Source organism: Actinoalloteichus sp. GBA129-24, assembly GCF_001941645.1.
GTDB classification, from domain to species: Bacteria; Actinomycetota; Actinomycetes; order Mycobacteriales; family Pseudonocardiaceae; genus Actinoalloteichus_A; species Actinoalloteichus_A fjordicus.
On record NZ_CP016077.1, the window covers coordinates 2,584,408 to 2,642,078 of the forward strand.

Sequence of the window (57,671 nt, forward strand, 5' to 3'; positions counted from 1 at the left end):
TCACCGGTTCGACCGGGCGGTACATGTATCACTGCCATCTGCTGGAGCACGAGGACATGGGCATGATGCGGCCCTTCGTGGTGGCGCCCGATCCGGTCGTCACCCTGATGGAGAAGCTGCACGGCCACGGCGGGGACCACGGCGATCACGGAACGGTGCGCCGACGCATCGCGTCGTAGCGGCCCGGTCCGCTCGACGACGGCGAACCCCTATTCCGCGTCCGGCCGTCGTCATCCGTGCGAGTGATCACTCTGTAGTGGGTAGCGGCGAGGTCCGCTGTGGACTCCGCCGACCCCTTCGATCAGGACGAGACGGATCAGACCAGCTCAGCGCCGGATCAGTGATCCTTTATCCCGGACGGAGGTTTTTCTGTATCCATTCGGCTGCGACACGAGCCAACCTCCAGGACTGGTGCTTACGGTGCAACGATGGATCATTCGTCTGGGGGAACTGCGTTATCGCGTAGGCAGCTGATCGGCATCGGCGCGGGCACCGCCGCAGCGCTGCTCACGGCTGCGGCGCCTGGCGCGTCGGCCGCACAGCGGGCCGTCGACCCGGCCGGGCCGACGGTCGACGCCGCAGCGGCGGCCGCGCCCTCGGAGCCGGTCTCGGCGCACCCGGTTCACTCCGTCGTCGGAGTGGACCGGTCTGTCGTGCTGCCCAGGACCGTCGGAGACGAGACCCCCACGACGGAATTGACGAAGTTCCTGGACCCCATGCCCGTCCCGCCGGTGCTGCGCCCGGCCGAGGGCGAGCTGACGACCATCGTCAAACAGGTCGCGCAGACCCGCCTGCACTCCGAACTGCCTCCGACCACCGTCTGGACCTACGACGGCCACTTCCCCGGCCCGACCATCGAGGTCCGCCGGGGGCGGCGAGTACTGCTGGCCTGGCGCAACGGGATCGAGGGCGCCTTCCCGGTGACGGCCGTCGACGTCCCGCTGCCCGAGGAGGGGGAGCCCTCGCCATCGGATCTGCCAGGCAGAGGCGGCGGCACCCCGATCCCCGAGGTCGCTCGACTGCCTGCGTGGTCGGTGACCCATCTGCACGGTGGTGTCGTCGCGGCAGGCAGTGACGGCTGGGCCAACAACGCGGTGCTGTCGGGGGAGAGCCAGCTCTGCGAGTATCCGAACCAGCAGCCCGCGGCGATGCTCTGGTACCACGACCACGCGATGATGATCACGCGGTGGAACGTGTACGCGGGGCTGGTGGGCACCTACCTCATCCGCGACGACGAGGAGGACGCCCTCCGGCTTCCCTCGGGCGACCGGGAGATTCCGCTGGTGATCGCCGATCGCAATCTCGACGTCGCCGACGACGGCTCGCTGACGGGGGCGCTCCTGCACAAGACCGTCGCACAACGTGCGTTCACCGGTCCGTTCACCCTGGTCAACGGGGTGATCTGGCCGCATCTGGCGGTGGGGGCGTGCTGGTATCGCTTCCGGGTGCTCAACTCGTCCAACGCCCGCACCTACCGGCTCGCGCTCCAAGACGAGTCCGGTTCCCCGATCACCGGGGCGGCCTGGCAGATCGGCACCGACAGCGGCCTCCTCCCCGAACCGGTGGAGATCCCGGCCGACGGGCTGATCATGGCGCCTGCCGAGCGTGCCGATCTGCTCATCGACTTCGGACCGTGGCGGGGACGCACGGTGCGGCTGATGAACACCGGCGGCACCCCGGTCCACCCCGAGGTCATGGAGTTCCGGGTCGAGACGCGGCGCGCGGTCGACCGCTTCCGGCTGCCCGCCGAGACCTCCCGGTCGTACGAGCGGCTGCCGGGTCCGCACACTGCGGCACGACATCGGCTGCTGATCCTCGCCAACGGCCCCACCGGCCACGGACAGCTCTGGGAGATGCGACGACTGGACCCGGCGCACGATCACATCCCCGACTTCGACGGCGTCACGGTGCACGACGGATTCGTGCAGGTACAGGGGCCGGACGGCGAGGTGGTCACCTACCGACGACTCTGTCGGGTGTTCGAGGACACGGTGAACTGGTTCGTCCGCCACGACGACTGGGAGGACTGGCACATGCTGAGCCTCGCCGCGCCGACGCATCCCATGCACCTGCATCTGGTGCGCTTCCAGGCGTTGGCGCGAGACCACTACGTGGTGACCGAGACCGTGCCGGGGGAGGACGGCAGGCCCGTCGTGATCGGCGGCTTCGACGAGAGTCGGGGCGGCACGCTCACCCCGATCCGGTACGAGCAGTCGGGCACCCTGCTGCCCGATGAGCTGGGCTGGAAGGACACGGTCCGGGTGGCCAGGGGAGAAGAGGTCACCATCATGGCGCGGTTCGAAGGCTCCACCGGGCAGTACATGTATCACTGCCATCTGCTGGAACACGAGGACATGGGCATGATGCGGCCCTTTGTGGTGGCGCCCGAGCCGGTGGTGACGCTCATGGAGCAGCTCCACGGCGACGGCGGGCACGGCCACGGCGGTCACTGATCGTCCGAGGGCGGGGCTCGTCGTTCCCCGACCGGAGAGGGCGGCCCGGTCAGCGCCGCCGGACCAGACGTCGCTTGGCCAGGACGCCGACAGGCCCGGACGCCGAGACGTCCGGGCCTGTCGGGTGCCGTGATGTCGATCAGCCGCGCAGCATCTTGCGCAGCACGTACTGCATGATGCCGCCGTTGCGGTAGTAGTCGGCCTCACCAGGAGTGTCGATGCGCAGCACCGCGTCGAACTCGACGACGGAGCCGTCCTGCCTGGTGGCCGTCACCTTCAGGGTGCGAGGCGAGCCGCCGTCGTTCAGCGCGGTCACCCCGGACACGTCGAAGGTCTCGGTGCCGTCCAGACCCAGCGAGCTCGCGCTCTCGCCTGCCGGGAACTGGAGGGGCAGCACGCCCATGCCGATCAGGTTCGACCGGTGGATGCGCTCGAACGACTCGGTGATCACCGCGCGCACGCCCAGCAGGCTGGTGCCCTTGGCCGCCCAGTCACGGGAGGATCCGGAGCCGTACTCCTTGCCCGCGAGGATCACCAGCGGAACGCCTGCCTCGGCGTAGGAGACCGACGCGTCGTAGATGGTGGTCTGCTCGCCGCCCGCGAGGAAGTCGCGGGTGTAGCCGCCCTGCACACCGCCGGGCTCGATCGCGTCCAACAGCAGGTTGCGCAGTCGGATGTTGGCGAAGGTTCCTCGGATCATCACCTCGTGGTTGCCGCGCCGCGAGCCGTAGGAGTTGAAGTCCCGGCGCTCGACGCCGTGCTCGTTGAGGTAACGCCCTGCGGGCGAGTCGGCCTTGATCGCCCCGGCCGGGGAGATGTGGTCGGTGGTCACCGAATCGCCCAGCAGGGCGAGGACCCTGGCGCCTGCGATGTCGGTCACCGGGCTGGGGTCCGGCGTCATGCCCTCGAAGTACGGGGGCCTGCGGACGTAGGTGGACTGCGGGTCCCACTCGAAGATGTTGCCGGTGGGCGTCGGAAGGGACTGCCACCGCTCGTCGCCCGCGAAGACGTCGGAGTAGCCGTCGGTGAAGCCCTGCGAGGAGATCGCCGAGCCGATGACCTCCTGGATCTCGGCGGCGTCCGGCCAGATGTCGGCCAGGAAGACCGGCCTGCCCTCGGTGTCGGTGCCCAGCGGCTCCGTGCTCAGGTCCAGGTCCATGGTGCCCGCGAGCGCGTAGGCCACCACCAGCGGCGGGCTGGCGAGGTAGTTCATCTTGATGTCGGGGTTGATCCGACCCTCGAAGTTCCGGTTGCCCGAGAGCACCGAGACCACCGCGAGGTCGGCGGAGTTGATCGCCTCCGAGATCTCGTCCTGGAGGGGGCCGGAGTTGCCGATGCACGTCGTGCAGCCGTAGCCGACGAGGTTGAAGCCGAGCTTCTCCAGGTAGGGCAGCAGCCCGGAGCGCGCGTAGTAGTCCATGACGACCTTGGACCCCGGCGCCAGCGTGGTCTTCACCCACGGCTTGCGTGCCAGGCCGCGTTCGACGGCCTTCTTCGCCAACAGCGCCGCGCCGATCATCACGCTCGGGTTGGAGGTGTTGGTGCAGGAGGTGATCGCGGCGATCGCGACCGCTCCGTGGTCGATCTCGAACTCGGAGCCGTCCACGGTGACCCGCGTGGGCCTGCTCGGCCTGCCCTGGGAGCCGTTGGCCGCCGAGTGCACCGGCCTGCCCGCGTGGTCGTCGTCGCGCGAGTAGGTGGGCGAGTCCGACGCGGGGAAGGACTCGTCCGACGCCTCGTCCACGATCGACGAATCGGCGGTCACGTAATCGGTGATCGCCTTGCGGAACGCCGACTTCGCCGAGGACAGGTCGATCCGGTCCTGGGGACGCTTGGGGCCCGCGATGGAGGGCACCACGGTGGCGAGATCGAGCTCGAGCCGCTCGGAGTAGGCGGGCTCGGCCTCGGGGTCGTGCCACATGCCCTGCTCACGGGCGTAGGCCTCGACCAGGGCGACCTGCTGCTCGGATCGGCCGGTGAGCCGCAGGTAGGTCGTCGTCTCGGCGTCGACGGGGAAGATCGCGCAGGTCGAGCCGAACTCGGGGCTCATGTTGCCGATCGTGGCGCGGTTCGCCAGCGGGACGGCACCGACGCCGGACCCGTAGAACTCGACGAACTTCCCGACCACGCCGTGCTCACGCAGCATCTCGGTGATGGTCAGCACCAGGTCGGTGGCCGTCGCGCCTGCGGGCAGCTCACCGTGCAGCTTGAAGCCGACCACGCGCGGGATCAGCATGGACACCGGCTGACCGAGCATCGCGGCCTCGGCCTCGATGCCGCCGACGCCCCAGCCGAGCACGCCGATGCCGTTGACCATGGTGGTGTGGCTGTCGGTGCCCACGAGGGTGTCCGGGTAGGCCTGGAGGGTGGTGCCTCCGTCGCCGCCCTGCCTGGTCATCACCACGCGGGCCAGGTGCTCGATGTTGACCTGGTGCACGATGCCGGTGCCGGGCGGGACGACCTTGAACTCGTCGAACGCGCTCTGACCCCAGCGGAGGAACTGGTAGCGCTCACGGTTGCGCTCGTACTCCAGGTCCACATTGCGCTCGAACGCGTCCGGCCTGCCGAAGATGTCGGCGATGACGGAGTGGTCGATGACCAGCTCGGCGGGTGCCAACGGGTTGACCTTGGCCGGATCGCCGCCCAGGTTCGTGACGGCCTCCCGCATCGTGGCGAGGTCGACGACGCAGGGCACGCCGGTGAAGTCCTGCATGATCACCCTGGCCGGGGTGAACTGGATCTCTGTGTCGGGTTCGGACGAAGGGTCCCAGGAGGCCAGCGCGCGGACGTGGTCGGCGGTGATGTTCGCGCCGTCCTCGGTGCGGAGCAGGTTCTCCAACAGGATCTTCAGGCTGTAAGGCAGGCGGTCCGCGCCCTCGACCGCACTCAGCCGGAACACCTCATACGAGGTGTCTCCGACCGAGAGCGTGCCGCGGGCGCCGAAGCTGTCCTGGCTAGCAGGTGCAGTCACGTCCAACAACTCCATCTCGCGACGGCGCACGTCAGTTCGGGGATGACGTCAAGTCTGGCCCAGCTCGACGGGCCATGCTGCTCGACTCTTCAGGTGGCGTGTCCGGACTTCTCGGCAGCCCCGCTCGTCGAGCAGGCCGTCGATCGTCGTGGACACGGCGGCAAGACCAAACAGTACGCTTGTCCTGTATTGGGATTCAAGTCGGGTCGTCGATCTCCGCCAGCACGTGACGGTGATCGTGGGCAACCGCCGATGGGGTGATCGCTGCCGGGTCGTGGGCTGCGCGAAGGCCGACCGGGGTCTCACTCCGCGCGGGCCCTTCCTGGACGGCATCGCCGACGGCCACGGCAGGACAGGTGATGCCCGGGCGGCCCGCTCCGATGCCGAGGGGACCGTTCTCGTGCCCTGCCGGGCGGTTGTCCGGCTGCTCCGGCGGCTCTCGGATGTCAGGCCGCCGGCGTCCCGGAACACCCGGACACACGGCGGGCCGGGAACGACGACGCGTTCCCGGCCCGGGTGTTGCCGCCTCGCCGATCAGGCGCGGCGCGGGTGCATCAGTAGGTGGACTCCGCGGCCTCGATCAACATCTCGATGTCGCCGGGCTCCAGGCTCTGCATCACCAGCATGAACAGCTCGCCGAAGGTGCGAATCGGGCTCACGTACCACCGGCCGTCGACCTCGACGGTGGTGATGCCGGAGTCGAGGGCGTTGGTCATCAGCCGCTCGACGAAAGCGATCGCCTCCGGGGGAAGCTCCCCGCCCATCTCGGCCTGCATCTGCCCGGTGAGGTCGGACATGCACATCCGGTCGCTCTGGCCGCCCTCGACGCTGATGTCGACGCAGTCGCCGTCGATGACGATCGTCGCCTGCTCGCCCGGCTGCGTGCCCTCGATGGACACCGATTCGATGACCACGACCGTGCCGCCGTTGGACTCGCGGGTGTTGGTCTGCAGGTCGGTGACGGTGACCTCCGGGCTGGTGCCTGCGGGCATCTCCGCCAGCAGCAGCGGGCCGAGGTCGTAGAGGACGCCCATCTCGTCGGGCGGGGTCAGTGCGATGACCTGCTCCAGGTCACCGGCCATCGCTGCGGCGACGAGGTCCTCCACCGCGGCCTGCGGCGAGTCGGCGCCCACGGCCTCGACCGAGGTGTCCGGCCAGGACAGTCCCTCTTCCCGAAGGCCGTAGTCGGCGATCGTGTAGAAGAGGCTGGGGTACCAGTCGTCGCCGACCTGCACGGTGGCGATGCGCAGCGGCTCGTCCAATTCGGCGAAGTCGATCTGCTCCGTCTCGTCCGCCGGGAGTCCGTCGGGGAACGCCGCAGCCACGAAGCTGTCGGTGAGCGGAAGCTCGGCGAGGTTCGAGTTCATCGTCAGCGTGCCTGCCGATGCCTGGGTGATCACCAGGTCCTCGTTGATCCGCTCCTCGGAGGACTCGTCGAACTCCAGGCCCTCCAGGGTGGTTCCCCAGCCCTCGATCGACGAGGGGTCGGTGCCCGGCTCGAAGATCTCCAGTCGGGTCATCTCACTGACGGTGGCTTCGAGGTAGTCCCTGCTCAGCTGGGCCTCGACGGGCACGAGCGTGTCGAACAGGCCCACGACGTCGTTGCTTCCGGTGGCGGTGAGCAGTCGCGTCGCGGCATCGGCGGGGGTCTCCCCGCCTGCGGCGGCGACGTCGCCCCTGCCGAAGGCGAAATAGGTACCCGTCGCTGCGGCGGCGACGGCCACCACGGCGACGACCGAGCCGACGACGAGGCCGGTCTTCTTCTTGGGCGGCTGTCCCTGCGGGGGGAACTGTCCGTAGGGGCCCTGTGGCGGCGGGCCGCCAAAGGGCGGTCCCTGCGGCGGCGGGCCGCCGTAGGGCTGCTGCGGTGCCCCGTAGGGCGGCTGACCGCCGTAGGGCTGTTGCGGTGCGCCGTAGGGCTGCTGCGGGCCGGACGACGGGTAGCCCTCCTGGCCCGGGCCGGGGCGAGCCGGTCCGTTCGGCGGCTGGTTCTCCGGCTGCCAAGGGCCGGGGCCGGGGTGGGTCACGACGAGCCTCCTGCGTTCTGTGTCCTCTGCGGACGGCTGCCGAGCAGCACGCCGAGCGCGCCGACCAGGGTCAGTGCCACGCCCGCGAGAGTGGTGATCGGGCCGATGCCCGAGATGCCGATCAATGCGGTGTTGTCGAAGCCTTGGACGAAGGCGACCGTGGTCGCCGTTCCCATCAGAACCGAGAAAATCAACGCGATCACCGAGGCGGTGACCCGAAGCCTGATCAGATGGAGCAGGACGCAGATCGCCGCCAGCGGGATGAGCAACGGCCAGGCGCCCAGGATCGTGTCGAGGATCGGGGGCGGTTCGAGGAGCCTGCGGAGCACGCCGACGGTCTGGTGGCTGTCGCGATACACCGAACCCGAGCGCAGCCAGGGGAGGAAGGTGCCGATCACGGCGATCGTCACTCCCGTCGCCGTGATGATCGGCGCACTGCGGCGCGGCCAGTCCTGCACGCCGGGAATCGTCTCAGTCGCCACCGACGCGGACCGTCGATTGGGGCAAATGGGGGAAGATCGACGCAATTTCGTCACCTTCCGTGAAGATCGATCCGCTCGTGTGGCTGAAGGTGCGGGAGGCACCACTGGGGTAAGTGGCATGCCGAGTGGCGCGATGGCACAGTTCTCGGCGATTACTCCATTCGGCGCAGTGGGCCGCCGGTGGAGGGTCGGCCTGTGGGACTCGTACGCGACAGGGGGCGTCGATGGCCAGACGGCGGGGAACACGACGACGGACGGCGGCCGGGCTCCGGACGCCGGATCGCGGCCGAACTCCACTACTTCTCCTCGTGTTGCTGATCGTGACGTCGCTGGCGGCCGGAACGACCGCGTGGGCGCAGCCCCCCGCCAACCCCGACGACGCCGAGATCGAGGAGGGGAACGCGGCGGTCGAGAACGCGGCCACCAGGGTCGGCGAGCTCACCAGCCGACTGGCCGAGGTCTCCGCGCGGCGCGACGAACTCCTGGCCCAGGTGGAACTCGCCATGGAGGACGCGAACCGGGCGATGGTCGATCTGGAGGCGGCCGAGGCGGCGGCACAGCTCGCCGCCGACGTGGCCAGGACGGCGCAGATCGAGGCGGACGCCTCGGCCGATCACATCGAGCGGGTCCGCGCGCAGATCGACGACTTCGCTGCGGCCAGTCATCAACAGGGCACCGTGGTCGGGTCGCTCAGCGCCTACTTCGGAGCGGAGAGCCCCGACGATCTGCTGGAGCGGGTGCAGCTTCTCGACGCGATCAGCGGGAGCCATCTCGACCTGCTCGACGAGCTGGAACGAGCCCGCACCGACAAGGTCAACAAGGACTCGACCGCGCGTGCCGCTCTCGCGGAGGCCGAATCGGGGGCGGCTGCGGCTCAGGAGGCCAAGTCCGACGCGGACGAGGCCTTCGCCGCAGCGGTGGCCGCCGAGCAGGCACAGCAGGCCGATATCACCGCCGTCGAGGACGAGCGCGCCGCCGTCGAGGCGGAACTCGTCTCGGCCCGCGCCGACGTCGGCGGTCTGGAGGAGCAACGCACCCGATACGAGGAGTGGGAGCGAGAGCAGGAGGCCGCGGCGGAGGCTGCCGCCGCCTCCGTCGTCGCCGCGCCCGCCGCGCAGCCACCCGGACAGCCTGCGGGGCCGCCTCCTGCCTCGGGCGCATCGGCCTCGAATGCGATCGAGACGGTGATCGCGCGAGCCGTCGCACAGCTCGGCGTCCCGTATTCCTGGGGCGGCGGCAATGCGCACGGCCCGACTCAGGGCGTCCGAGACGGCGGGGTGGCCGACGCACACGGCGACTACCAGAAGGTCGGCTTCGACTGCTCCGGCCTCATGGTCTACGCCTTCGCGGGCGCCGGGGTCAGTCTGCCGAAGTACAGCGGGTACCAATACCAGTCGGGACAGCGCGTGCCACTGGCCCAGATGCGCCGAGGCGACATGATCTTCTGGCAGACCGGCGGCCGGATCCACCACGTCGCGCTGTACCTCGGCGACGGGATGATGGTCGAGGCGCCGTACTCGGGCAATCAGGTGCGCGTCACCCCGGTCCGCTACGGCGGGATCGCGCCGTACGCGGTGCGGATGCTCTGACGGCGGAGGGCCAGACCCCGCGCCTCGTCGATGATCCCGAGGTTCTGCCGACGTCCTCGGCCCTCGGACCGGTGGTCACGCGACCGGTCATCGGGGCTGGTGTCGGAGTGCTGGTTCGGTCGGCGTGTGCCTCGACGTACTCGGCTGAGCGGCTCGAAGTCGACCGGTGTGGCGCCGAGGTCGACGGCGAGGATGCGTCGATGCGTCTAGGGGCAGGTGATGGCTGGGGACCTCGCCCTGGTCGAGCCTGCGGAGGAGGTTGCGTCGGGGAGTCGTCGGGGCGGTCGTCGCTCGCCCGTGGCGCGGACCGGTCGTGTCAGTCGATCCTCCCGGCGCGTCGACCACGGCGGCACGGCCGGTGGCGGTCCGACGGGACCGTGCCAAGCGGCCGTCGCCGGCGCTGTCGGCATGTCGGCGGCGGGGCCCGCACCGCATCGGCATGGTCCGGCCCGAGGCTCGGCGCCCGGGCTGCCGCCGGGGGTGCACCAGCCGTCAGCCTGGGCGTCGTCACTCCGGTGCGGCCGCGCGCAGTGCGTCGATCAAGGTGCGCAGGGCGGGCTGGGTCGACGACGTCTCCCGCACCGCCGCGTAGATCGACCTGATCGGTTCCGGCCTGCGGACCTTGCGCACGACGACACCCGGATGCCGGTTCCCCAGACCGAGCCGAGGGATCAGGCTGACGCCCATGCCTGCGGCGATGAAACCCTGGGCCGTCGCGTAATCGTCGCTCTCCACCGCGAAGTTCGGACTGAATCCCGCCGAGGCGCAGGCGTCGAGCATGATCTCCAGGCAGAGTCCGGCCCGCCACTCCGTGCCGACCCAGGACTCGTCGGCGAGATCGGCCAGATCCAGCACGCGCTTCGCGGCGAGCGGATGGCCCTTCGGCAACACCGCGCGGTACGGATCGTCGTGCAGCGGAACCAGCTGCACGCCGTCGCGGGGACTGTTCCGCCTACCGACGACCACCGCGAGGTCGGCCTCGCCGCGCTCGACGGCGGGCAGCGGATCATCGGGGTCGATCAGGCTGAGGTCGACGTGCACTCCGGGATGCTCGCGGCGCAGCCGGGCCAGCGCGGGCGGCATCAGCGCGACGCCTGCCGTGGCGAAGTAGCGGACCACCAGCCGCCCGGTGCGACCCGCCCGCAGATCGGCGAGCGCGGACTCGGCCTCGGCGACGTTCCTGCTGATGACGGCGGCGTGCTCGGTGAGCAGCCTGCCTGCCGCGGTCGGTCGGACGCCGCGCCCCACCCGTTCGAGCAGAGCGATGCCCGCCTCTCGTTCCAACGCGGCCACCTGCTGGCTCACCGCGGACGGCGTATAGCCGAGATTCGTCGCTGCCTCGGTCATCGACCCGCTGGTGACCACCGCTCGCAGTACCTGCATGCGCCGCACATCAAGCATGAAGAACAGCTTAACGATATGTGCAAGTCTTTTCGCTTGTCCTGTCGAGTCAGAGGCTGCATCGTCGACGACGAACGAACGACGAGGAGGCGACAGTGACCAGTGGGACCGGCGGACCGGCTGCCGTGGTGAGGATGGGCGTTCTGGCCCTGCTCTGGGGATCGACGTTTCTGTGGATCTCGGTGGCCTTGACCGGGCTCTCGCCGGTCCAGGTCACCCTCGTCCGCTGTGCCCTCGGCACGGGCGTCCTGATCATCTGGTGCGTCGGCACGCGACTTCGTCTTCCTCGCGGCCGCGCCACCTGGGGGCATCTCGTGGTGGCCGCCTTCTTCTGCAACGCCCTGCCGTTCGCCATGTTCAGCCTCGGGCAGCAGACCGTCGACTCGGGCGTGGCAGGCGTCCTGAACGCCACGACGCCGCTGTGGTCCCTGGTGATCGGCCTCCTGATCGGCACGGAGCGCGACCTTCGGCCCGTCCGGCTGGGCGGGCTCCTGCTCGGCTTCGTCGGCATCCTGCTGATCTTCGCCCCCTGGCAGCAGACCGGACTCCTGAGCTGGGGTGCGCTCGCCATCCTCGTGGCGGCGGCGAGCTACGCCATCGGCTTCGTGTACATGGGACGCAACCTCGTCGGGCGGGGAACGCCCGCCGTCGCGCTCGCGGCCGCCCAACTCCTGGTCGCGACGGGTCTGACCACGCTGACCCTGCCCGCAGGCGGTCTGGTGGCCGTCCAGCTCAGCCCGGCGGTCCTGATCGCCGTCCTCGTTCTCGGCGTGTGCTGCACCGGCGCCACCTTCGCACTGACCTACCGGATGATCGCCGACGAGGGCGCCACCAACACCGCCGCTGTGGGATACCTGCTGCCGGTCGTCTCCGTGGTGCTGGGCGTGGTGGTCCTCGGCGAGGACCTCGGCCTCCGCGTCGTCGTAGGCATGCTCGTCGTGCTGGTCGCCCTCGGGATGACCCGGCGGCGGGCCGCCCCTGCACTGCCGGACCCGGCCGAGCCTGCGACCCAGTCCGCGCTCGGACGCTGAGAGACGGGACGTGTTTCGGATCCCAGCCGAGGCAGTCCTGCCGGTGGGAACGGGAGGGTGCCGGGTGGGGCACTCCCCCCGGAGTCTGGCCGGCCCGGTCGTCGGCGGTCGGCCGGTTCCGATCCGATTGGCGCAGTGTCGGCGGGGACTCGATACACCGCATGGAGAAGTGCCGGGCGCGGTTTCAACTGGCGTTGGACCGTGACTACGGGGTCGTGAAGGAGATGGACGCCAACGGCTTTCACACACCCGGAACAGCTCCCCGGTGCAGGCCGGGCCTATGAGGCAGTCGGGCGACGGCGGTCGGAACGGCGGTGCGTGACCGAGGGGGTGGCCGGTGCGGAGCCTGCCCATGGGCACGGCACCCCACGGCGTGGCGTGCGAGATGTCCCTCCCCCCAGCGCGGTGCGCACTCGTTCCAGGACGTTGACTCTCGTGTCGGTGTCGGTGTCGGTGTCGGTGTCGGTGTCGGTGTAGCGGGCGGGTCGGAGGCGGTGCGCCGCTGCGGCCCGGTGAGGTCGTCGCGTCCTCCGCCATCTCGTCGCGCCGCTGTCGTCGGTGCGATCGCGATCCGCCCCTCGGCTGTCCGGGGACTGGAGTCGTGATCCGACCTGAGGGCCGCCGGCTGGGCGTTCCGCAGGTCGACCGGCCCGCTGCTGCGGGGCGGCACGCCGATCTCGGTGTGCGGGCGCGCAGCAGGACTTCCCACGTCATGAGCCCGGCCTCCGCCGAAGGATGATCGAGTCGGTGCTCGCCGGCCTGCCTCGACCGGACGCCCACGGCTGTGCCGTCCTCGACGCGCATCGATACCGTGTGGTCATGGCGCAGTTCGTGATCGGGGCGCTGACCGGTCGCCTCGCGACGGCGTGCGAACCGCCGTCGAACGGTCGGATGGTCGAGGTCCGCCCGGTCACCGAGATGTCTTCCGGCGGGGTCGGCCCCGACGTGCGGTGCGGTGGACCGTGTGGTGGTCATCGCACCGCCCTGGTCACTGCGACGCGGCGCAGCCGTGCTCGACGGCGACGGTCCGAGCCGTGCCCGACGAGGCTCGAGGGGTGCCCATGGCCGAGATGACCGCCTGCGAGCCGGGGCGCGAAGCGCCGCCCGTCGCGGCGGTGGTGCTCGCGGGCGGCGGCGGGCGACGGCTCGGCGGCGTCCACAAGCCCGCGTTGACCGCAGGCGGCCGCACGCTCCTCGACCGGGTCCTGCACGCGCTGCGCGGCGTTCGACCGGTGGTGGTGGTCGGGCCGACCATCTCCACCGAGGTCGAGGTGCACTGGACCAGGGAGGAGCCACCGCTGGGCGGGCCGGTGGCGGCCCTGGCCGCCGGACTGGACCGGCTGGCCGAGATCGTCTCCGCCGCTCAGAACGCCGACGATCTCATCGCGGCTCGACCAGGCCGCGGCACCGACGACCGGGCCGCCGCAGCGTCGGCCCCGGGCGAGGACTCTGCGGCCGGGGACTCTGCGGGCGAGGTGCTGCTGTACGCGGGGGATCAGGCCGTGTTGACCGCCGACACCGGAGACCGGCTCCGAGCTGCGCTGCGGGCGCGTCCGGCTGCCGACGGGGCGGTGCTCGTCGACGAGACCGGCAGACGGCAGTGGCTGATCTCCTGCTGGCGGGTGGCAGCGCTTCGCGCGGCCCTGCCCGCCCGCGTCCACGGTGCCTCCCTACGATCGGTACTGGGCGCGTTGGTGGTCGCCGAGGTGACCTCCCGGCCCGGCGAGGCCTGGGACGTCGACACGCCGGACGACCTACGGCGTCTTCGAACAGGCACCGACCCGGATACTGGACCTCGCCCCCGGTGACGATCTCCGCGCACCCGTTGGCGGGTGGACGGCGGACGATCTTCACCGAACCCACACCGTCTGGATGGTCTGCTCCTCTGGCAGGGCAGGAACGGCGCACCCTGGCGTCCGCAGACGGGACACGATGGCGGAGACTGGTGCGCGTACGCCGTCCCCGCGAGGAGGTTGTCGACAGTGACCGATGCCGGGCCCGCCGATCAGACCGTCGGGAGTCAGGCCCTCCACACGCCTGCCCGCGACGCCCAACTTCTCGAACGCACCGTGTTCGAGATCAAACGAGTGATCGTCGGCCAGGACCGGCTGGTGGAGCGGCTCCTCGTCGGCCTGCTGGCCAAGGGACACCTCCTGCTGGAGGGCGTCCCCGGCGTGGCCAAGACCCTCGCCGTGGAGACGATCGCCCAGGTCGTCGGCGGCAGGTACTCGCGGATCCAGTTCACGCCGGACCTGGTGCCCGCCGACATCCTCGGCACTCGCATCTACCGGCAGGGCCGAGAGGTCTTCGACGTCGAACTCGGCCCGGTGGTGGCGAACTTCGTCCTCGCCGACGAGATCAACCGGGCCCCGGCGAAGGTCCAGTCCGCGCTGCTGGAGGTGATGGCGGAGGGGCACGTGTCCATCGGCGGCACGACCTTCCCCATGCCCAGTCCGTTCCTCGTCCTCGCGACGCAGAACCCGATCGAGAACGAGGGCGTCTACCCGCTGCCCGAGGCGCAGCGAGACCGATTCCTGCTGAAGATCCTCGTCGAGTACCCCTCTCCGGAGGAGGAGCGCGAGATCGTCTACCGGATGGGGGTGTCGCGCCCGGAGGTTCAGCAGGTGCTCACTCCCGAGGAGCTGATCCGCCTTCAGGGCGTGGCATCGCGGGTTTTCGTGCATCACTCCCTGGTCGACTACGTGGTTCGGCTGGTCGTTTCGACCCGGTCGCCGGGTGACCACGGACTGGCCGACGTCGCCGAATGGATCGCATACGGCGCCTCGCCAAGAGCGACGCTCGGCGTGGTGGCGGCCGCGCGGGCGCTGGCATTGCTGCGTGGACGGGACTACGTGCTGCCGCAGGACGTGGTGGACGTTGCCGCCGACGTGCTGCGCCACCGGCTGGTGCTCTCCTACGATGCGCTGGCCGACGGGGTTCCCGTCGAGCACATCATCAACCGTGCCCTGCAGACCGTGCCGCTGCCGCAGGTCTCGGCCCGACCGCAGCCGCCCAGCGGGGCGCACGGCGTGCCCGCCCCGGCGGGAGCACCGGGACACCCGTGACCGAGCAGTCGTCTCCCGACTCTGCCGTGCGCGGCCCTGACGGCAGCGACACCGATCGGGGTGGCGCCGACCGAGGCTCCCGTGAGTCCGCGCCGTCGGATCGCCGACCGGCGTGGGCACCGCCGTCGCTGAGCGGCGGCCGGATGGAGGCCGGGCTGCGCACGCTGGAACTCAGCGTCCGAGGCAGACTGGACGGCCTGTTGCAGGGCAATCACCTGGGTCTGGTGCCTGGACCCGGCAGCGAACCCGGCGAGGCGCGGCTGTACCAGCCCGGCGACGACGTGCGGCGGATGGACTGGGCCGTCACGGCCCGCACCACCCAGCCGCACCTGCGTGAGACGGTCGCCGATCGGGAACTGGAGACCTGGCTGGCCGTGGACCTGTCGGCGAGCCTCGACTTCGGCACCGTCCACTGCGAGAAGCGGGATCTCGTCGTGGCGGCGGTGTCGGCGGTGTCCCACCTCACCAGAGGCGGCGGTAACCGAGTCGGCGCGGTCGTGTCCACCGGCGCCCAGCTGACGCGCATCCCAGCCAGGGGCGGGCTGCCCCACACACGGGGACTCGTCCGCCGGATCGCGCAGACACCCCGCGCTGCCGAGGGTGAGCGAGGCGACCTGGTCACCGCCCTGGAAGAACTGCGCAGGCCGCCCCGGAGACGAGGACTCGCCGTGGTGATCTCCGACTTCCTCGGCCCGCTGCACTGGCAGCGCTCGCTGCGGGCGCTCTCGCTGCGGCACGATCTGATCGCCGTCGAGGTGATCGATCCGCGAGACATCGAACTGCCCGACGTCGGGACCGTCGTGCTCGCCGATCCCGAGACCGGTCGACAGCGCGAGGTCGAGACCACTCCGCTGCTGCGTCGCGAGTTCGCGGCGGCGGCCGACGCCCATCGACAGGAGGTGGCGATGGGACTGCGCCGCGCCAACTGCGCGCAGCTCACGCTACGCACGGATTCCGACTGGGTGGCCGACATCGTCCGATTCGTCGTGTCCCGTAAGCGCCGCTGGTCGGGAGGGGTCGCCTGATGCCGTCGTTCTCGCTGCGCGGCTTCGTCGGACCGTGGTGGTTCCTGCTCTTCGTGCTGCTTGCCCTCTTTGTCGTCGGGTACCTGCTCGCCATGCGTCGCCGCCGTCGCGACACGCTGCGCTTCGCGAACCTGGAGTTGCTGGAGAAGGTCGCACCCGCCCGGAATCGACGGCGCAGACATCTGGCACCGGTGCTGCTCGGTGTGTCGCTGGTGTTCCTGATCATCGGAATGGCGGGGCCGACCTCGGAACAGCGGGTGCCCCGGAACCGGGCCACCGTGATGTTGGCGATCGACGTCTCGATGTCGATGAACGCCACCGACATCGACCCCAGCAGGCTGGCTGCGGCCAAGGCTGCGGCGACCAGCTTCGTCTCGGACATGACCCCCGGCGTGAACATCGGACTCGTCTCCTTCGCAGGCTCGGCCACCGTGCTCGTTCCGCCGACCACCGAGCGGGACACGGTCACCCAGTCGATCAACGGGCTGGACGTGGCCGAGGCCACCGCCACCGGAGAGGGGATCACCGCCTCGCTCGCGGCCATCGACACCTTCGGCAACGTCGTCGGCGGGGCCGAGGGCCCGCCGCCTGCGCGGATCGTCCTGATGACCGACGGCAAGAGCACCGTCGGCATGGACGAACTCGTCGCGGCGCAGGATGCCGCCGATCGAGAGATCCCGATCTCCACGATCTCCTTCGGCACCGACCAGGGACAGGTCGAGATCGAGGGAGAGCGCATCCCGGTGCCGGTTGACGACGTGACGATGCGTGAGATCGCCGACATCTCCGGCGGTGAATTCCACAAGGCGGCCAGTGCTGAAGAGTTGCGTCGCGTGTACGACACCCTCGGCGAACAGATCGGTTATCAGGTCGAGCGTGTCGACGCCTCCCGTCCGTGGTTCGTGCTCGGAACCATCACGGCGCTGCTGGCCGCCGCCGGTTCATTGCTGATCAGTCAACGTTCGCTCTGAACAAATCGGGCCCGGTCCTGCCGTCGACGGTCGTGCGTAGGGCCGTCGAGCGCACCCGCTAGCGTTGCCAACGGCGCCGGAGCAAACGCCGGCACGGAACAGAGGAGCTCTAGTTGGCACGGTCGGTTCTGGTCACCGGGGGAAACCGAGGCATCGGACTGGCGATCGCCCAGGCGTTCGCCGCGCAGGGCGACAAGGTCGCGGTGACTCACCGGGGCTCCGCCGTCCCCGACGGGCTGCTGGGCGTTCGATGCGACGTCACCGACGGGGCACAGGTGGAGGCGGCCTTCAAGGAGATCGCCGAGGCGCATGGCCCCGTCGAGGTGCTGGTCTCCAATGCCGGGATCACCGCGGACACCCTGCTGCTGCGCATGAACGAGGACACCTTCGACCGGGTGATCGACACGAACCTCGCAGGCGCCTACCGGGTCGCCAAGCAGGCTGCCTCGGCGATGCTGCGTAAGCGCTGGGGCCGGATCATCTTCATTTCCTCGGTCTCGGGCCTGTCCGGCTCTCCCGGTCAGGTGAACTATGCGGCCAGCAAGGCGGGGCTGGTCGGCATGGCGCGGTCTATCGCGCGAGAGCTGGGCTCTCGCAACATCACCGCCAACGTCGTGGCTCCCGGCTTCGTCGAGACGGAGATGACCGAGGCGGTCTCGGAGGAGCGCAAGGCCGACATCCTCAGCCAGGCCGCGATTCGGCGTTTCGGCAAGCCCGAGGAGATCGCCGCCGCCGTCACCTGGCTCGCCTCCGATCAGTCCTCCTACGTCACCGGCGCGGTACTGCCCGTCGACGGCGGCGTCGGCATGGGGCACTGAGGACTGCGGGGCGCGAGCCGTTCCGTAGTCGAGACGGCGGCGTCGGCCATCCGGGACGATGAGGAACCACAGTCAGCGACCAGGGCGCGCAGAATCTCGCAGTCCGAGTTCCGGCCCGCTCGGACCCGGTTCTCCGGGGCCGTCCCGCCGGGCTCGGGACCCCGAGAGCCGTCCGGTGACCGAGCCCCAGGGGACGCCGACCGGGTACCGGTTTTCGGGTACCGAGTTTTTGGGCACCGAGCCTTGGGGAACCGAGTCCTGGGGAATCGAGCCTTGGGGAATCGAGTACTCGGAAGCCGGACCGCGGAGAGCCAGGCTCTCAGGCGTCCGACCCCCAGGCGTCCGATCTCGAGGCATCGGGCCCCGAGACTTCCGCGCCCAAGGCGTCGGACCGCAAGGTGGCGGACCCCGAGAGAACCGGACTCGAGAAGGCCGGACCATCGACGAGCCTGCGCCGCTGTCTGCCGGGATCTTCGGGCAGGAGGACGGAATCCGGCATCTCCGACCCTGGAGATCCGGCCGCGGCGGCCCAGTGCCTTGGGAACGCGCGACGCGAGGACCGGCGCCCTGGGACCGGCCGAACCGAGGATTCGGGCTGCCCAGGTGTGGAGCGGGCCGAGTTGCCCCGGTGCTTCTCAGTATCCGGGGACGGGCTCGTCGGCAGGCCGCTCGTCGCGAGGTCGGCGTTCCCAAACCTGGTGTTCGATGGCTCGATGTTCGGTGGTTCTGCGTTGACGGGCTCGGCGTCGGCGGGCTCGCTGAGTCGGGCCGCGTCGGGCGGGCGTCTCCTGTCCGGCTGCCTGCCGGACGAGAACTCGGTGTCGACATTGGTGCTCCTGGAATCCGAATGGTCGCTGGTCAGACTGTGAAATGGCGCCGACCTGCCTGCGGTTCCGTCAGCCGCGACGGAGCCGACGTCGACTCCACCTCTCGTGCGGTGCCGAGTGGTCCCGACTTCGGTGGTCCTCGACGCCCCAGAGCGGTACGGGCTCCGAACCGACGAGGGCTACGAGTCCCGAAGCTCAGGAGCCCGCAACTGTGAGAACGGTGGTGATCGGCGTCCTCGATCGTCGTCCCGGCCCGGTTTCCGGGACTACCTGCCACCCACCCCGACCATCCCCGTACGGACCCAAGGAGGAATGAAGTGAGCGGACTGCTCGAAGGCAAACGACTGCTGGTGACCGGTGTCATCACCGATGCCTCGATCGCCTTCCACGTCGCGAAGGTCGCCCAGGAACAGGGCGCCCAGGTGGTGCTCACCGGTTTCGGCCGGATGAGCCTGGTGCAGCGGATCGCGGGCAGGCTCCCGCAGCCCGCCCCGGTGATCGAACTCGACGTGACTAACCAGGAACATCTCGACAGCCTGGCCGACCGCGTCGGCGAACACGTCGACGGACTCGACGGCGTGGTGCACTCGATCGCATTCGGTCCGGCGTCCTGCCTCGGCGGCGACTTCCTCGAAGCGCCGTGGGAGGACGTGTCCAAGGCGGTCGAGGTCTCGGCGTACTCGCTGAAGTCGTTGACCGTCGCCGCACTGCCGTTGCTGTCGGCGGGTTCGTCGGTGGTGGGGATGGACTTCGACGCCCGGCAGGCCTGGCCCGCCTACAACTGGATGGGCGTCGCCAAAGCCGCGCTGGAATCGACCACCCGATACCTGGCCAGGGACCTCGGGCCCCGCCAGATCCGGGTCAACCTCGTCTCGGCAGGCCCGGTGCGCACCATGGCTGCCAAGTCGATCCCCGGCTTCGTCGAACTGGAGCAGGGCTGGGGCGGCCGTGCCCCGCTGGGCTGGGACGTCAACGACGCCGAGCCGGTCGCCAAGACGGTGGCGGCGGTGCTCTCGGACTGGCTGCCGGTGACCACCGGTTCCATGGTGATGGCCGACGGCGGCTTCCACGCCGTCGGGTTCTGAGACCCCGGCTGCCCCAGGGGCTTCGGAGACTCCGGAGGCCTCGGGCAGCCGACGTCGATCGCCGAGGTGCGGACCGCGCGCACCTCGGCGGCGCCGCGGGGGATCGTGGTGGGTGCCGCTCGGCGGCCGGTCGTGTCTCGGGCAGTGGTGTCAGGTGGTCGGACATGACTCCATGGTCGAACAAGTGTTCGATGTCGGCAAGATATCGATCGGGTGGACCTCGGCGGCGGCGCGAGCTGCGCGGACAGCGACTCTCGCCCGCCCTGACCGCCGCCGACCGCAACGGCGGGACCAGTGCGGCCAGCGCCACGCCGTAGGCGGACGATCGGTCTCTGATCAGCCGGTATCCGCCTGTTCCCCTCTCGGCGGCCAGTTGCTCCCCGCCATGATCGACACCGGGGGTGCCGTTCTCGGCGGGAGGCGGCGGGGAGACAATGAACCCGTGAACGACGAGCTCATCGACTTCGACGCGGTGCTTCTGCTGTCCTTCGGCGGGCCGGAGGGTCCCGAGGACGTTCGTCCCTTCCTGGAGAACGTCACTCGTGGCCGGGGCGTGCCCCCGGAACGGCTCGACGAGGTGGCCGAGCACTACCTCCACTTCGGTGGGGTGTCGCCGATCAACGAGCTGAACCGGGACATCATCGGCAGGCTGCGGACCGAGCTGGATCGGCTCGGACTCGATCTGCCGATCTACTTCGGCAACCGCAACTGGCATCCGATGGTGGAGGACACCGTCGAGCGGATGACGACGGACGGCATCCGGCGTGCACTGGTGTTCGCGACCAGTGCCTACGGCGGCTATTCGGCGTGCAGACAGTACGACGAGGACATCCGACGGGCTCGTGCGGCCGTCGGGGACGCCGCACCCGAGCTCGTCAAGCTCCGCCAGTTCTTCGATCATCCGCTGTTCGTCTCCGCCGTCGCCGACGGTGTCCGCCGTGCGTTCGTCGAGCTGCCGGGTGATCAGCGCGAACAGGCGCGGCTGGTGTTCACCGCCCACTCCGTCCCTGAGGCGGCCGACGCCGCTGCGGGTCCGGCTGAGGAGGGCGGTCACCTGTACTCCCGACAGGTCTTCGAGGCGGCTCGACTGGTGGCCGCCGAACTGGGTGTCGCCGAGCACGACGTGGTCTGGCAGTCCCGTTCCGGACCGCCGCAGGTGCCGTGGCTGGAACCCGACATCGTGGACCATCTCGACACGCTCTACTCGGCGAACACCCAGGCCGTGGTGGTCTGCCCGATCGGCTTCGTCAGCGACCACCTGGAGGTCGTCTGGGATCTGGATGCCGAGGCGAGGGAACGAGCCGAGGAACTCGGCATGGGATTCGCCCGCGCCGCCGCGCCCGGCACCGACCGGCGGTTCGCCGAGCTGATCGGCGAGCTGATCCGGGAGATGGTCGAGGGAGTGCCCGCTCGACGACTGTCCACGCTGCCCGCCGAGGGCTGCATGGTCAACGGCGCGTGGTGCGCGACCAACTGCTGCGCGCCCGCACGCAGGCCCGTCCGATCCGAACCCGCCACGATCGACGCCTGATCAACACCTGTCACGTTGCCACAGGCGATCAGGATATCCCTGGCCATGCCGTTCCGTGATCACTAGCCTCGTGCTTCGACAGGCGACGGCGCGGGTGACGAGGAGACGGTCGTGGACGACGATCGAACGAGAGAGTTCTCCAGGCGGACGCTGTTTCTGGCGGGCGGCGGCATCGGCGTCGCCGCGCTGCTCGGCTCGCTGGCGGCGCCGGGTGCTGCGGCCGATGCGGACGCCGCAGGAATGGACGCCGCCGGAATGCGCCTGGCAGGCGTGGACCCGGCCGCCGTGCCCGCATCGCGGCGCTTCGACCTCACCCAGCCCTCGCACGACCTGTTCCGGCACGTACGGCTGCACAACCGCACCGTCCAGCAGTCCTTCGCGTTCGACAACGTCAACCGTCGGCTGTTCGTCGCGCAGCGCAGAGACGGCTCGGCGTCCGGTGCAGGCAGCCTGTGCATCAGCAGACTGGACTTCAGCGGCAGGCTGCTGGGGCACATGTATCTGACCGGCTTCGGACATGGGGTCTCGTTCGGTGTGGACGCCAGTGGGACGACCTCCCGGCTGTGGACGGAGATCGAGGCCAACGGCAACGGCTACGGGCGGCGACTGGCCCGCTTCGACTTCGTTTCGGGACGGACGCTCACCAACTCGTCGAGCCACCTGACCCGGTTGCCCGCGGTGGCCGGTGCCTCCGAACACACCTGCACGATCGACCCGGTGCACCGGAGGCTGATCATTCGCTACCACACCAGCGCCGGAAAGCGATTCGCCGTCTACGCACTGGACCAGGTCACCGGTTCGACTCTCGGCCCGAAGCTGGCGGACGTCGCCCAGCCCTCCCTGGGCAGTCCCGCTCCGGTGTTCCAGGGCTACGCCGCCTACGGTCGCTATGTCTACCTGCTCACCGGAACGTCCTACGCAGACAGTCCCACCTTGAACTCCAGGGTGACCAGCGTCGATCTCCAGACCGGGGCGATCCGACAGGGACCGGTGATCACCAGGGCCGGGTCGACGCTGTCCTTCCGGGAACCGGAGGGCATGGGCGTCTATCGCACCGCCGCGGGCCAGGATCGACTGTTCCTCGGCTTCGCCTCCGGTGCGACCGGCGATCGTCGTTCCAATCTCTTCTACAAGAACGTCCTGATCTGACGCGGCGACCGGGCGGCGGGATTCGCGGACTCGACGCGGCACCGGCGACGGGCCTCGTCGCCCGCCGTGAGGCCACACCGCCTCTCGCGAGACCACGCACCAGCTCCCGCCGTCGACGGCCGTTCTCGAGCCGGGCGGCGAGCGTGGTGCAGGGGCGTCCGACGGTCCGTCCAGCAGGCCCGGGGCCGACCCAGATCGTTGGCCGGGTCTGGTCCGGTACGCGCTGCTCGGCCTCGGCCGGGCTTCCGCTCAGCCGCGCATCGGACCCATGTCGGGGGCCATCCGCAGGATGGTGGTGCGGAACATGTAGGCCAGGGAGAGCACGACGATGCCGAGCATCTCCCGGTCGTCGCCGATCGAGGCCAGGTCTGCCGCCACCCGGTCCGGCTCGCCGTTGGCCATGTCACGGACGGAGCGGCCGGCGAAGAGCAGCGCCCGCCTGCGCGGATCCTCCACCGTCGACGGGTCCTCGGTCGCGGCGTCGAGATCGCCGCTGTGGTCGGCGGCGTCGACTCCGACCACACGGGTCACCACCTTGGCGCCGGGCGCCAGTCGCGAGCCGAGGGTGCGGGCGAGGAGTGTGACGGCCTCGCGGAGTCGTTCCGGACTGGTCAGCAGCGCGCCCGCCGCCGTCGCGCCCGGCGTACCGTCCTCCAGCCACATCCGGGTGACGACGAGTGCCATGTCCCGGATCAGTCGCTCGTCGTACTCGCCGCGCGCGCCGGTCGACAGCCACTGCGTGAGCATGACGTAGTGCGACGGCACGGCGAACGGCGAGATCGCACTGCTGACGACTCTGGCGAACGTCTCGGTGAGCGCCTCCTGATCCGCCCCGGACCAGGCGGTGATGCCGGAGCAGATCCGCCGGGCGGCAGGCTCGTCGCCCGCCACCGTGGCGTCGAACAGCTCACCGACGGCGTGCATCCACAATTCACGATTGGGCGCCGGGTTCGGTGGCGCAGGCACCCGGACGCCGCCGTTCTCGTCATGCCTGGCGAACCGCACGATCGTGTCCGTCCAGTGCCGCAGCAGCGCGGTGAGTCGATCGGCGTCGAGGACCTCGGTCACGACCCTCCGAAGCTGATCGGTGTCCGTAGCCCTGATCGCCACGACGGCACGGTCCGACCAGTCGACGATGTCGGCGGCCTTCCCATGGCGCGGATTCGAGCTCTGGTCCGACAACTGCGTCATCCCTCCAGGAGACAAGGGTGCGCGCACCTTCGCGCACCCGGTCGCCGGAGCAGCCGATCGTCCGGCCGACCGCGCCGTCGGAGGCGGATCACGACGATCAGTGCTTCTCGGCACGCTCACTGAGGATACGGGCGGCGTCGTCCACCGCGGTCATCCTCGCGGCCCGCACGGCCGCCTTGATCGGACGCAGCGCCTCGTCGCGCGCTCTGGCGGCCGAGGCGGACAACGCGCCGCCCGGCGCGTCGCGGCCTGCGACGTCCAGGATCGCGGCCACCTCGGCGGCACGCTCCAGCACGCGGAGCGCCCGTTGCGGCATGCCCTCCGGCCAGTCCGGCATCGGTCGGGACGCGAGAGCCTCGGCGATCTCCTCCCGAACCCCGGGGCGTCGCCGAGCCACGCCGAGTTCGGTGAGGGCGGTTGCGGCCTGCCGCATCGCTGCGGCGAGTCCGTGCTCGGCCTCGCCGATCGGATGATATTCGACCGGCGGCATCAGCTCGGGCAGCGTGTGGACGGTCCACCACATCAGCCCTTCCGGGCCGATCTCCGGAACCAGCGCGAGGCCTGCCTCGGGGAACAGCGCGGCCTCCTGGGCACGCAGCGCATCCTCCGCGAACCCACCGGGTCCGCCGAGACCCCGCACATCGCCCGCGACGGGGAGCACGAGACGGGCGGTGGTGGCGGGGGAGCGGCGCAGCGCCGCGAGCAGCATCGCCGGGGCGACCGCCTGCTCATCCGGTCCGGGAAGGTCGGTGATCGTCGCCGTCCGCTGGTCGGCGGCACGCACCTCATGCGCCTGCGCCCAGACACGCAGCGCATCCAACACGTCGTCCGCGGCGGCTGCTCCTCGCAGCCAGGCCGAGGTCCAGGTCACCATCGTCGCACTTGGGCATGGCACGCCGACGGAGGTTACCCGCACGCCGTCCCGACGCGCACGACGCCCGGTGAATGGACCCGGCGCACCCTCGGTCGTAGGGTCGATCGGGTGACTCCCCGTTACGGCAACGCCGACTACGGCCCCGACGTTCTCGCCGGCCGACGCGACCGGGCGCCCGTGTCGGAGGTGCCCACGGTGCCCGCCACGATCGACCTGGTCGTCGAGGACGTCGGCGGGTTCTGCGGCGCCGTCGTGCACTGCGACCGCGTCGGAGTGACCTTGGAGGACCGGCACGGTGTCCGTCGGGTCTTCCCGCTGCGACCGGCGGGGTTCCTGCTGGAGGGCAGGCCGGTGACGTTGACGGTGCCGCCTCGGACGCCGCCGTCGGCGGGGACGCGCTCGGCGTCGGGCTCGGTACGGGTCGAGGGCCTGCGGGCGAGGACCGCGCGGGCGAGCCGGATCTGGGTCGAGGGCGTGCACGACGCCGAGCTGTTGGAGCGGGTCTGGGGTCACGACCTGCGTGTGGAGGGCGTCGTCGTCGAGCCGTTGCAGGGCGTCGATCACCTGGCCGATGCGCTGGCGGAGTTCGGCCCGCAGTCGCATCGTCGGGTGGGCGTGCTGGTGGATCATCTGGTGCCGGGCAGCAAGGAGTCCCGACTGGTCGCGGCCGTCGACTCGCCGCACGTGCTGGTCACCGGCCACCCGTATGTCGACGTCTGGGAGGCGGTCCGACCCTCGGCCGTGGGCATCGATGCCTGGCCCTCGATCCCGAGGGGGATCGAGTGGAAGCTGGGCGTCTGCGCCGAGCTGGGCTGGGGAGAACCTGCGGAAGGCTGGCGGCGGGTGCTCGCGGGGGTACGCGGCTATCGCGATCTCGAGACGCCGTTGATCGGCGCCGTCGAGCGCCTCATCGACTTCGTGACCGGGCCCGACTCGGACTGAAAGCCCCCTGCCGTGTTCGCCCCGATCTCGTCGGCCCCAGACGGGATCGGCGCCGTTCCCGGCAGCGGTGTCGGGAACGACAGGCCCGGCCGCCGGGGACCGGCAGGGAGATCCGCGCTGCCGCGAGTCGACGTGCCGAGTGCGCCGCTCGCCTGCGCCGCCGCACCGGTTTCCGGGTACGAGATCAAGATCACACTCCGGTCACGCCGTGCTTCTCGTCACACCCGAGTCCACCGAGTCTGCCACCATGGAGCCATGGCAGCCCTGATCTGGGTCATCGCGGGAGCACTGCTCATCGCGGCCGAGGTGCTGTCCGGAAACCTGGTCATGCTGATGCTCGGCGTCGGAGCGCTCATCGCCGCCATCTCGGCGGGGGTGGGCCTGCCCCTGTGGATCGACGTGATCGTGTTCGGCCTCTCCTCGGTAGGACTGGTCGTCCTCGCCCGGCCGGTCCTGCGCAGGCGGATGGGCCGGGGCGAGTTGACCGCGAAGACCAATGCCGAGGCCCTGGTCGGCGAGAAGGCCACGGTCGTGACCGAGGTGAACGCCGACGGCGGCCTGGTCAAGCTGGCAGGCGAGGTCTGGTCGGCCCGCAGCCTCGACGAGACCCAGGTCCTGGAAGAGGGCCGCATCGTCACCGTCATGGAGATCTCCGGCGCGACCGCCGTGGTCTGGGACACCCCGTGAACGAGGGGACCGCCCGCTCATCCGGGGCGTCCGGTCTCCACTGGAGGTTTCAAGGAAGATGACGCTCTTCATCGTGTTGGCAGTGATCGTGCTGCTGATCATCACGGTCGTGTCGCAGGCCGTGCTGGTGATTCCGCAGGCGACCGCGGCTGTGATCGAGAGACTCGGACGGTTCCGTACCGTGGCGGCGCCGGGACTGAACTTCCTGGTGCCCTTCTTCGATCGGGTGCGGGCCAGGATCGACCTCCGCGAGCAGGTGGTCTCGTTCCCGCCGCAGCCGGTGATCACCGAGGACAACCTGACGGTCTCCATCGACACGGTGGTCTACTTCCAGGTCACGGACCCGCGTGCGGCGGTCTACGAGATCTCCGACTACATCATCGGCGTCGAGCAGTTGACCACCACGACGCTGCGCAACGTGGTCGGCGGGATGACTCTGGAACAGACGTTGACCTCCCGCGACCAGATCAACGGCCAGTTGCGGGGCGTCCTCGACGAGGCGACGGGTCGCTGGGGCATCCGGGTCGCCAGGGTCGAGCTGAAGGCGATCGATCCGCCGCCCTCCATCCAGGACTCGATGGAGAAGCAGATGCGTGCCGACCGGGAGAAGCGTGCCATGATCCTCACCGCCGAGGGCGAGCGGGAGTCGGCGATCAAGACGGCGGAGGGCCAGAAGCAGTCCCAGATCCTCGGTGCCGAGGGCGCCAAGCAGGCCGCCATCCTCGGCGCCGAGGGCGAACGGCAGGCCGCCATCATGCGTGCCCAGGGGGAGCGGGCGGCTCGCTACCTTCAGGCGCAGGGTCAGGCCAAGGCCATCGAGAAGGTCTTCGCCGCCGTCAAGGCGGGCAAGCCGACTCCCGAGCTGCTGGCCTATCAGTACCTCCAGACGCTGCCGCAGATGGCACAGGGCGACGCGAACAAGGTGTGGGTGATCCCCAGCGACTTCAACAAGTCCCTGGAGGGCTTCGCCAGGATGCTCGGGGACAAGGGCGACGACGGCGTCTTCCGCTACGAGCCGCCCACGGAGGACGTTCCGGAATCGCGACCGGAGGAGGAGGACGAGTCGATCGCGAGCTGGTTCGACACCTCGTCCGACCCCAAGGTCGCCGAGGCGGTGCGTGCCGCCGAGGAGGTGGCGCGCAAGGAGGTGCCCAGCCCGGTGTCCGGTCTGGGCAGTTCGGCTCGGTCGAGCGCGCGCGCCGTCGACACGCCTGCGACCGGCCCGACCCTGCCGGGAGCCGCGCAGCGGCCTCCGTTGGGCACGGGTGAGCCTGCACCGGGTCAGCAGCCGGAATCGGGCGACTCGCGCGGCTGAGAGCAGACGGTGCCGGGGCCCCGTCCTGCCACGTCCTTCGTGGCCGAGCGGTCCACGGGCCTCGGTGCCTGCTCCTGCCTCGGACGTCGGCGGGTGGCCGGTCGTCGCCGGTGACGAGATCGTTACCCTCAGCGCCCGGCAGCCGGCCTGACGCCGGCGTGTCGGTGCGGTTTGATGATCACGTGTCGGCGACTGAGCGAATTGATCCGGTGGCCCGGCGTTCCCTTCCTGCGCATCGAGACCTCGTCTTTGCCGCCCTCGCCGCCGGTGATCACTCACGGGCGGCCGAGCTGAGCGAGGCGGCGCTGTTCGCTGTGCAGCAGTGGCAGGCGGCGCCGGACAGGGTCCAGACCGGGCTGATCCACGAGTTGCTCGACGCGCATGCCGAGGCCTGTAGGCACGGGGCCAGGTCCGGACCCCCGTTGGCCGACTGGCTGCTGAAGCTCCAGCTCGATCGACCCGGTCTGTTCGATCCGGCGCTGGTCGACTGGGCGGACGCACTGGGTGCGGCGGGCCTGGCCGCCTACCGTCACACGGTCGAGGCCGAATGCGCCGGGCTGCCCGTCGTCCCCTATGGCGGCATTCAGTTCCAGGACCGTCGACGGCGGACGGTGCTGCGCATGACCGAGGAGTTGGCCGATCATCTCGGCTGCGTCGATCTGACGGTCTTACAACTGTCCAGGGATCTCTCAACCGGCTGGCAGTACCTGCGCATCGCCGTCCTGCTGCATCAGCGGGAGCGCGGCAGCGAGTGCCTCGACTGGGTCGAGAGAGGACTCGCGGCGACCAGGGGCACCGGAGCCGATGAGCCGCTGCTCGACCTCGCGATGCGCCACTGTCGGTCCGCAGGCCTGTTCGACCAGGCGTTGCGCCTGCGGTGGGAGGCGTTCGCGGCGGCGCCGAGCCTGGACGGCTATCGGCGACTGCGGGCGGTGGCGGTGGAACATGGCTGCTGGGAGGCCGAACGGCACCGGGTCCTGGGTCTGCTGCGGGATCCCGCAGGCGATCAAGGACGTCGGGCGGTGTTGATCGAGATCCTGATCTGGGAAGGCGACGTCGAGTCGGCCTGGGCGGCGGCACTGCGGTACGGCTGCCCCGACGAGTTGCGACGTCGCCTGGTCGACGCGCTGGCCAGGACCGGGGCCGGGCCGACGAGCGGTGCCCGGCCGACGAGCGGGCACGGTGCCACGATCGTGAAGGGGACGAGGGCCGGGACCGTAAGCCGTAGCCGAGACTGACTCCGCGGCCGCTGCGACGGTTCTTGTGGAGTGCGTCCTCGCCGACGGGGTCGATCAGGACGGACGCGTCCTGCGCTCGCCGCCTGCGAGTCTGCGGAGGCGATGAACGACTGCGGGACGACGATCGACTGCGAGACGGCGACGCCTGTTCAGCAGGCGTCCGCCTGGGTGACGACGACACGCCGAAGTGGACTGCCTGCCCGCTGACCTGCGCCGCTTCGCCCGTCGGGAGGACAATCAGAGCGTCGTTGATCAGCAGGGGTCACTCCGAGTGATCCACACGTGCCCCGACTCGCCGATCATCGGGGGCACGGGAGTCTGCACACGATGCGCCCGAAGGGGACTACCCTCGCAACTCATGGATGCCTCCACGCACCGGGATCGACAGACGGGTAGGGCCGCTCGCTACAAGCCGGTCCCGCGCACCGGTCCGCGGCGCGGGGTCAAGGACGTCGATACGAACGACGCGATGCCCCCCGCAGATGTCGCTCAGGAAGTCGGCGAAGCCGCTCGTCAGCTCGGCGATCAGCTCTCCGACACCAACGCCATGCACAGTCTCGCCGACATCGAGCGGATCGTGGCCGGGCTGGCCGCGGCCGTCACCGGTGCCGCCGACGGCTTGGACGGAATCACGCAGTGGCTGCGCAGTACCGGCTACGGCGGAGACCTGTCCGGGCATGCCAGTGTGGTGGCCGAACGGCTCGCTCATGCGGGCGGTGAACTCGGTCTGCTCGTCGACGCGGTGCACAAGGCGGCGGGCGAGGCGGAGTGACGATCCGCGCCGAGGCGCGCTCAGACGACGGTCGGAGTCGACAGTGGACAGTTCGGCGGTGCTGCGCAACTTCGTCGGCGGCGAGTACGTCGACACGGTGGACGGTGAGACTGCACCGTTGGTCGATCCGTGCACCGAGGAGGAGTTCGGCGCTGCCGGGCTGAGCCGATGGGCCGACGTCGACGGCGCACTGCGTCGCGCCGAGCGGGCTCAGGAGATCTGGGCTGGCACCACGCCCGCTGAGCGGCAGCGGGCACTGCTGCGGCTGGCCGACTCCGTGGAGGATGCCGCCGCCGACTTCGTGTTCGCCGAGTGTGCGATGACGGGGAAGCCGGTGCGGCAGGTCGTCGAGGAGGAGCTTCCGCAGGCCGTCGACCAGATCCGCTTCTTCGCGGGCGCGGCACGCGTGCTGGACGGGACGGCAGGCGGTGAGTACCTCGCAGGCCATGCCTCCATGCTGCATAGCGAGCCGTTGGGCGTCTGCGCGCAGGTCACCCCGCACAGCCATCCGCTGGTGTTCGCCGCGTCCTCCGTGGCACCCGCCCTGGCGGCAGGCAACGCGGTGGTGCTCAAGCCTGCCGAGACGACGCCCACGACGAGCCTGCTGCTCGCCGAGCACGCCGCAGCCGTGCTGCCCGCCGGTGTGTTCAACGTCATCTGCGGCGATCGGGACACCGGGCGGGCGATGGTGGCGCACGAGACGCCCCGGCTGATCGCCCTGACCGGCGCGGTGCGGTCGGGGATGGAGGTCGCGGGCTCGGCGGCCTCCGACCTCAAGCGGGTGCACCTCCGACTGGGCGGCAAGGCCCCGGCGGTGGTGTTCGGGGACGTGGACGTTCCCGACACGGCGGCTCGACTGGTCCGGGCCGCCTTCGCCAACGGCGGGCAGGACTGCCTGTCGGCGACTCGGGTGCTGGCCGCCGAGGCCGTCTACGACGAACTGCTGGCCGAGATCGTGGTGCGTGCTGAGGCACTGCGCACCGGGCCGCCGCAGGACGTCTCGGCCGACTACGGCCCGCTGAACAACGCGGTCCAGTTCGATCAGGTCAACGGAGTCCTGCAACGGCTCCCCGACCACGCCGAGGTGCTCACCACCGGCGGGCCCACGGGCGAGCGCGGTTACTACTTCCGTCCCACCGTGATCGCGGGTGTCCACCAGGACGACGAGGTGGTGCAGAACGAGGTGTTCGGCCCGGTGCTGACCGTCCAGCGCTTCACCGACGTCGAGGACGCCCTGATGCTGGCCAACGGTGTGCGCTACGGCCGCGCGGCCAGTGTCTGGACGGCGGACAACGCCCTGGCCGCCAGGGTGGCCGCCGCACTGTCCTTCGGCAGCGTCTGGGTCAACACCCACGGCAGCGTGGCGGCCGAGATGCCGCACAACGGCTTCCGGCACTCCGGTCACGGCACCGGGGTCTCTCGGCACGGCCTCGACGACTACACCCGCTTCAAACACGTCATGACGAGTCTGAAGCCGAACTGACCTCCTCGGTACAGGCGCCGGACCCGAAGTGCGCGGTTCGGGCGCGGCCTCGGGACACCGGCCGGGGGGCAGTCCCGGCTGCTCGGCGGAATCACCACCAGCCACCACGCCGCGTCGGTGTGCTCGGGCGGCTCGACGGGAGCGGTCGCGGGCACGGACGAGCCTCGCCGGTGCCGTCGCAACCGTAGACGGCGTGTTGCGCGCCGGGCCTCGACCAGGCCCGTGTCGTGCGCTCTCGCGACGAGCCTGCGCGCTCAGCCGCGCGGCGGGCGCACCCGGATCGTCGGGGCGTGCCGGACGGGGAAGTTCACCGAATTGGCGATGAAGCAGGTCTCGTGTGCCCGGTGATGCAGGTCGGTTGCCTCGCCGACCATGGACACACTCGTCACGGTGACCACCGGTGCCAGGACCACCTCGGTGAATCGGCCGCCGGTGCGGGCAGATTCGTGCATCACCCCGCGTGCGGAGTCCACGTACTCCACGACCACGACTCGGCCGAGTGAGCACAACGCGAGGTAGCTGAGCATGTGGCACTGTGACAACGCCGCGAGGAGGAGCTGCTCGGGATTCCACCGGCTCGGGTCGCCGACGAACGCGGGGTCGGCGCTGCCCTCGATGACGGGCAGACCGGCCGAGGCGACGTCGTGCGACCGCTCGTAGTCCCGATAACCCGAGGTGCCCGCGCCGGTGTTCCCGGTCCAGGACACCGCGACCTCGTAGTGGTGTTCGCGGGGCATCCGACTCGCCTCTCTCTGCGGGATCTGTTCGGGCGTCATCCTGCCGCCACTGGTCCGTCGCGGCTCACGGTCTCCCTCGGACCAGGAGGGACGCAGGCGGACGATCGAGGGCCGTCGGCTGCTGAATTCTGCTCCGCAGTGTCCATGGTCAGTCCGGTCAGTCCGGGCCGCCGGGCAGGGGACGGCCGGGCCGGGAGTTCGACAGCCGCCCCGGCCGCTGATCGTCGCGCATCAGTCCGGCCGCTCGGCATCGGTGATCGCGAGGGCCAGGGTGACGAGGCGATCGACCTGGTCGGAGCGGTCGAGCAGGACGTGGTGCAGCTGGGCGTCCAGCGCATGAACGAGGGTCGCGGCGGTCACCGTCGCGTCCGCGTCCCCTCGACCGCACCGACGCAGGTGATGAGCCACCTCGGCGATCAACCGGTCGGTCAGCGCACCCAGCACCGCGAGGCCCGCAGGCACCCTGGGGGCGTGTCGGTGCATCAGGGCGTGCAGCCGGGGTCGGTCATGATGCAGCGCGGCGACCTCGGTCGCGAGTACGGCCATGGTGTCGGCGAACGGCGGCTCGCGGCTGCGGAGTTCGGCGAGCACCACAGTCAGCCGAGCCCGGGTCGCCTCGACGTGGCGCAGCGCCAAGGCGTAGAGCAGGGCCTGCTTGTTCGGGAAGTACTGGTACACCGTCCCGATGGACACACCCGCGCGTTCGGCGATGTGATTCGTGGTCGCGGCAAGGCCGTCCCGGTCGAAAAGCTGAGCAGCCGCCTCCAGGATGAACTCCACCGTGTCCCGTGAGCGCTGCTGGCGCGGTGTCCTGCGGGGTTCGGCGATGATCTTCCCAATGCGAGTTGTCGGGGCGTCCGTCCCGTCGAAGACTACCGGTGTGCATGACGACTACCTGGCCTTACTGCCCGATGAACTGTGCCCCGACCCCCTGCCCGCCCGTCGCACCACCTGGTGGCGATGGCGGGACATGGACGTTCATGTCGAGCGGGTGGGCGAACCCGACGCGCCCCGGCGTGCGCTGCTGCTGCACGGCGCGGGCGGCAACGCGGCGGCGATGTGGCCGATCGCGGCTCAGCTCGCCGGTCGCGGCGTCGAACTGGTCGTTCCGGACCTGCCCGGCTTCGGCCGGACGCGGACTCCTCGGCGGGGTGCGGTGCGGCTGCGGGACTGGATCGACCTGGCCGGTGATCTGCTGCGTGCCGAGCGTCGCGATGACGCACGACCGCTGACGTTGATCGGCGCCAGCATGAGCGGGATGATCGCCTACGAGGTCGCCGTGCGGACCGGCCTGGCCGACCGGGTCGTCGTCACGTGTCTCGTGGACTCTCGCGACGCTCGGGTCCGGCGGAAGGCGGCCCGTGCCCCGTGGCTGGGTGCCGTCGCGAGACCCGTGCTGCGGTGGGCGGCGGGACCGTTCGCGCGAGTGGAGCTGCCGCTGCACCTGCTGGTGAACATGCGGGCGATGAGCAACATCCCGGCGCTGGTCGATCTGGTTCTGCGGGATCGCAGCGGCGGCGGCAACCGGATGCCGCTGGGCTTCGTGCGGAGCTTCCTCGACGCGGTCCCGAGCGTGGAGCCGGAGCTGGTCACCGCTCCCGAGTTCGTCCTGGCGCATCCGGCGGCGGACAGCTGGACCCCGGTGGAGCTCAGCCTGCCCTTCTTCGAGCGGCTCGCCGCACCCCGACGACTGGTGCTGCTGCCGGACGCCGGGCACTTTCCCATCGAGCCCGCCGGGATGCGGATGCTCGTGGACCTGCTCGCCGAGGACCCCCGTTCGGCGGACGCGACCGGGTCCCGGCCGAGCGATCGGCCGTGAGGCGGACCCCTCGGCCGCCGATGCCGACGCGGCGGCGGGCCGACGGGCACCGGGCGGCACATTCTCTCCGGTGAGATCCGACGCCGTTCGCGGGGGAGCGGGCCGGGCAGGCCCTGCCGGATCGTGCGCCCTGCTGCCTGCCTCGTCGTGCCGGGCGGCACCGCCACCCCTGCCCGCCCGGCCTGCCCCGGGCCCAGCCCGCACTGGGACGGGCCCCGGGTCGCCGCCGATGGTCCGATCGGGGACGGAGCGGCCCGTCAGCCGCCCGCCACCACCGGACGGCGGCCCTGCCACGGCCTGGCCGTCTCGAAGGCGTGGCAGGCCGCCAGGACGGCGGCGTCGGCATGCCGGGGTCCGACCACCTGGAGCCCGATCGGCAGGCCGTCGCGGGTGAATCCGCAGGGGACGGTCGCGGCGGGCTGCTGGGTCATGTTGAAGGGATAGGTGAACTGCGTCCAGCTCGTCCACCTCGGCCCGCTCGACCCGGCGGGCGACTCGCGGCCCGCCTCGAAGGCGGGGATGGGCATCGTCGGCGTCAGCAGCAGGTCGTAGCGCTGGTGGAACCGGCCCATCAGCGCGCCGAGGGCGGCACGGCAGGCGTTGGCGGTGAGGTAGTCCAGCGCCGAGTACTCGGCGCCCTGCTCGGCGATCTCCCGCAGGCCGGGGTCGAGTCTCGCCCGCTGCCGATCCGACAGCGCCTCCAGCGACTTCGCCGCACCGGCGAACCACAGCGTATGGAACTCCGTCACCGGGTCGGTGAATCCGGGATCGACCTGCTCCACGACGGCGCCGAGCTCGGCGAACACCTCGACCGCCGCCGCGACCTGCTCCGCGACCTCCTGATCCACCTCGACGTAGCCGAGGTCGGGACTGAACGCGATCCGCAGGCCCCGCACGCCCGCCCCGAGAGTCTCGACGAAGGGCGTCGTCGGCGCGGGGAGAGCCGACCAGTCCCGGGGATCGGGCACCGCCACCGCGTCGAGCAGCAGTGCGGCGTCGGCGACCGTCCTGGTCATCGGGCCGACATGGGCCAGGGTGCCGAAGGGGCTGCTCGGATAATGCGAGATCAGACCGTAGGTGGGCTTCAGTGCGAAGATCCCGCAGAAGCTGCCGGGAATGCGCACCGATCCGCCGCCGTCGGTGCCCAGCGTCAACGGCGCCATGCCCAGCGCCACGGCCGCCGCGCCGCCCCCGCTGGAGCCGCCCGCCGTCCGGCCGGGGTCCCAGGGATTGCGGGTGACCCCGGTCAGCGGGCCGTCGGTGACGCCCTTCCACGCCAGTTCGGGCGTGGTGGTCTTGCCGACGAACACCGCGCCCTGCTCCCGCAGCCGCGCCACGGAGGGCCCGTCGGCGTCCCAGGGCTGCGAGACGTCGGTACTGCGCGAGCCCCGCATGGTGGGCCAGCCCTTGGTCAGCAGCACGTCCTTGATAGAGACCGGGATGCCGTCGAGCGGGCCCAGCGGTACGCCTCGGCGAAGCCGGTCGGTGGCCGCGTCGGCCGCGGCCAGCGTCGTCGCCTCGTCGAGGAGGCAGAACGCGTTGACCTGCCCGTCGAGGCGATCGATCCGGGCGAGCACCGCCTCAGCCGCCTCCCGAGGCGTCGTCTCACCTCGGTCGAAGGCGGCTCGCAGCTGCCCTGCCGTCGACTCCGCCAGGTCCTCGCCCACCATTGCCTCCTCGTCCTCACACGTCGTCGATCGCCTGTCCGCCTGCCAGGGCGGTGGTCATCCGGTGGTGACGTAGCCCCTGGCCTTGTCGACCACGTTGTCGAGCGCCTCGCCGTCGCGGTACCGGCGAAGATTGGCCAGGAAGAGCGCCAGCAGTTCAGAACGCCAGCCCTTGACGTCCCCTGACATGTGCGGCGAGATGACGACGCCGGGCATCGTCCACAGCGGAGAGTCCGAGGACAGCGGCTCCGAGGCGACGACGTCGAGGGCCGCTCCGGCCAGTCCGCCCGTCCCCAGCGCGGCGATCAGGTCGTCCTCCACGACCAGCGCGCCGCGCCCGACGTTGATGAAGCGCGCGTCCGGCCGCATCGCGGCCAGCGCGGCGGCGTCGATCATCCCTCGGGTCGCCGGGGTGAGCGGGGCCGCGCAGACGATGAAGTCGGCATCGGGCAGGGCGGTGAGCAGGTCCTCGCTGGCGTGCACTCGGCCCAGGTCCGGGTCGTCCTCCCGCGCCCGGCGTCCCACTCCCTCGACGAGCAGTCCCGCCGCCCGCAACAGTCTGCCGGTGGCTCGTCCGATGGGGCCGGTGCCGATGACCAGGGCTCGGCGGCCTGCGATGCGCTCGGTCTCGCGGTGCTGCCACCGGTGTTCCCGTTGCAGGTCGACGGTGGTGGGCAGGTCCTTGGCGAAGGCGAGGACCAGGCCGAGCACGTACTCGGCGATCGGCTGGTCGAAGACCCCCCGCGAGTTGGTGAGCACGATGTCGGAGTCCTGGAGGAGAGCGGGGAACAGCAGCCGGTCCACGCCCGCACTCGCGGTGTGCACCCAGCGCAGCGAGTCGACGGCATGCCAGGCTCGCTCGACGGCGCCGGAAGAGAAATCCCAGGCCAACAGCACGTCGGCGCCGGGCAGCACGTCCGCCAGTTCGGCTGCGACGGCGGGTCGGACGTCGGCGAGCTGGTCGAGTTCGGTCGACGGCGGCAGTACGTCGGTGCCGTCGTGGAGGACGGCGACGACCGGGCGGGCGAGTGGCGACATACGGCAAGGCTCCGTCGTTCGGGGGCGGTTCACGAAGAGACCATCGGTCTACCAGCTCGGGCATTGACACGCTAGGAAGGCCTCGTAGGATTGTCAACAATCCGCACCGGCACCCACGGGCACCTGCCAGACGGGCACGCGGAGAACACGGCCGTTCCTCGGCCCGCACGAGTCTGCCGAACCGACCCGACAAGTGTCCCGTCCGACACGATCGCCCGAAAGGTCTCTGCTATGCCCCGATACATCCAGATCGAGCTCACCAAGCGCGGCGTGTCCTGTGTGGCCGAGCTACTGGACAAGGACGCCCCGCTGACCTGCGAGGCCGTCTGGCAGGCGCTGCCCCAGGGCGGCGACATCTACCACGCGAAGTACGCGCGCAACGAGGTCTACACGATGGTGCCGCGCTTCGCGGAGGTGCCGCCGGGGCTGGAGAACCCGACCGTCACGCCCATCCCCGGCGACGTGATGTATTTCGACTTCGCGGGCGGCATGCTGGATCGCCGCTTCAAGGAGGAGAAGGACATCCACGAGCTGCCCGGCGTGATCGATCTCGCGATCTTCTACGGGCGGAACAACCTGCTGCTCAACGGGGACGTCGGCTGGGTGCCCGGCAACGTCTACGCGACGATCGTCGAGGGCCTGGAGCAGATGGCCGAGGCGTGCAACGACGTCTGGCGGTCCGGCGCGGTCGGCGAGCGCCTGGTCTACCGCAGGCACGCGGATTGACTCGGGGCTCGGACTGACCAGGAACCCGGACGCCGACCTCGCCATGGCGGCCGAGGCTTTCGGAACGGTCGACGGCCCGTACCCGGACGACGGGATCGGGATCGTCGCGCCGTTCGACTTCGCGCTCGATCGCGAGCTGTGGCGCTGGGTGCCCGATCAGGTCACCCTGCACATGACCAGGGTCCCCTACGTCCCGGTGCCGGTCACCGTGGAGATGGCGGCCATGATCAGCGACGAGCAGGCAGTGCACGGGGCGACCCGTGATCTGCTCACGCCTGAGCCCAAGGTGGTCGCCTACGCCTGCACCTCGGGCAGCTTCGTGAACGGGTCGCTCGGCGAGCACGCCTTGACCACGATCATGCTGGAGGCGGGTGCGCCCGCCGCCGTCACCACCTCCGGCGCCCTGGTCGAGGCGCTGCGCGTGCTGGGGGTAGGCAAGGTGGCGATCGCCACCCCGTACATCGGGGCGATCAACGACCGGTTGAGCACTTTCCTCGGCGAGTACGACATCGAGGCGGTCTCCTGTCAGGGCCTCGGGCTGCTCGGCCAGATCTGGAAGGTGTCCTACCAGGAGGTCATGGAGATCGTGCGTGCGGCGGACCGGCCCGAGGCGGAGGCGATGTTCGTGAGCTGCACGAACCTGCCCACCTACGACATCATTCCGCTGCTGGAGCGTGCGCTGGGCAAGCCGGTGCTCACCGCGAACCAGGTGACCATGTGGGGCGCATTGCGCCTGCTCAACAGGGAGTCGGTGGCCGTGGACCAGCTTCTCTTCCGGCAGGCGCATCTCCCGGCGGCCTGACCCGGTAGGATTGTCGACAATCTGCCCGTTGAGGATCGGAGGCACGGGTGGCCGTGACGGTGGGATTCCTGTACCCGGGCTACAGCGCCGAGGACGATTATCCGACGCTGGAACGCCTGATCGACGACGACGTGCGACTGCCCCTGGTGCACACCGAGATGCGCGAGGACGCCCACCGCGTCGACGCGCTGCTCGACATCGGCGGCGACGACGTGCTGGCCGAGGGGGCCGCCGCCCTGCGGGATCGTGAGATCGCCGCGGTGGTCTGGGCCTGCACCAGCGGCAGCTTCGTCTTCGGCTGGGACGGGGCGACGCTTCAGGTGGAGCGGCTGGCCGAGGCGGCGGGCGTGCCGGCCTCCAGCACCTCCTTCGCGTTCGTCCGGGCGCTGCGGGCGCTGGAGCTGCGCCGGGTGGCGGTCGCGGCGACCTATCCGGTCGACGTCGCGAACTGCTTCGCGGGATTCCTCGCGCGCGACGGCGTCGAGGTCGTGTCGCTGGCCAGCCGGGGCATCGTGACGGCGGCGGAGGTGGGCACTCTCGAGCGGGCCGACGTGCTCGACTTCGTGGCAGGTCATGATCATCCCGACGCCGAGGCCGTGCTCGTCCCGGACACCGCCCTGCACACCGCGACGCTGCTCGACGAACTCACCGAGCGGGTGGGCAAACCGGTGCTGACCGCCAACCAGGTGAGCGTGTGGGAGGGTCTTCGCCTGGTAGGGCGGGCAGCGCCACGAGGCCTGGGCGTGTTGTCCGGCCGGAGAACGGAGTGACAGATGGTGACCGTCGACACCCATCCGACGACCAGCGGACTGGCGCCGCTGACCAGGAGATCGACCGCTGAGATCGTCGCGGAGCAGCTCCGCACCGCGATCACCAGGGGCGAGCTGCCTCCCGGCGGCCAGCTGGGCGAGATCGACCTCGCGAACAGGCTCGGAGTGAGTCGGGGACCGCTTCGGGAGGCGATGCAGCGTCTGGTGCAGGAGGGTCTGTTGCGCAGCGAGCCGCACCGAGGACTGTTCGTCATCGACCTCGATGACGACGACGTGCGGGACATCTACCGGGCGCGGTCGGCGATCGAGCGCGCCGCCTGCAGGCGGATATTGGAGGGGGATCGGGCCGCCGCGGTGTCCCGGCTGCGTGCCGCACACGCCCAGATGGCCACGGCCGCCGCCTCGGCGGACGCCGACGCGCTCACCGACGCCGATCACTACTTCCACCAGACCCTCGTGTCGGCCTCCGGCAGTCCCCGCCTGGAGCGGATGGCCGAGACGCTGCTGGTCGAGACTCGCATGTGCCTGCTCGCGCTGCAGGGCACGACCCGGCACTCCGGGGACACGATCGACGAGCATCGCGGCCTGGTCGACGCCATCGAGGCAGGCGACGAGGAACTGCTGCTGAGCAGCCTGGAGGCGCACATGACCGAGGCCGTCGACCGTCTGACCCGGCACCGCTGAACTGCTGTCGCCCGACCGGCTGATGCTGCACGGGCGTCGGCTGCTGCCCGCAGTCCGCCTGCGGCCCGGATGCCAAGGACCACGCCGTGCCCTCGACCACCTCGCCACTTCGGCCTCCGGCGATCTGGCGGCGTTCCCGCGTCCGCGCGTTCCCGCTGCGATCAGCTGTCCTGAGGAATACGCCCGCCGCCCCGCCGCCCCGCCGCCCCGAGGCCGCGAACGCGGCACCGGGCGGTCCCGGTGACGGACCGCCCGGCGCCGACGTCGATCCTCGACCGGACCGGCAGAGAGAGAATCAGGTCGCGATGGCGACCAGCTTGGTCTCCAGGAACTCGTCGATTCCGGTGCTGCCGCCCTCTCGGCCGAGCCCGGAGTGCTTGACTCCGCCGAACGGTGCCGCCGGGTTGGACACGATGCCCTGATTGAGGCCGACCATGCCGGTCTCCAGGCCTTCCGACATCCGAAGCCCGCGCGCCAGATCCGTGGTGAACACGTAGCTGACCAGCCCGTACTCGGTGTCGTTCGCCAACTCCAACGCCTCCTGCTCCGTCTGGAAGACGCTGATCGGAGCGACCGGCCCGAAGATCTCCTCGGTGGCCATCCGCGCGTCGGTCGGGACGTCGGTGAGCACGGTGGGGGAGTAGAAGTAACCCCCGTCGTAGCCGTCGCCCTTGGGCGCCTTGCCGCCGATGACGACCTTCGCGCCCCGGTCGACGGCGTCGGAGACCAGCTCGGTGACCTTGGTCCTGGCCTTGGCGTCGATCAGCGGCCCGACCTGCACGCCGTCCGCTGCGCCATGGCCGACGCGCAGCGCCCCCATCCGCTCGGCCAGTCTCCTGCCGAACTCCTCGGCGATCCCGGCCTGGGCGTAGATGCGGTTGGCCGCGGTGCAGGCCTCGCCCATGTTGCGCATCTTGGCCAGCATCGCGCCGTCCACGGCCTTGTCCAGGTCGGCGTCGTCGAAGACGAGGAACGGGGCGTTGCCGCCGAGTTCCATCGACACCCGCAGCACCTGCTCGGCGGACTGCTCGATCAGTCGGCGGCCGACGGCGGTCGAGCCGGTGAAGGAGATCTTGCGGGCCCGGCCGTCGCGGATCAGCGGCTCCATCAGCTCGCCTGCTCCCACGGCGGGCACCACGTTGAGGACGCCGTCGGGCAGCCCCGCCTCCTGCAGGATCTCCGCGAGCGCCAGCATCGACAGGGGCGTCTGGTGGGCAGGCTTGATCACGCTGGTGCAGCCCGCCGCGATGGCGGGACCGATCTTGCGGGTGCCCATCGCCATCGGGAAGTTCCACGGCGTGACGAAGAGGCACGGCCCGACCGGCTGGCGCATCACCAGAAAGCGGCCGGTGCCGTTCGGCGCGACCTGGTATCCGCCGTCGATCCGCACGGCCTCCTCGGAGAACCAGCGGAAGAACTCGGCGGCGTAGGTGATCTCCGCGCGGGAGTCGGCAAGCGGTTTGCCCATCTCCGAGGTCATCAGCAGGGCGAGGTCGTCGATCCGCGTGGTCAACAGCTCGAAGGCGCGGCGCAGGATCTCGCCGCGTTCCCTGGGCGGATGGGCGGCCCAGGCGGGCTGCGCCGCCACGGCGGCGTCCAGAGCGGCGACGCCGTCGGCGGGAGTGGCGTCGGCGACCGAGCACAGCACCTCGCCGGTGGCCGGATCGTCGACGTCGAAGGTCCGGCCGCCCGAGGCGGGCACCCATCTGCCTCCGATGAACAGGTCTTTCGGAGTCTTCTTCAGGACCGACTCGACGCTCGTCATGCCGGAACCCTCCCTGGGTAGGTGTGGACACGCGACCACGGTCGATGGTTGCATGAGGGAGATAGATTGTCGACAATCCTACAGTTGGGGAGTGATCATGGCTCAGTTGTCGCCACTGCTCAAGCAGGCAACTCCGGTGCAGGTCGCCCGAGGAGAGGGCGTCTACCTCTATGACCACGACGGTAGGCGTTTCCTCGACTTCACCGCCGGGATCGGCGTCACGAGCACCGGACACTGTCACCCGAAGGTCGTCGCGGCCGCGCAGCAGCAGGTCGCCACGCTGATCCACGGCCAGTACACCACCGTCATGCACCAGCCGCTGCTCACGCTGACCGAACGGCTGGGCGAGGTGCTGCCCACCGGGCTCGACTCGCTGTTCTACGTCAACTCCGGCAGCGAGGCGGTGGAGGCGGCCCTGCGACTGTCGCGGCAGGCGAGCGGCAGGCAGAACGTGGTGGTGTTCCAGGGCTCCTTCCACGGCCGGACCTTCGGCGCCGCGTCACTGACCACTTCCGGAGCCAAGATCCGGGCAGGCATCGGACCGCTGGTCCCCGGTGTCACCGTGGCGCCGTTCCCCTACGCCTACCGTTACGGATGGTCCGAACAGGAGGCCGTCGACTTCGCCCTGCGGGAACTCGACTATCTGCTGCTCACCGCCAGCCCCGCCGCCGACATCGCCGCGTTCTTCGTCGAGCCGGTCCTCGGTGAGGGCGGCTACGTCCCCGCGCCGCCCGGGTTCCTGGCGGGCCTTCGCGAGCGGGCCGACCGGCACGGCATCCTGCTCGTGTTCGACGAGGTGCAGACCGGATTCGGTCGGACCGGCCGATTCTGGGGACACCAGCACTTCGGCGTCGAGCCCGACATCCTGATCACCGCCAAGGGACTGGCCAGCGGCTTCCCCCTCTCCGCGATCGCCGCGAGCACCGAGCTGATGAGCCGTGGCCTGCCCGGTTCGCAGGGCGGCACCTACGGTGGCAACGCCGTGTCCTGCGCCGCCGCCGTGGCGACCCTGGAGGTCATCCTGGAGGAGGGGCTCGTCGAGAACGCGGCCCGTACCGGTGAGCGACTGCTGGCCGGTTCCCGCCGGATCGCGGCCGACCATGCGGCCGTCGGCGACGTGCGCGGCCTCGGCCTGATGGTGGCCTCCGAGTTCGTCGAGTCCGACGGGTCTCCCGCCCCGGACACGGCGAACCGCGTGCATCGGGCGGCAGCCGACCTCGGCCTGCTGCTGCTCACCTGCGGTCCGCACGGCAACGTGGTCCGGATGATCCCGCCGCTGGTCGTCGACGAGGCCCAGATCGATCAGGGTCTGGAGATCTGGTCCAAGGCGGTCGCCGCCGGGCTGGGCTGACCACCGCGCCGCCGCCGGACCGGCTGGGCGTGCCGCGTCACGAAATGATCCAAAACCCTGTCGCGATCAAGAGCGGCCGGTATCTTCGCTCTGGAGCGCGCAGATCGGGACGCCATGCCCGAGGCGGACACGGGCGAGCCGAGAGTCCACGCTGATCGTGGCGCCTCGACTTCGTCGAACGCGAGGGTGGTCGTGGCTCCTCCGCCGTGACGGGGAAGAATCGCCGGACGCCGTCGGAGACTCGGGGAACCGCATGACTCCCGTCCCGGCGCGCTCGAATCCACAAGACGTGGGCGGATGCGGATCGTGAGGGTGTGACGCGGTGAGAGGTCCTGACACGCCGACCGGGCTGATCGCCCGAGTCGGGGCGTCTTCGCGATCTCGTCGGAGCCGTCGGGCTCCCGGCCAGGCACGTCGGCGGGAGCGGCGGCCATGAGTACGCCCCAACCGCCGACTCAGTCCGGCAGACGACCCGATCGGCCCGGCCCGCAGCAGCGGCCGGTGTCGCCGGGACACGGCAGACCCCAGGCACCGCCCCCTCCGCAGCAGGCGACGCCCGCCCCTGCGGCGGGTGCGGGTGCCGGGTCGACGCAGCCGGGCCCCACAGGCGCAGGCAGGCCGCGCGGTGCCGTACGGCGCTATCTCGACGATCTGCGGACGCTGCGCTCCACCACTCCCGGCAGGCTGGCGATGCTCGGCCTCGGACTGGTCCTGCTGAGCGTGCTCACCGGGCTGGTCGGCTTCATCTCCGTCCAGGCCAAGGAGGACGGACTCGAGGATCTGGTGCAGCGCAGCGAACCGCTGAGCATCGCCGCCCAGGACCTCTACAGCTCGCTGTCCGATGCGGACGCCACCGTGGCCGGGGCCTTCCTCGTCGGCGGGGGCGAGCCGCTCGAGGTCCGGCAGCGCTACGAAGAGGACATCGCCGACGCAGCCGACGCGCTGACCACCGCCGCACACGGTGCGGGCGGGGCAGGCCGGCTCTCCGAACCGGTCGCCAGGCTCTCCAACCAGCTGCCCGTCTATGCCGGACTCGTCGAGTCGGCGCGGGCCAACCATCGGCAGGGCTTCCCCGTCGGCGCCGCGTACCTGCGGGAGGCCTCGGGGCTGATGCAGTCGACCATGCTGCCTGCGGCCGAGGAGCTCTACGAGACGGAGATGGCAGGGGTGATCCAGGATCAGGACCGCGCCGCCACCCTGCCGATCGCGGAGATCGTGCTGGGCGTCCTGCTGCTCGCGGGCCTGATCGTCGTCCAGATCCATCTCTTCCGGCGCACCAACCGGATTCTCAACATCGGCCTGGTGGTGGCGAGTCTGGCCGTCGTCGCGAGTCTGGCCTGGACCGGGATCGCCCAGCTGACCATGCTGAGTCAGCTGGACCAGAGTCGTACCGAGGGCTCAGAACAGGTCGACGTCCTGGCCAGGGCGCGCATCGCGGCCCTGCAGGCCAGGAGCGGCGAGACGCTCACCCTCGTCGCGCAGGGCTCCGCAGGCCAGGTCTACGCGGAGGACTACGCCGTGGCCGCCGAGGAGTTGGGCGGCGCCGACGGGGCGAGCGGACTGCTCGGAGAGGCGCGGGAGCTGGCCGTCGACCCGGAGGTTCGTGCCTCGGTGGACGCCGCGATCGAGCAGAACCAGCAGTGGATGTCGTTACATCAGGAGCTGCGAGCCCTCGATGAGGCCGGGAGTTATGTCGAGGCGGTCGACACGGCGATGGGGCGGGGCGGTGAGGCGTTCACCCAGGTCGAGGACAACCTGATGTCGGCGATCTGGGCCGCGAGAACCACGATGAGCCTGCGGTCGGCCGACGCACATGGCGCCTTGGGCGGCTTGGCCATCGGCCTGCTGGGCTGCTCCGCAGTGGCGGCGGTCGGCGCGGGTGCCGGTGTCTGGCAGCGCGTGAGGGAGTACCGATGAGGTCTGGAAGTCGTGTCGCCGTCGTGCTGGCCGCCCTGCTCGTGATGGCGGGCTGCGCGGGTGGCGACTCCGGGGTGCCCGCGGACGTCGACGTCGACGTCGAGCGGCCGATGCCGGTCGGTGCCCAGGATGCAGGCGAGTTGGAACCGCCGCCCGCCGAGGACGGGGCCTGCGATCCGACGGCCAGCCTGCGACCCGCGGGCGGACTGCCCTCGCCGGGACAGATGCCCAGCGGTTCTACGATGGCCGAGATCGTCGACCGAGGCTTCCTCATCGCAGGCGTCGACCAGACGACGTATCTGATGGGCTATCGCGACCCGGCGGCCGAAGGGCTCTCCGGCTTCGACATCGATCTGGTGAACGAGCTCTCCGAGGCGTTGTTCGGCGAACCGGGCAATGTGCGCTACGTGACGGTGACCTCGGACCAGCGGGAACAGGTGTTGGAGGAGGGCACGGTCGACGTCGTCGTCCGCACGATGACGGTCACCTGCGAACGCTGGGAACGCGTCAACTTCTCGTCCGTCTACTTCGAGGCGGGGCAGCGACTCCTCGTCCACCGGGACTCGGGCTATGAGGAGGTCGGCGACCTCGCGGGCGAACGAGTCTGCTCGGCGCGCGGCTCCACCTCGCTGCGCAGGCTCGCCGCACACGATGCGGGTCTGGTGGCGGTGGAGGTCGCCGACTGGGCAGACTGCCTGGTCATGCTCCAGCAGGGCCAGGTCGAGGGCTTCTCCACCGACGACACGATCCTGGCGGGGATGGCCAGGCAGGACCCGCAGCTCCACGTGGTGGGCGACCGCTTCTCCAGCGAGCCCTACGGGATGGCCTTCAACCAGGACGACGAGGACTTCGTCCGCTTCGCCAACGCACTCCTGGCCGAGATGCGCCAGGACGGGACCTGGGAGCGGATGTACAACACCTGGCTGACCGACCTGGGGCCCGCGCCTGCGCCGCCCGCCGCGAACTATCGGGACTGACGAGGGTGCCGGAGGTGCTGCGATGAGCGTTCCCGGCCAGGCAGGCGCGGTGACCTCACTCGGTGCGCTTGACGCGTTGCTCGCCGAGCACAGGGATCGGGTGGAACGCACGGCCCGGGCGCTGCTGGATCTGGAGGACCACGCGGGTCGTCGTGTCCTCGACGACGTCGAGCTGACCGGCTGCTCCCGAGTCCGCTGGGCGCAGCTGCGGGAGCGGCTGGCCCTGCTCTGGACGCACTTCGACCTGCTACGCCGCACCGTCGAGACGGCTGGTGCGGTGCGGGCCCGACGGGCTCGGCCTGGTCCTGCCGAGGTCGCCGAACTCGGCGAGCTGCTCTCGGGGAGGTCGGTGGAGCTGTCACGCGTCGAACTGCCGCTGGAACGGCGCGGACTGCTCGGCCCGAGGGAGCGCGCGGTGCGGATCGGCCTCACCGAGCTGTTCGCCGACATGAGCGCCGCCTTCGCGGACATCGGCACGGCGGTCTCCCGTGCGGCGGCCGTCTGGTCCGCCGTGGCCGCTCGCCTCGACCCGGTGCAGACCGAACTCGACGGCCTGCGGGCCAGGGCCGGTGCCGTCGGCGCAGCGGAACCCGGTTCCGTGCTCGATCGCGAGCTGCGCGATGTCGCGACGACGCTGGCCGCCGTGCGGGCACGCGCGGTGTCCGACCCGCTCGGTCCCGGTCGGGACGGCGGCGGCCGAGGCGGCCCCGCCTCGAAGGACGCCGCCGCGACCGGGCTCGGTCCTCGGTCAGGCTCGCACGCTGCCGAATCCGAGCCGTCGAACCGAGATCTGGGCCGCTCGGGACTCCCCGTCGGACCGCCGACCGAGAACGGCGCGGACCTGGCCCCGGACCTCGATGCCCCGCTGGCACCGCTGCTCGCCGAGCTGCGCCGGATCGGCGACCGCGTCGAGACGGTCGCGCGGATGCGGGACTCCGCGCCGCAGGTGCTTGCCGAGTTGCATGCGGGCGTCGCGGACGTCACGTCGGCTGAGGCGGAGGCCGACCGGGTCCGCACCGAGGTGCTGGCCAAGATCATCGATCCGGCGTTGCCGCCGCCTGTCTCCGCAGGGCCGGAACTGCGCGCCGCCCTCGAACGTCTCACGATTCTCCAGCAGGTCGGACATCCCGTCGACGCTGCGGAGTCGGCGGCCGAACTGCGGGTCCGCAACGCCGAGGCCGCCGCCGAGGCGGCGACCGCGCTGCGGCGGGCGAGCGAGCTGCTTCTTCGGCGGCGTGAGCTGCGCGGCAGGCTCGACGCCTACCAGGCGAGGGCGGGCAGACTCGGTCTCGTCGAGGAGCCGGAACTGCTCGAGCTGCACCGACAAGCGTACGAACTGCTGTGGCGGGCGCCATGCGATCTGGCCGCCGCCACGAGGGCCGTCACCCGCTATCAGCGCGGGCTGGCGGGGAAGGAGGGGCGACGATGAGCGCATGTGCTCGATCCGGTTGTACCGGCCGGGTGGTCGAGGGCTACTGCGAGGTGTGCGGTCACGCGCCGAGCGCCGAGGAGCAGCCGAGGACGGACTCGGTGGTCAATCGGCTCGTCGATCCCTCGGCCGAGGAGCCGCCGTCGCCCTCGCGGGTCGCGGCCCGGTTGGGCGGTCTCGACGGAGAGGGTCGTCGTCGCGTGTCCGGCATGGGCGACGCGCCGCCCGCCGCACCACCGCCCCCGCCGGCCGGTCCCGGCACCTCGATGACGCAGCGCCCGCCCCAGCCGCCGATGGGAGGCCAGCCGCCTGCGACCCCGCCCGGCGGCACCTCGGGCCCGGTCGGGTCCAGACCGCATCAGGGCAGGCCCGGTCCGCCGCACCAGGTTCCGCCGATGACGGTCCGGACCCCGGTTCCGCCGGGTCGGTCGGGACCGCCGCCGGGGACCGTGTCGAGTCCGTTCCCGGCGGGCCCGCCACAGCCGCCGTTGCATGCCACCGTCCGTTCGACCTCGCAGCCCCGACAGAACCCGCCCGCGTCGTCCGCGCCGCCTGCCCCGCCTGTGACGTCGGGCCTCGGCCCGGACCGCACCGTGGTGACCAGTCCGCCCGGCCGGTCGGCGTTCGCCTCGGCACCCAAGACGTCGGTGGCCGGCACCTCGGGGTCGGACTCTCCGGGGTCGGACTCTCCGACGTCGAGCACCTCGGTGAGCGACCGCACCGCGGCCACCAACTCGACGTCCACCCGCACCGGCTCGGCTCGATCGCGGCGGGGCTCGACCCGCTCCAGCAGGCGGGGCAGGCTCGGCGGCGGCCTGGTCGAGGTGCCGCAGGTGCCCGCCCGCGATCCGGCCTCCGTCGTGCTGAGCAACCCCGAGGTGGCCGAGAACAAGAGGTACTGCGCGAGCTGTCAGAAGCCCGTCGGCCGCAGCCGAGGCGGCAGGCCGGGCCGGGTGGACGGGTACTGCCCGAACTGCGGGGCTCGCTACTCCTTCAGTCCCAAGCTGCGGCCGGGCGACATCCTGGCGGGCCAGTACGAGGTGCTCGGCTGCATCGCGCACGGCGGCTTCGGCTGGATCTACCTCGCTCGCGACCGCAACGTGCACGATCGCTGGGTCGTCCTCAAGGGACTGCTCAACGACGGCGACGCGGACGCGGTCGAGGCGACGTTGAACGAGCAGCGGGCGCTGGCCGAGGTCGAGCATCCCAACGTGGTGCGGATCTTCAACGTCGTGCAGCCTGCCGACGCGAGCTCGACGGAGACCGTGGGCTACATCGTGATGGAGTACGTCGGCGGCCAGTCGCTGCGTGACATCCTCACCGAACGCCGCAGGGTCGACGGTCCGTCGGCCGCGCTGCCGTTGGACCAGGCCGTCGCCTACGTCCTGGAGATCCTGCCCGCCATGGGCTACCTCCATGAGCGTGGCCTGCTGTACTGCGACCTCAAGCCCGACAACGTCATCCAGACCGCCGAACAGATCAAGCTGATCGACATGGGCGCCGTGCTGCACGTGGACGACCAGTACGGCGCGGTGTACGGCACGATCGGCTACCAGGCGCCGGAGATCGCGACCATCGGCCCCTCGATCTCCTCCGACCTCTACACCGTCGGCAGGCTGCTCGCGGTCCTCAGCTTCCACTTCCCCGGCTACAACAAGGAGTTCAAGGAGCAGCTGCCCGACCCCGCCGACGTGCCGGTGCTGGCCGAGTACGAGTCGCTGCTCCGCTTCCTGCGTCGGGCGTGCCACACCGACCCCAACCGACGGTTCGACTCGGCCGACGAGATGGCCGAGCAGCTCACCGGCGTGCTCCGCGAGGTCGTCGCCGTCCGCGATCGGAAGCCCATCCCCGGCGTGTCGCCGATGTTCACCCCGGAGCGCCGCAGCTTTGGCGTCGATCGTCTTCAAGAGATCGTCGTGGGCACGGCGGTGCTCGAGACGCGCAGGGTGGCGATGGCTCTCCCGGTCCCGGTGGTCGATCCGAAGGACCCGGCCGCAGGCTTCCTGCTCAGCGCCGAGGACGCCGGTCCGGAGCAGCTTCGGGCTGCGGCGCAGACGAACGAGGTACGACTGCGGCTGGCTCGGGCCCACATCGACCGGGGCGAGCTGCGGCCCGCCTGGCAGGTGCTCCAGGAACTGGCCCGGCACGAGCCGGACGACTGGCGCATCGCCTGGTATCTGGCACTGGGCGCGCTGGCCGCCGGGGATCTCAACGACGCCAGGAACCGCTTCGAGGCCCTCTACGACCGGTTCCCCGGGGAGCAGGCGACGAAGCTCGCCGTTGCGGTCACCGACGAGTTCCGAGGCGAGGTCGCCGCTGCCGCGAGACGCTACGACGTCGTCTGGCGCACCGACCACGACTTCGTCAGCGCGGCCTTCGGACTCGCGCGGGCCCGGCTGCGCTCCGGGGACGTCCGAGGCGCCGTGCTCGTGCTGGAGGCGGTGCCCGACACCTCCAGACACCATGTGGCGGCCAGGATCGCCGCGATCCTGGCCAGAGTGCAGGGCCGCAATCCAGGAGAACTCGGTCACCAGGACCTGCTCGACGCCGCAGGACGGCTGGAACCCCTGGGGTTGGACGTCGAGCGACGGGCGCGACTGACGGTGGAGGTGCTGCGTGCCGCCCACGAGTGGGTGCGCAGCGTCGGCGCCGGGGTGGGCGGGCGTCCCAAGGCGCCCGGCCGCGTGTTCGGCTACGAGCTGGACGAGCACATTCTGCGACTCGGTCTTGAGCGCGGCTACCGCAGCCTCGCCAGGGCCGTCGAAGACCGGGCCGAGCGCATCGCCCTGGTGGATCGGGCGAACAGCCTTCGCCCCCGAACTCTGGTGTAGTTGATGGCGCAATCACAGACTTCGGTCCTCGGCCAGAAGCCGAGCGGCCCAGCGTGTCCGCAATGCGAGTACGTCACCATCGTCGGTGACCTCTTCTGCGAGGAGTGCGGCGAGAACATGGGCCCGCTCCTGGCGAGCTCCGCCGCCGAGGAGCCCCCGTCGGTCGTGCCCGCGGGCGCACCGGTCTGCGCGTCCTGCGGCCACGGACAGTTCACCAGCGACGGCTTCTGCGCGCGCTGCGGTCGGGCCAAGCCCGCCGAGAACGATCGGGTCGAGGTCGATCTCGACGTCGTCGCGGGGGTCAGCGACCGGGGACTCCGACACCACCACAACGAGGACGCCTTCGGTCTGCGGACTCAAACGTCGCCAGACGGGTCGCCTGCGGTCGTGGTGGTGGTCTGTGACGGGGTGTCCTCCTCGTCCCGCGCCGAGGATGCGTCCCGCGTCGCCGCCTACACGGCGGCCGAGCTGCTCTCCGAGGCGGTCCGGGCGGGTTCGGAGCCCGCCGAGGCGACGCGCAGGGCGGTCCGCGCCGCCACCGAGTCGGTGGCCCGCCTGCACACCGACGCGGCCGACCGTGATCCGCCGTCCTGCACGTTCGTCTCGGCGGTCGTGACCTCGACGGAGATCACCGTGGGCTGGGTGGGCGACAGCCGGGCGTACTGGCTCGCCCTGCCCGATCCGGAGTCCACAGTGGTCAACCCCGGTGTCGTCGGGGGCGCGGACATCGCGATCAGCTCCGAGGCCCACCGTGATCGGGTGGCCGAGGTCGTCGCCTCGGGCGGCTCCGCCTGCCTGACACTGGATCACTCCTGGGCGAGGCAGATGGTCTCCACCGGCGAGATGACCGAGCTGCAGATCCAGGGCGACCGCCGCGCCGCCGCGCTGTGCCGTTGGCTCGGGGCGGACTCCGACGGCAGGCCTGCCGAGGTCGTCACGATCCGACCGGACCGGCCGGGCGTCGTGCTGATCTGCACCGACGGCCTGTGGCACTACCTGGGCGACCCGACGCAGACGGCGGTGCGAGTCGCCGGGCTCGGCGACCCCTTCACCGCAGGCCGCGAACTGACCAGCCTCGCGCTCCGGGGCGGTGGTCACGACAACATCACGGTCGCGCTGGTGCCGTTCCCGTTGGGGCGCGGAGGGACCACCGTCTGAGACGGGACACGTGCGGACACATCGCTGCGCAGCTGCGATGACCGACCGGCGGGGGTGTCGGCGCGTTCCCGGCGGATTCGGCGGGAGGAGTCGTCGCGATGGTCAGCGGGCTGGATTTCGAGGTCACGGTCGATCAGAACAGACATCTGCCCGTCGGCGGGCGTGACGTCGACGCGATCGTCACGGTGACCGCCGCCGAATCCGGGGAGACGGGGAGCGTCGGCTCGGCCGCCACCGAGGACACGACGGTGGTCATCATGGTGGACTGCTCGTCCTCGATGAACTGGCCGAGGGCCAGGATCGCCGCCGCCCGCCAGGCCACGGTGACCGCTGTCGACGCGCTGCGCGAGGGAGTTCGGTTCGCCGTCATCGCGGGAAATCTGACGGCCCGGATGGTGTATCCACCGCATCGAGGCCTCGCGCGGGCTGATGCGGCGGGCCGGGCGGCGGCCAAGCAGGCGATCCGGGAGCTGCGTGCCGACGGCGGCACCGCGATGAGTCGGTGGCTGCTGTTGGCCGAGGAGCTGTTCCGTTCTCAGCCGGGCGGCGTGCGACACGCCATCCTGCTCACCGACGGAGTCAATCAGGGTGAGGACGAGGCCGAACTGGCCGAGGGACTGGCGGCCTGCCGGGACCGGTTCGTCTGCGACTGCCGAGGAATCGGGACGGACTGGCGGGTTCCCGAACTGCGTCGGATCGCCGAGACCCTGTTGGGAACGGTGGACATCGTCGCAGAGCCGGGTAACCTGGCCGAGGACTTCCGGGCCATGACCGACGCGGCGATGGGCAAGGAGGTGGCGGACGTCGCCCTCCGGCTATGGACACCGCAGACCGCTCGCCTCCGTTTCGTCAAGCAGGTCGACCCGGACATGGTCGACCTGAGCGAGCGGCGGGTGCCCTCGGGCGCGATGACCGATGACTTCCCGACGGGTTCGTGGGGCGCCGAGACGCGTGCCTACCACGTCGGCGTCGAGATCGAGCCGATCGAGATGACCGATCGGATGCTGGCCGCGCGGATCAGCGTCGTCACGCCCTCCTCTGACCAGTCCGGTCCGCTCGCCACCGGACTGGTCCTCGCGGAGGGCACCGCCGACCTGATGCAGGCGACGATCGTCAACCGCGAGGTGGCGCATTACACCGGACAGGCCGAACTGGCCGGAGCGATCCGGGAGGGCCTGGCGGCGCGGGCGGGCGGCGACCTGGACATGGCCACGAGGCGGCTGGGGCGCGCCGCCGAGTTGGCCGAGTCCTCCGGCCACCGCGACACCGCGCGGCTGCTGGCCGAGGTCGTGGAGGTGGACGAGCACACCGGCACGGTGCGACTGCGCTCCCGGATCAGTGCCGAGGCGGAGATGACGCTGGACGCCCGCTCCACCCGCACCGCCAGGGTCCGGCCGCAGGCGAGTCAGGAGGACGGCTGATGCCCACCTGCGCCGCGGGGCATGTCACTTCGGCGCAGGACTACTGCGAGGTCTGCGGTCGGGAGCTGGCGTCGGCGCCGCCGTCCGACGGGGGCACGCCGTGGTGGCGGGGGATCGACGTCGAGCCTGCGCGCGCCGCCTCGGCGGGCAGGCCGGAGCGGCCGAGCACCGTCGGCGAACCGGTCGCGGTCGCAGCCGAGCAGCCTGCCGCCGAGCGGGGCCGCTGTCTGGAGTGCGATACGCCTCGCAGCGGCCGATTCTGCGAGGAGTGCGGCAGCGACTCCTTCGTGGGTGCGCCAGCGGCACCCGATCGTCGCGCCGTGGTGAGCTGGCATGCGCTGGTCACCGTCGATCGAGACCAGTTCGAGGCCGTGGTGGCGCGCGACGGCCCCGACGCCGGGACGCTGGTGCTCCCCGGCGCTCGCGAACCGAGGAGGGTGGCGCTGACGGCCGCCGAGATCCACCTGGGCAGGCGAAGCAGGTCGGCGGCGATCCAGCCCGACATCGATCTCAGCGACGACCCCGGGGTCTCCCAACGACACGCGCGGCTCACCCGCGTCGACGCGGACCACTGGGAACTCGTCGATCTCGGCTCGACGAACGGCACCGCGCTCGACGACGGCAGGGTGCTCGCCCCGCACACGCCGACCCTGCTCGGTGACGGCGCTCGGATTCTCCTCGGTGCCTGGACGGCCGTCGAACTGCGGAGCGAGACGGCCCGCTGACCCGTCGAGACCGTCGTCGATCGGTTCGGCACTCGGCACGCCGGGGTTGATCTACGGCGGAGCAGGCCGCAGGCCTATCGTGTACGGGCAGGCTCGCGCCTGTTCGCGGGTGGCCCTGGGACGCGGCCGTGGTGCTCGCTCGACGACGACGGCACCGTGAGGAAAGGGGCGACACCAGTGGACTCCGTCGGTGGTTTCGCGGCGGCACTCCTGTCCTGGCTGCATCGCCTGGTGGGCGCGAACTTCTGCCCTGGTGAGTGGGCGTGGACGGTGACGGGCGCCGGGTTCCTGGTCGGCCTGATCATCTCCTTCGGCAGCCTGATCATCGCGATCCTGCGCAAGGGCATCGGCAACCGCTATAACACGGGGACCGGCCTGCTGATCGGCCTGATCGGCGTGTGCACGGCCTTCGTCATCCCGCTGCTCTTCTTCCGGGGCATCTCCGATGTGATCACCGCTGCGGCGGCGGGCGCCGGTCCGCTGGCGACCGAGGCACAGATCAGCCTGAGCCAGGGCGTCTGCGTGGGCGAGTTCACCACCCAGGGCGGCTATCTGGTGTCCGCGGGCACCGTCGGCGACGCGATCGGAGCCGACTCGGCACTGCGCTGGCTGCACATCGCGGCGCTGGTGGCCCTGCCCATCGTGCTGCTCGGCCTCGTGGCCTGGCAGGGCAGGCTTGCAGCCCGGCGGGGACCGGCGTGGCCTGGTGTGACGCTGTGGGCGCCCTTCGCCCTGCTGGCGCTCTTCACGGCCGGTCTCACCGCCCAGGTCGTCGTGCATCTCTGGGTCGGGCTGCTGCCCGCCCTCTTCCTCGGCGCACTGGTACTGCTGGCCGTGGGCCCGCCGCCGCGCGCGGTCATCGACTGGTCCGAGCGGCCCGAGTCCGACGACGCCGATCGGCGATACCAGGACCAGGGCCGGGCTCAGCGCGACTCCGAGGACGTCCACGACGCCAGGGATCCCCGGGACTCCCGCCGACTCGCTCAGCAGGACGCGCAGTACCAGCCGATGGCCCAGCAGCAACCGGCCCAGCAGGCGATGGCTCAGCAGCCGCCTCCCGAACAGCATCGACCGCCGCCGCCCGCGACGCGGGTGGGCAGGCCACTCGAAGAGCCTCGGCCGATCCTGCCGCCGCTCTCCACCGAGATGAACTCTCCCGCAGGCGAGCAACCGCCGAGGCTCGCCGACACGCCGGGACCGCTGCCGTTCTTCCTCGGCGGGGCGGCTCCGGCGGGCGACTCGGCGCGCGCCGAGTCGGACGCGGGCTCCGGCGTCGACGTGCCGACGCTGCTCGGCGGTCACGTGCCGGTGAGCGGCAGCGGTGCCGGGCGCGACCGGTTCCGGCGCATCCGCAGACTGGGCAAGGGCGGGTTCGGCGAGGTGTGGCTGGCCGAGGACACCAGCCTCAACCGACAGGTGGCGGTCAAAATTGCTCATGCCCCCGACGCCGAGACCGAGGAGCGGATGCTGCGCGAGGCGCGGGCACTGGCCGCCGTCCGGCATCCGAACTGTGTGCGGATCTACGACATCCTCGAAGACCTCGGCGACGCCACCGACGGCCTGGCGATCGTGATGGAGTACATCGCGGGCGAGCCGCTGTCCGAGGTGGTGCGCGGGTCGGGCACCCTCGACGACGTCGCCGCCGCCAGGCTGTGGGGCACGATGGCCGAGGCGTTGGGGGCAGCCCACGACAAGGGGCTGCTGCATCGTGACATCAAGCCGGGCAACATCTTGCTGGATGAGGCGGGCTCTCCCCAGCTCATCGACTTCGGGATCGCTCGCAGCGACGGCGACAGCACGTTGACCGCGACCGGCATGATGGTCGGCACCCCGGACTTCCTGGCCCCGGAGGTCGCCAGGGGCGAACCCGCGACACCGTCCTCCGACAGCTGGCAGCTCGCCGCGACCGTCGCCTACGCGTTGACCGGCAGCCCGCCACGGGGGTATCGGGACAGCCCCATGTCGGCGTTGATGGCCGCCGCCCAGGCTGCGGAGGTCGTCCATCTTCCCGAGCGGAGCAGACACCGGTCGCGACTGATCGCGGCATTGGGACCGGAGCCTGCCCGCCGTCCGACGCTGTCGGCGATCTCGACCGAGATGACCTCCTTCCTGAGCGGTTCCGGGGCGAGCGCCGACGGGCCGGTGACCGAGCGACTCAAGCCGACCGACGCCAGGTCCGGTCCGGGTTCCGCCGACGCGACCACCCGCCGGGCCAGCCCCGTCGTTCCCGCCGGGCCGTCGGAGCGCGGCCCAGGGGCTCCCTCGACCGGGCAGGCAGGCCGACCACCGCTGCCGCCGCGTCCGGCCGGACCCGGCGGACACCCCGGACCCGGCAGACCGGGGCGCGGACCCGCACCGGGATCGCCGCCCGGTCCGGCCGCGCACGGCGGGCCCGCCCCCACACCGCCGGTGGCAGGCGCCCAGCCGCCCGCAGGCCTGCGGCCGAACCCCGGCAGGGGTCCCGCTCCGTCGGGCCGGAGCGGTCATCTCAGACCCGCCGGACCAGCAGGAACGCCGGGTCAGGTCGGTCAAGGGCAGGGTCCGGCGGCACCGCTCGGCAGGCCGGGGCGCGGCGGACCGGTCCCGACCGCAGGTACTCCGGACCAGACCGAGGACCCCGCCGCTGCGGCGAATCAGACCGACGTCGTCCGTCCGCCCGTCGCGGGCCCCGGTGCCCAACCCGGCGGCCCGACCCCGACCCGGGCCCAGCCTGCCCCGCCGCAGGCGAGTCCCGGCGGCACCCGCCGATTCACCTCCCCCTTCGACCAGGAGGACTGAGGCGGGGCGGTCTCAGCCTGCCCGGAGCCGATAGGCAGGTCGGTCGGGGTGGTCCATCCGAACGGTCAGGTCCGCAGTCTGGTCGGGCCGGGCCGTCGCGACGTAGTCGCGATGCGCAGGCAGCGTCCAGTGCAGATCGGGAGGGAGCAGCCTGGCGGCGGCCTGCGCCGAGACCGCCAGGTGGATGCCGAGGTCGAAGTCCAGCGTGCCGTCCAACAGGAACATTCCGTCGACGACCAGGACGGCGCCGGGTCGGAGTTCGACATAGTCGGCCCTCGTGGCTCGGTCGGCGACGGCGTCCCACCGACTCGGCAGCACCCGTCCGGTGCCCGTCGCCCCGGCAGGCTCCAGCACCTCTCGGCGCAGCGCGCCTCGATCCAGCCAGTCCGGGTAGGCCTCGACGTCCTCGCGGCCGTGCTCCAGCCGTAGCGACGCCGGGCGCAGAAAGCCCGATGCCGCGACGCGCAGGGCGGGGCGGCCGCGCCGCAGCAACTCCTCGACGAGCGCCGTCGCCAGATCGCGGCCCTGCTCGGCCACGGGTGCGTCCACGGCCAGCCGCAACCAGGGCCTGCCGGGCTGCTCGGCGACCCAGTCGGCCAGCTCGGCGGGCAGTCGGTCCGCTGTGCTCGATCGGAACGTCACCGGGTGATCGTCGCAGAACCCGCATCCCGCTTCACGTCCTGTGCAGGAGCAGCAGACCGAGGCGAGCGGGCGGCCGCAGGGCGGCTCGTGGCGGCCTTCGTCCGGCGGCGACCCGTCCTGCGCGACCCGGCCTGCGACCGGACCGCACGGCGCGCCCACGAGCGTGCGCCGCCGAGGGGCGCGGAAACCGCCCCGCCGCGCCGTCACTTCGCGTCCGCGTAGCAGCGGACACCCGCGATCTCCATCGGGAACAGCACCGGTGTGTTGCCGAACACGAGCCGAGCCGCCTCCCGCGCGGCCTCGCGGATCAGCCGAGTGACCTCGGGGACCGCCGCGTCCCGACAGTGCACGATGACCTCGTCGTGTTGGAAGAACACCAGTTCGGAGTCCTGGCGGTCGAACAACGCGGTCCGCAGGACGGCCACCAGCGTGGCGGCCCAGTCGGCCGCGCTCGCCTGCACGACGAAGTTCCTGGTGAAACGCCCTCGGGCCCGCCCTGCCCGCATGGACCGCTGCTCGTCGCCCTCGGTCTGTTCCTCGTCGTCGCCGGACCGACCGCCGTCCAAGGCGGAGGGCGGACAGGTTCGCCCCAGGTGCGACCGGACCAGCCCGCCCGCCTCGCCCTGCCTGGCCGCCTGCTCGACGTACTCCACGGCGACGGGGAAGCGTCGCCGCAACGCGGCGACCAGCATGCCTGCCTCGCCGCTCGTCTGCCCGTACAGCGCGGCCAGCACGCCGATCTTCGCGCGGTCCCGGTCGCCGCCGAACGCCTCGGCGGCGGTGGTCCGGTAGAGGTCGGCGTCGCGGCTGGCGGCGGCCAGGCCGGGATCTGCCGAGATGGCGGCGAGGACCCTCGGTTCGAGCTGGCAGGCGTCGGCGACCACCAGCGTCCAGCCCGCATCGGCGATCACCGCCCGCCGGATGGTCCGGGGGATCTGCAGCGCCCCGCCGCCTCGGCTGGCCCACCGGCCGGACACGACCCCGCCGGGCACGTACTGCGGGCGGAATCGGCCGCCGTGCACCCATTCGGCCAGCCAGGACCAGCCGTGCGCGGTGTGAATCCGAGACAGCTCCTTGTACTCCAACAGGAGAGGGACGGCCGGGTGATCCACCTCGCGCAGCACCCAGGAGCGGGTCGAGGACAACCGGATGCCCGCCTGGCCGAAGGCTCGGATGATCTCCTGCGGCGAGTCGGGGTGCAGGTTTCGGACGCCGAGCGCGGCGCCGATCGCCGCTGCCAGCTCGCCGAGCCTGCGCGGCATGACGCCGGGACCAGGCCGGGGCCCGAGCAGCCGGGTCAGCAGCTCGTGGTGGACGTCGGCCCGCCAGGGCAGCCCGAGCCTGCCCATCTCCTCGGCGACCAGTGCGCCCGCCGACTCGGCCGCCAGCAGCAGCCCGATCCGGTCGGGTCGACCCGTCGACATGGCCCGGCGGCGCTGGTCGGCGTGCACGGCGACGACCGCGTCGATCTCGCGGGCGTTGTCGGGAAGCGCGGGCACGGCAGGCT

General features: G+C 71.0%; 47 protein-coding genes (2 of these 47 only partly in view). 33 read left to right on the forward strand and 14 right to left on the reverse strand.

The window, feature by feature from the left end:
* Together UA75_RS11585 and UA75_RS11590 are read left to right on the forward strand one after the other, a co-directional pair.
* Window positions 1-179, forward strand: partial view of a multicopper oxidase family protein gene (locus UA75_RS11585; RefSeq protein WP_075740253.1) — the 3' end only. 1,666 nt of this gene lie to the left of the window's left edge; only the last 179 of its 1,845 coding nucleotides appear in the window; its start codon lies beyond the left edge, outside the window; its stop codon occupies window positions 177-179.
* Between the two features lie 249 nt (window positions 180-428).
* Window positions 429-2,453, forward strand: a complete 2,025-nt coding sequence (locus UA75_RS11590; RefSeq protein ID WP_083683131.1) for a multicopper oxidase family protein — start codon at window positions 429-431, stop codon at window positions 2,451-2,453.
* Between the two features lie 139 nt (window positions 2,454-2,592).
* Here UA75_RS11590 and acnA read toward each other — a convergent pair whose 3' ends face one another.
* The 3 genes from acnA to UA75_RS11610 form a co-directional block, all read right to left on the reverse strand.
* On the reverse strand, window positions 2,593-5,424 hold the full coding sequence (gene acnA, locus UA75_RS11595) for an aconitate hydratase AcnA (RefSeq protein WP_075743691.1): 2,832 nt from the start codon (window positions 5,422-5,424) through the stop codon (window positions 2,593-2,595).
* A gap of 554 nt (window positions 5,425-5,978) precedes the next feature.
* The gene (locus tag UA75_RS11605) at window positions 5,979-7,451 is read right to left on the reverse strand and encodes a hypothetical protein (RefSeq protein WP_083683132.1); all 1,473 of its coding nucleotides are present in this window, start codon (window positions 7,449-7,451) and stop codon (window positions 5,979-5,981) included.
* Window positions 7,448-7,987, reverse strand: a complete 540-nt coding sequence (locus tag UA75_RS11610; RefSeq protein WP_157434125.1) for a hypothetical protein — start codon at window positions 7,985-7,987, stop codon at window positions 7,448-7,450. The genes UA75_RS11605 and UA75_RS11610 overlap by 4 nt, the downstream gene beginning before the upstream one ends.
* Window positions 7,988-8,241: 254 nt before the next feature.
* On the opposite strand from UA75_RS11610, the gene UA75_RS11615 reads away from it, so the two are divergent.
* Window positions 8,242-9,522, forward strand: a complete 1,281-nt coding sequence (locus UA75_RS11615; protein WP_075740256.1) for an NlpC/P60 family protein — start codon at window positions 8,242-8,244, stop codon at window positions 9,520-9,522.
* A gap of 507 nt (window positions 9,523-10,029) precedes the next feature.
* On the opposite strand, the gene UA75_RS11620 is transcribed toward UA75_RS11615, so the two are convergent.
* On the reverse strand, window positions 10,030-10,923 hold the full coding sequence (locus UA75_RS11620; protein WP_075740257.1) for a LysR family transcriptional regulator: 894 nt from the start codon (window positions 10,921-10,923) through the stop codon (window positions 10,030-10,032).
* A 134-nt stretch (window positions 10,924-11,057) separates the two neighbouring features.
* Here UA75_RS11620 and UA75_RS11625 point away from each other — a divergent pair, with 134 nt between their 5' ends.
* The 10 genes from UA75_RS11625 to UA75_RS11675 all read left to right on the forward strand — a co-directional run bounded on the left by UA75_RS11625 (window position 11,058) and on the right by UA75_RS11675 (window position 22,425).
* Complete coding sequence (locus UA75_RS11625) at window positions 11,058-11,954, forward strand: DMT family transporter (RefSeq protein ID WP_075743692.1); 897 nt, start codon at window positions 11,058-11,060, stop codon at window positions 11,952-11,954.
* A 1,061-nt stretch (window positions 11,955-13,015) separates the two neighbouring features.
* Window positions 13,016-13,762, forward strand: a complete 747-nt coding sequence (locus UA75_RS11635; protein ID WP_075740259.1) for an NTP transferase domain-containing protein — start codon at window positions 13,016-13,018, stop codon at window positions 13,760-13,762.
* Between the two features lie 174 nt (window positions 13,763-13,936).
* Window positions 13,937-15,019 carry an AAA family ATPase gene (locus UA75_RS11640; protein ID WP_075740260.1) on the forward strand — a complete coding sequence of 361 codons (1,083 nt, stop codon included), beginning with the start codon at window positions 13,937-13,939 and terminating at the stop codon, window positions 15,017-15,019.
* Between the two features lie 143 nt (window positions 15,020-15,162).
* Window positions 15,163-16,044 (forward strand): DUF58 domain-containing protein, encoded by an 882-nt coding sequence (locus UA75_RS11645; protein ID WP_083684020.1) that lies wholly within the window; start codon window positions 15,163-15,165, stop codon window positions 16,042-16,044.
* Window positions 16,044-17,015 (forward strand): VWA domain-containing protein, encoded by a 972-nt coding sequence (locus UA75_RS11650; RefSeq protein WP_075740261.1) that lies wholly within the window; start codon window positions 16,044-16,046, stop codon window positions 17,013-17,015. Before UA75_RS11645 ends, UA75_RS11650 begins: the two co-directional genes overlap by 1 nt.
* Before the next feature lie 113 nt (window positions 17,016-17,128).
* The gene (gene fabG / locus UA75_RS11655) at window positions 17,129-17,833 is read left to right on the forward strand and encodes a 3-oxoacyl-ACP reductase FabG (RefSeq protein WP_075740262.1); all 705 of its coding nucleotides are present in this window, start codon (window positions 17,129-17,131) and stop codon (window positions 17,831-17,833) included.
* A gap of 713 nt (window positions 17,834-18,546) precedes the next feature.
* A complete protein-coding gene (locus UA75_RS32755; protein ID WP_157434126.1) occupies window positions 18,547-18,702 on the forward strand; it encodes a hypothetical protein in 156 nt (51 codons plus the stop codon).
* A gap of 275 nt (window positions 18,703-18,977) precedes the next feature.
* A complete protein-coding gene (fabI, locus tag UA75_RS11665; protein WP_075740264.1) occupies window positions 18,978-19,745 on the forward strand; it encodes an enoyl-ACP reductase FabI in 768 nt (255 codons plus the stop codon).
* Window positions 19,746-20,202: 457 nt separating this feature from the next.
* Complete coding sequence (locus UA75_RS11670; protein ID WP_075743694.1) at window positions 20,203-21,276, forward strand: ferrochelatase; 1,074 nt, start codon at window positions 20,203-20,205, stop codon at window positions 21,274-21,276.
* A 111-nt stretch (window positions 21,277-21,387) separates the two neighbouring features.
* The gene (locus tag UA75_RS11675) at window positions 21,388-22,425 is read left to right on the forward strand and encodes a teichoic acid biosynthesis protein C (RefSeq protein WP_075740265.1); all 1,038 of its coding nucleotides are present in this window, start codon (window positions 21,388-21,390) and stop codon (window positions 22,423-22,425) included.
* A 249-nt stretch (window positions 22,426-22,674) separates the two neighbouring features.
* On the opposite strand, the gene UA75_RS11680 is transcribed toward UA75_RS11675, so the two are convergent.
* Window positions 22,675-23,616, reverse strand: coding sequence for a hypothetical protein (locus tag UA75_RS11680; protein WP_075740266.1), 942 nt, complete (start codon window positions 23,614-23,616; stop codon window positions 22,675-22,677).
* 97 nt (window positions 23,617-23,713) lie between these two features.
* Window positions 23,714-24,490 (reverse strand): hypothetical protein, encoded by a 777-nt coding sequence (locus UA75_RS11685; protein ID WP_198042993.1) that lies wholly within the window; start codon window positions 24,488-24,490, stop codon window positions 23,714-23,716.
* 108 nt (window positions 24,491-24,598) lie between these two features.
* On the opposite strand from UA75_RS11685, the gene UA75_RS11690 reads away from it, so the two are divergent.
* From UA75_RS11690 to UA75_RS11715, 6 genes are all read left to right on the forward strand, one after another.
* Window positions 24,599-25,432, forward strand: a complete 834-nt coding sequence (locus UA75_RS11690; RefSeq protein ID WP_075740267.1) for a DUF3097 domain-containing protein — start codon at window positions 24,599-24,601, stop codon at window positions 25,430-25,432.
* 255 nt (window positions 25,433-25,687) lie between these two features.
* Entirely contained in the window at window positions 25,688-26,119 is a 432-nt protein-coding gene (locus UA75_RS11695) for an NfeD family protein (protein WP_075740268.1), read from the forward strand.
* A gap of 58 nt (window positions 26,120-26,177) precedes the next feature.
* Window positions 26,178-27,434, forward strand: a complete 1,257-nt coding sequence (locus UA75_RS11700; RefSeq protein ID WP_075740269.1) for an SPFH domain-containing protein — start codon at window positions 26,178-26,180, stop codon at window positions 27,432-27,434.
* 182 nt (window positions 27,435-27,616) lie between these two features.
* Window positions 27,617-28,672: a hypothetical protein gene (locus UA75_RS11705; RefSeq protein WP_157434127.1), complete on the forward strand. Its 1,056-nt coding sequence runs from the start codon at window positions 27,617-27,619 to the stop codon at window positions 28,670-28,672.
* Window positions 28,673-29,141: 469 nt separating this feature from the next.
* A complete protein-coding gene (locus UA75_RS32760) occupies window positions 29,142-29,444 on the forward strand; it encodes a hypothetical protein (protein ID WP_157434128.1) in 303 nt (100 codons plus the stop codon).
* Window positions 29,445-29,487: 43 nt separating this feature from the next.
* Window positions 29,488-30,927, forward strand: a complete 1,440-nt coding sequence (locus tag UA75_RS11715; RefSeq protein ID WP_075740272.1) for an aldehyde dehydrogenase family protein — start codon at window positions 29,488-29,490, stop codon at window positions 30,925-30,927.
* Window positions 30,928-31,181: 254 nt separating this feature from the next.
* Here the strand turns inward: UA75_RS11715 and UA75_RS11720 are convergent, their stop codons facing one another.
* Window positions 31,182-31,664, reverse strand: a complete 483-nt coding sequence (locus UA75_RS11720) for an OsmC family protein (RefSeq protein WP_075740273.1) — start codon at window positions 31,662-31,664, stop codon at window positions 31,182-31,184.
* A 231-nt stretch (window positions 31,665-31,895) separates the two neighbouring features.
* On the reverse strand, window positions 31,896-32,444 hold the full coding sequence (locus UA75_RS11725; RefSeq protein WP_083683137.1) for a TetR/AcrR family transcriptional regulator: 549 nt from the start codon (window positions 32,442-32,444) through the stop codon (window positions 31,896-31,898).
* A 100-nt stretch (window positions 32,445-32,544) separates the two neighbouring features.
* Here UA75_RS11725 and UA75_RS11730 point away from each other — a divergent pair, with 100 nt between their 5' ends.
* Window positions 32,545-33,483 (forward strand): alpha/beta hydrolase, encoded by a 939-nt coding sequence (locus tag UA75_RS11730; protein WP_075740275.1) that lies wholly within the window; start codon window positions 32,545-32,547, stop codon window positions 33,481-33,483.
* A 257-nt stretch (window positions 33,484-33,740) separates the two neighbouring features.
* On the opposite strand, the gene UA75_RS11735 is transcribed toward UA75_RS11730, so the two are convergent.
* Window positions 33,741-35,153, reverse strand: a complete 1,413-nt coding sequence (locus UA75_RS11735; protein WP_075740276.1) for an amidase — start codon at window positions 35,151-35,153, stop codon at window positions 33,741-33,743.
* 54 nt (window positions 35,154-35,207) lie between these two features.
* A complete protein-coding gene (locus UA75_RS11740; RefSeq protein WP_075740277.1) occupies window positions 35,208-36,188 on the reverse strand; it encodes a D-2-hydroxyacid dehydrogenase in 981 nt (326 codons plus the stop codon).
* Between the two features lie 231 nt (window positions 36,189-36,419).
* On the opposite strand from UA75_RS11740, the gene UA75_RS11745 reads away from it, so the two are divergent.
* The 4 genes from UA75_RS11745 to UA75_RS11760 are packed head-to-tail and all read left to right on the forward strand — an operon-like array spanning window position 36,420 to window position 39,170.
* Window positions 36,420-36,914 carry a DUF3830 family protein gene (locus UA75_RS11745; RefSeq protein WP_075740278.1) on the forward strand — a complete coding sequence of 165 codons (495 nt, stop codon included), beginning with the start codon at window positions 36,420-36,422 and terminating at the stop codon, window positions 36,912-36,914.
* A 43-nt stretch (window positions 36,915-36,957) separates the two neighbouring features.
* A complete protein-coding gene (locus UA75_RS11750) occupies window positions 36,958-37,716 on the forward strand; it encodes an Asp/Glu racemase (protein ID WP_075740279.1) in 759 nt (252 codons plus the stop codon).
* Window positions 37,717-37,763: 47 nt separating this feature from the next.
* Window positions 37,764-38,486, forward strand: a complete 723-nt coding sequence (locus UA75_RS11755; RefSeq protein ID WP_157434129.1) for a maleate cis-trans isomerase — start codon at window positions 37,764-37,766, stop codon at window positions 38,484-38,486.
* A gap of 3 nt (window positions 38,487-38,489) precedes the next feature.
* Window positions 38,490-39,170 (forward strand): GntR family transcriptional regulator, encoded by a 681-nt coding sequence (locus tag UA75_RS11760; protein WP_198042995.1) that lies wholly within the window; start codon window positions 38,490-38,492, stop codon window positions 39,168-39,170.
* A gap of 295 nt (window positions 39,171-39,465) precedes the next feature.
* On the opposite strand, the gene UA75_RS11765 is transcribed toward UA75_RS11760, so the two are convergent.
* Window positions 39,466-40,935, reverse strand: coding sequence for an NAD-dependent succinate-semialdehyde dehydrogenase (locus UA75_RS11765; RefSeq protein WP_075740280.1), 1,470 nt, complete (start codon window positions 40,933-40,935; stop codon window positions 39,466-39,468).
* Between the two features lie 97 nt (window positions 40,936-41,032).
* Here UA75_RS11765 and UA75_RS11770 point away from each other — a divergent pair, with 97 nt between their 5' ends.
* From UA75_RS11770 to UA75_RS11785, 4 genes are all read left to right on the forward strand, one after another.
* Complete coding sequence (locus UA75_RS11770; RefSeq protein WP_075743698.1) at window positions 41,033-42,286, forward strand: aspartate aminotransferase family protein; 1,254 nt, start codon at window positions 41,033-41,035, stop codon at window positions 42,284-42,286.
* Window positions 42,287-42,718: 432 nt separating this feature from the next.
* Window positions 42,719-44,203 (forward strand): hypothetical protein, encoded by a 1,485-nt coding sequence (locus UA75_RS11775; RefSeq protein ID WP_157434130.1) that lies wholly within the window; start codon window positions 42,719-42,721, stop codon window positions 44,201-44,203.
* Window positions 44,200-45,180: a glutamate ABC transporter substrate-binding protein gene (locus tag UA75_RS11780; RefSeq protein WP_075740282.1), complete on the forward strand. Its 981-nt coding sequence runs from the start codon at window positions 44,200-44,202 to the stop codon at window positions 45,178-45,180. Before UA75_RS11775 ends, UA75_RS11780 begins: the two co-directional genes overlap by 4 nt.
* A 22-nt stretch (window positions 45,181-45,202) precedes the next feature.
* The gene (locus UA75_RS11785) at window positions 45,203-46,609 is read left to right on the forward strand and encodes a hypothetical protein (protein ID WP_075740283.1); all 1,407 of its coding nucleotides are present in this window, start codon (window positions 45,203-45,205) and stop codon (window positions 46,607-46,609) included.
* Between the two features lie 358 nt (window positions 46,610-46,967).
* Here the strand turns inward: UA75_RS11785 and UA75_RS34445 are convergent, their stop codons facing one another.
* Entirely contained in the window at window positions 46,968-47,330 is a 363-nt protein-coding gene (locus UA75_RS34445; protein ID WP_232237897.1) for a hypothetical protein, read from the reverse strand.
* Here UA75_RS34445 and UA75_RS11790 point away from each other — a divergent pair.
* The 5 genes from UA75_RS11790 (at window position 47,317) to UA75_RS34450 (ending at window position 55,522) form a co-directional block, all read left to right on the forward strand.
* Complete coding sequence (locus UA75_RS11790; protein WP_232237833.1) at window positions 47,317-49,440, forward strand: serine/threonine-protein kinase; 2,124 nt, start codon at window positions 47,317-47,319, stop codon at window positions 49,438-49,440. The genes UA75_RS34445 and UA75_RS11790 overlap by 14 nt on opposite strands.
* A 3-nt stretch (window positions 49,441-49,443) precedes the next feature.
* Window positions 49,444-50,598: a protein phosphatase 2C domain-containing protein gene (locus UA75_RS11795; RefSeq protein ID WP_075740284.1), complete on the forward strand. Its 1,155-nt coding sequence runs from the start codon at window positions 49,444-49,446 to the stop codon at window positions 50,596-50,598.
* A 98-nt stretch (window positions 50,599-50,696) separates the two neighbouring features.
* Entirely contained in the window at window positions 50,697-52,019 is a 1,323-nt protein-coding gene (locus tag UA75_RS11800) for a VWA domain-containing protein (protein WP_075740285.1), read from the forward strand.
* The gene (locus UA75_RS11805) at window positions 52,019-52,744 is read left to right on the forward strand and encodes an FHA domain-containing protein (protein ID WP_075740286.1); all 726 of its coding nucleotides are present in this window, start codon (window positions 52,019-52,021) and stop codon (window positions 52,742-52,744) included. Before UA75_RS11800 ends, UA75_RS11805 begins: the two co-directional genes overlap by 1 nt.
* 177 nt (window positions 52,745-52,921) lie before the next feature.
* The gene (locus UA75_RS34450; RefSeq protein WP_075740287.1) at window positions 52,922-55,522 is read left to right on the forward strand and encodes a serine/threonine-protein kinase; all 2,601 of its coding nucleotides are present in this window, start codon (window positions 52,922-52,924) and stop codon (window positions 55,520-55,522) included.
* 12 nt (window positions 55,523-55,534) lie between these two features.
* Here UA75_RS34450 and UA75_RS11815 read toward each other — a convergent pair whose 3' ends face one another.
* Both UA75_RS11815 and UA75_RS11820 read right to left on the reverse strand, forming a co-directional pair.
* On the reverse strand, window positions 55,535-56,164 hold the full coding sequence (locus UA75_RS11815) for a hypothetical protein (protein ID WP_075740288.1): 630 nt from the start codon (window positions 56,162-56,164) through the stop codon (window positions 55,535-55,537).
* A gap of 203 nt (window positions 56,165-56,367) precedes the next feature.
* Window positions 56,368-57,671 carry the 3' portion of a bifunctional 3'-5' exonuclease/DNA polymerase gene (locus tag UA75_RS11820; protein WP_232251191.1) on the reverse strand. 409 nt of this gene lie beyond the right edge of the window, so the window shows 1,304 of its 1,713 coding nt (coding positions 410-1,713); its start codon lies off the right edge, out of view — the gene reads right to left on this strand; it ends in the stop codon at window positions 56,368-56,370.

Coding starts and splice junctions, on each gene's coding strand:
- UA75_RS11590 (WP_083683131.1), top strand. CDS start 429: ATGGATCATTCGTCTGGGGGAACTGCGTTATCGCGTAGGCAGCTGATC.
- UA75_RS11620 (WP_075740257.1), bottom strand. CDS start 10,923: ATGCTTGATGTGCGGCGCATGCAGGTACTGCGAGCGGTGGTCACCAGC.
- UA75_RS11625 (WP_075743692.1), top strand. CDS start 11,058: ATGGGCGTTCTGGCCCTGCTCTGGGGATCGACGTTTCTGTGGATCTCG.
- UA75_RS11635 (WP_075740259.1), top strand. CDS start 13,016: ATGGCCGAGATGACCGCCTGCGAGCCGGGGCGCGAAGCGCCGCCCGTC.
- UA75_RS11645 (WP_083684020.1), top strand. CDS start 15,163: ATGGAGGCCGGGCTGCGCACGCTGGAACTCAGCGTCCGAGGCAGACTG.
- UA75_RS11650 (WP_075740261.1), top strand. CDS start 16,044: ATGCCGTCGTTCTCGCTGCGCGGCTTCGTCGGACCGTGGTGGTTCCTG.
- UA75_RS32755 (WP_157434126.1), top strand. CDS start 18,547: ATGTTCGGTGGTTCTGCGTTGACGGGCTCGGCGTCGGCGGGCTCGCTG.
- UA75_RS11680 (WP_075740266.1), bottom strand. CDS start 23,616: ATGACGCAGTTGTCGGACCAGAGCTCGAATCCGCGCCATGGGAAGGCC.
- UA75_RS11685 (WP_198042993.1), bottom strand. CDS start 24,490: ATGGTGACCTGGACCTCGGCCTGGCTGCGAGGAGCAGCCGCCGCGGAC.
- UA75_RS11695 (WP_075740268.1), top strand. CDS start 25,688: ATGGCAGCCCTGATCTGGGTCATCGCGGGAGCACTGCTCATCGCGGCC.
- UA75_RS11700 (WP_075740269.1), top strand. CDS start 26,178: ATGACGCTCTTCATCGTGTTGGCAGTGATCGTGCTGCTGATCATCACG.
- UA75_RS32760 (WP_157434128.1), top strand. CDS start 29,142: ATGCCCCCCGCAGATGTCGCTCAGGAAGTCGGCGAAGCCGCTCGTCAG.
- UA75_RS11720 (WP_075740273.1), bottom strand. CDS start 31,664: ATGCCCCGCGAACACCACTACGAGGTCGCGGTGTCCTGGACCGGGAAC.
- UA75_RS11735 (WP_075740276.1), bottom strand. CDS start 35,153: ATGGTGGGCGAGGACCTGGCGGAGTCGACGGCAGGGCAGCTGCGAGCC.
- UA75_RS11740 (WP_075740277.1), bottom strand. CDS start 36,188: ATGTCGCCACTCGCCCGCCCGGTCGTCGCCGTCCTCCACGACGGCACC.
- UA75_RS11745 (WP_075740278.1), top strand. CDS start 36,420: ATGCCCCGATACATCCAGATCGAGCTCACCAAGCGCGGCGTGTCCTGT.
- UA75_RS11750 (WP_075740279.1), top strand. CDS start 36,958: ATGGCGGCCGAGGCTTTCGGAACGGTCGACGGCCCGTACCCGGACGAC.
- UA75_RS11760 (WP_198042995.1), top strand. CDS start 38,490: ATGGTGACCGTCGACACCCATCCGACGACCAGCGGACTGGCGCCGCTG.
- UA75_RS11765 (WP_075740280.1), bottom strand. CDS start 40,935: ATGACGAGCGTCGAGTCGGTCCTGAAGAAGACTCCGAAAGACCTGTTC.
- UA75_RS11770 (WP_075743698.1), top strand. CDS start 41,033: ATGGCTCAGTTGTCGCCACTGCTCAAGCAGGCAACTCCGGTGCAGGTC.
- UA75_RS11775 (WP_157434130.1), top strand. CDS start 42,719: ATGAGTACGCCCCAACCGCCGACTCAGTCCGGCAGACGACCCGATCGG.
- UA75_RS11780 (WP_075740282.1), top strand. CDS start 44,200: ATGAGGTCTGGAAGTCGTGTCGCCGTCGTGCTGGCCGCCCTGCTCGTG.
- UA75_RS11785 (WP_075740283.1), top strand. CDS start 45,203: ATGAGCGTTCCCGGCCAGGCAGGCGCGGTGACCTCACTCGGTGCGCTT.
- UA75_RS11795 (WP_075740284.1), top strand. CDS start 49,444: ATGGCGCAATCACAGACTTCGGTCCTCGGCCAGAAGCCGAGCGGCCCA.
- UA75_RS11800 (WP_075740285.1), top strand. CDS start 50,697: ATGGTCAGCGGGCTGGATTTCGAGGTCACGGTCGATCAGAACAGACAT.
- UA75_RS11805 (WP_075740286.1), top strand. CDS start 52,019: ATGCCCACCTGCGCCGCGGGGCATGTCACTTCGGCGCAGGACTACTGC.